Source organism: Brevibacillus gelatini (genome assembly GCF_050920745.1).
GTDB classification, from domain to species: domain Bacteria; phylum Bacillota; class Bacilli; order Brevibacillales; family Brevibacillaceae; genus Brevibacillus; species Brevibacillus gelatini.
Genome location: NZ_CP154342.1, coordinates 3,333,732 through 3,391,402, shown reverse-complemented (window position 1 = coordinate 3,391,402; position 57,671 = coordinate 3,333,732). Strand labels below are relative to the sequence as shown.

Sequence of the window (57,671 nt, the reverse complement as noted above, 5' to 3'; positions counted from 1 at the left end):
AAGTCGGCGTAGAGGAAATCAACGTCTGTCTGCGCGGCCGCCTCCAGTTGCTCAAGCGAGCGGCACAGCGCGGTCAGCATCGGCTTTTCCACCGGCTCTTTGCGCGGCACGTCCGCGTACACGTTGACGTCGCGATGCTGGTAGACAGGGGGCTTGGAGCGCAAATAGACGAGCTGCTCCACGGCTTCCCGGCGCATCCGGTTCAGCTCGCTGACAGGGACGATCAAGTCTCCGTCCAGCTCGACGCTCAAATCGTGCGTGTCCAGATAAAAAATGGTTCCACCCAGACGACTTAACTGGTCGTGCAGCAGCTCATGTGTCAACGGGCGCTTCAGGGCAGCCTCAAGCGGCCTTTCCGACTGTACGGTCACAGCGTGGTTCGCCTGTTTGTCCACCCAGGTGATGCTGAGCTTATCGCCCGCTTTGCCGCTGACGTGTACGGCGAGCGGGAAGGTGCGGTACGGCTTTTCCGTTTCAAACGTTTTGCGCAGGCGGCGATCCAGCTCGGGGTCGCTCGTTTTCCATACGCGGTCGCCCACGTTAATGCGCTTCAGGTTGACGTCGTTGCGGCCCATGACAAGCTCGTACAAGCCGTTTTCGACCTCGCCCTCCACCTTTTTGCCGCGGGAGAGAATATCGTAGACGCGTCCGCCTTCTTCTTTTTGCGTCGGATCGCCCGCGTCGAACACGATGCCGTCACCGCGTTTGACGGGAGCCGTAATCTCGACGAGCACGCTTGTTCCGAGCAGCTTTTTCACTGTGCCCAAAAAGACGCCGCGGCTTTTCGGGAACGAACCGTCCACAAGCTTCTTGTTGTTCGTTCCTTCCAAAAATCCATGGGTAAAGCCGCGGGAAAAGCTTTGCTGCAACTCGCGAATCTCGACTTCGCTCGGCTCCGTGTTCTCTCCGGCAAAGTAGCGCTCGATGGCCGCGTTGTACTTGCTGACTACGTTGGCGACGTACTCCGGCGATTTCAGGCGGCCTTCGATTTTGAACGAAGTCACGCCCGCCTCGATCAGCTCCGGAACGAGGTCGATGGCAGCCAGGTCCTTTGGCGAGAGGAGATACGCGATATTGCCCATCTCCTTTTGCACGCCGTCCACCATCAGATCGTACGGCAGACGGCAAGCCTGTGCGCATTCGCCGCGGTTGGCCGAGCGTCCGCCCCACATTTCCGAAGTCAGGCATTGACCGGAGTAGGAGACACACAGTGCGCCGTGGACGAACACCTCCATCGGCAGCTTCGCTTTTTCCCCGATTTTCTTGATTTCCTTGAGCGAGTTTTCCCGTCCCAGTACGACGCGCTCGATGTTGAATGGCTTCGTAAATTCGACCGCTTCCGGCGAAGTGATCGTCATCTGCGTGGAGCCGTGGATCGGGAAGTCCGGAGAAATTTCGCGAATCAGCTTCACCAGACCAAGGTCCTGAACGATAACCGCGTCCACTCCGGCGTGAATACAGGCGTCGATCAGCTCGCGCGCTTCCTCCAGTTCGTTTTCAAAAACAAGAATATTAAAGGTAAGAAACCCTTTTACCCCGTACATATGCAAATAAGCCATAATCTCAGGCAGCTCAGCCATGTGGAAGTTCTCCGCCCGCGCGCGTGCGTTGAACTTTTCCACCCCGAAAAAAACGGCGTTGGCCCCATTCGCGACAGCGGCCTTCAAACAGTCCCAGTTGCCGGCAGGAGCCAACAGCTCAATATCTTCACGCTTGATTCCATTTCGCATGTGAATGTCATTACCTCCAAGGTCGTTAAGACAAGCTCTCCTTCATCATAGGGAAATGTCCCTGCTCCCGCAACAAAAACCTCCACTTCTCCAAATTCGAAGGGCTGATCGCATGGTTAATCCGCGACCAGCCCTTCGAATACAATCGAAACCTTCTCTTCCATAATCTCTTCCAAAGCCCATGCTCCTTCGCTGCGCACCCAGTCGTACAGAGCGTTGTAATAAATATTTTCCAGCATGTTTGCTGCCACGAGCGGATTGAACTTCGCCTTCAGCTGTTGCTTTTCCTGTGCTTCCTCAATCAAGTCGGCAAACAGCTGCCGCAACTCGAAGTACACGTTTTTCTCGTTCTCCAGCACTTTGCGATGCTTCATGGACGATTCCACTACGACTTTGATGAAGTCAAAATTCGTGATCGTTACCTCGTTCATGATCTTGTAAATCCGCAAAACCTTGGATTTGCAATCGTCCCCGTAATCCCATTCATCGCGGCGCTCTTCAATTTCATGCAGCCGCTCGTATCCCCAGTTGGCGAGGATTGCTTCCTTTGACGTGAAATGCAGAAAAATGGTGCCGCGTGCGACATCTGCTTCTTCCGAGATCATGTCGATGGTCGTGGCTTCAAAGCCGTGCTGCTTGAACAACTTGATCGCGGCATTGAATATTTTTTCGCGGGTTTCCCGCTTTTTTCGCTCCCGTCTCGTCGTCAAAAAGGTGGTACCTCCTCTGCTTCGTTTGCTTGATTATAACATAACCGTTACCTACAAAAGAATTTTCCGTGCATTTCCCGTAAAAAAGCGCAAAAAAAGAGATAGACTTCTTGGAAAGTCGGATGTATATTTATATACTATAATGAATAAATATTTAATCATACCGAGCCGTAAGAGCATAGGGTGGAGGAGTGTAAAATGAGCGTTGCGAAAGCGCTGACAGTACGTCAGGCAACGATGAGAGACGTTGATGCCATGTTGGAGATCATTAATGAATATGCACAACAAGGATTGATGCTGCCGCGTACGAAACTTTCTGTCTGTGAAAATTTGCAGTCATTTATCGTCGCGCATGATGGAGATACAGTAGTGGGAGTTGCCGGATTGCATATTTTGTGGGAGGATTTGGCCGAAATTCGCTCGCTGGCCATTGCGGAAAAAGCAAAGGGGATGGGCGTGGGCAAGCATCTCGTCCTCCATCTGGTAGAGCAGTGCCGCAATCTGGGCATCAAGCGGGTGCTTGCGTTGACCTATCAAAAAGCTTTCTTTGAAAAGTGCGGGTTCTGGATCGTCGCGAAGGAAACGTTGCCGCAAAAGGTGTGGAAAGACTGCATCAACTGTTCCAAACTGCCGATGTGTGACGAAATCGCGATGATTTTTGAAACAGTCTGATACTTTTGATACATTTTGTGTAGCCTACCTTTTTTCGTTTCTGGTACTATATTCTTAATAATATAAAAATACAGAGAATATGGAATCGGAACTAAAGCGTTTAAATTGGGGGGCTTACCATGAAGCTGGGCGCGCGCGTACTGATCGTACTTTTGGTCGCGAGTATTATACCGCTGACGGCGGCAGGAGTGTTTGCTTATCAGGAGACCAAACAGGAATTGCTGGTCGGCAGTGCGGCTAAGCTGGAGGCATTGCGGTTAAGCAAAAAGGAGCAGGTGGAGAACTATTTTCGGGAACGCACGAAAAATGTTGATACACTGGCAGCTTCAGGAACCGTAATCTCTGCTCTTACTGTCTTTCAGCAGATATGGCAGGAAGGCAGGGAATCCGCTGCCTACAAGGATGCAGAGTTTTCCTTTGCCAATGAGTTGAAGATGGAGGTCGCACGCTATGGCTTTTCCAACGCCTATCTGCTCAACAGCGATGGCGTGATCGTGTACGAGACGAATCCGCAGTCCGACTTCGGCACCAACTTGCTGACAGGGCAGTACGCCAACTCTGTGCTGGGCCAAACCGTCCAGCAGGTTTTGAAGGTCCAGAGCGCAGAAGTGTCTGACGTGGGCAGATATGAACCGTCAGGAAATGAACCGGGCGTCTACATTGCGGCCCCGATTTATGAAAAAGGCTACATGATGGGGCAACTCGCCGTAGAAGTGCCGCTCGATTATGTCTCCCGCCTGCTGAATCAGCGCGAGGGGCTGGGCGAGACGGGGAAAATTTACCTCGTCGGGTCGGACAAGCTGATGCGCTCGCAACTGGGCAACGGTCAGGAGACGATTTTGCAGCAGACAGTCGACACGCCGGTCATCGAGCGAGTCTTCCAGGCGGAAGGGTTTACGGGGACAGAGCAGAGCGTCGATTTTCGCGGGCAGTCCGTCCTCGTTTCGTTTGACCAGATAAAAGTCGCGAAGCATACGTGGGCGATTCTGGCGGAGATCGACATGCCGGAGATTCTGGCAGGGCCAAATCGCATTCAAACCGCGATGATCGTCTTTAACGGCGTCGTCCTGGTTGTGATCGTGGGGATCTCGCTCTACACGGCGGGGTGGCTGCGCCGCTCCTTCAGCGGGATGCTGCACGTGGCCGAGCGGATTGGCCAGGGCGACTTGACCACGACCGTTCCCGGCAAGCTGCTCAGGCGCAAGGACGAGCTGGGAGAGATGGCCCGTTCGCTGTCCACGATGCAAAAGCAATTGCACGGCATTCTCGTGCAGGTAGAACAGGCTGCGGATTCCGTTGCACATACGGTGCAGGAAATTCACGGCAATACGAATGAGATCGCTTCGTCCAGCCAGCAAATTGTCCAGGTCGTCGATCAGGTAGCGGCGTCGAGTGAGAGCCAGGTGGAAAAAATGGGCCAGACGCTCAATCTGGCTGTTGATCTGACAAACGATGTCGATGGCGTTACCGAGAATGTGCGGCAGGTCAACCTGTCCTCAGCCGAGATGAAGCAGCATGCGGAGGAAGGCAGGGAGGCAGTGACGGCGGTCATTCGCAGCATGGAGGAAATCAATCGCTCCGTAGCGGCGGCCACTGAGGTGATTCGCGTGCTGGAGCAGCGGTCGCAAGATATTTCCCGGATTATTTCCGTCATCACGGAGATTGCCAGACAGACGAATTTGCTCGCGCTGAATGCCGCCATCGAGGCAGCCCGCGCCGGGGAGCATGGAAAAGGCTTCGCGGTCGTGGCCGGAGAGGTGCGCAAGCTGTCGGAAGGCACGGATGAAGCGGCGCAGCAAATTGTGCGGATGATTAACGACGTGCAAAACGACACGATGATCGTGGTGGCCAAAATGGCAGAGGGAGCCGAGACTACCGCTCACGGGATGAAAACAGCCCGTCAATCGGGGGAAATGTTCCAGCGGATCGAGCAAAATATTTTGCGCGTCTCGGCCGAGATCAACCGGGTCAGCGAAGCTTTTGCCCGAATGGCGCCAGATGCCCAGCAGGTTGTCGTAGTAGCCAAGGAAGTTTCGGCAGCGTCTGTTCAGGCGGCGGCTGGCGTGCAGAGCATTTCCTCTGCGGTGGAAGAGCAGAGTTCAGCCATGGAGCAGATCGTCCAGTCCACCGATCACCTTGCGCAATTGGCGGAAGAACTGCGCGGGTCGTTGGCTGCATTTGTGCTCAAGTAAGCGGATCAGACATATTGTGCGGAACGCGCCGGGAAATGTTCGTTTTCCCGGCTCTTTTTGGTCGATAGGAATTTATAAAATTTTATCCTATCGACATAAGTGCAACTACGGCTCTGCTGTCGCCAAAGGCTCGGCAATCGCCGAGTTTTCTAACATTTTGGCAGGATATCTCACACAAAATGTTGAATGATAACAATGATGGAGAGTTTCGGGCCGGAGGGACGTAAGCGTGCACAAAATGGATTGGGAACTTTATTTACTGCCGTTCGAACAAGCTGTAGAAGAAATCAAAGTCAAAATTAAAAATATCCGCAACGAGTTCCGCAAGCGCAAGGAACATTCTCCGATTGAGTTTGCCGTCGGGCGGGTGAAATCCATACCGAGCATCTACAACAAGGCGAATCGCCTGCAATTTCCGATTGATGAAAATATATGCTGGGAGATCAGGGACATCGCGGGGATTCGCGTCATCTGCCAGTTTATTGACGATATTCCCGCCGTGGTGGAGATGATCCGCAAGCGCGGCGACATGCGTGTCTATTTGGAAAAAGACTATGTTTCCAAGCCTAAAGAGAGCGGTTATCGCGGCTATCATCTGGCTGTCGAATACCCGATCATGATGGCGGACGGACAGGTGACGATTCCTGTGGAGATCCAGATTCGTACACTTGGGATGAACTTTTGGGCGACAATTGAACACTCGCTGAATTACAAATACGAAGGCATCATCCCGTCGAACATTCGCCAGCGCCTGTTTGAAGCTGCCAAGGCATCGTACAAGCTGGACAGCGAAATGAACAACATCCGCGACGAGATCAAGGAAGCACAGGCCGAATTTACGAAAAAGGAAGTGCCGATGGAATCGCTGCTCTCCCTGGTAGAGCTGGATCTGGACGTCGATGCCGAACTCATGGACGGCGGCCAAAATGAAAGGAACGAAACCAAACATGACGACCATTAATTGGCTAGAGGAAACGTACAAGCTCAAGGATGAGCTGATTGCCACCACCCAGGAGTTTTTGCGGATCAAAAGCGTGCTCGATCCGGCTACTGCTCGCGAGGGAGCGCCGTTTGGCGAAGGCATCCGCGCCGCGCTGGACTTTGCCCTGGACGTATGTAAAAAAGCCGGGATGACGACTAAGGATGTGCGCGGATACGCCGCCCATGCCGAGTTCGGGCAAGGCGAAGAGCTGATCGGCATCTTGAGCCACGTCGATGTCGTGCCGGAGGGAGATGGCTGGAGCACGCCGCCGTTTGCGGCCGAGATCGTGGACGGCAAACTGGTGGCGCGCGGAGCCATTGACGACAAAGGGCCGACCATGGCGGCGATTTTTGCAGCCAAAGTGGTCCTGGGTCTGGGACTGCCGCTCTCCAAGCGCGTGCGCTTTATTTTCGGTACGGACGAAGAGTCGAACTGGCAGTGCGTCAAGACGTACTTTGAAACCGAGGAAATGCCGACGATGGGCTTCACGCCTGATGCTGATTTTCCATTGATTTACGCGGAAAAGGGCCTGACGGATTTGACCTTGCGCCAGACGTATGCCGCGTTCCGGCAGCTCGGCAAGCCTGTAGCGGAGCAGGCGGAAGCCAAGCTTGTTTCATTGCAGGCAGGCTTGCGCATGAACATGGTGCCGGACAAAGCGGTGGCGACTCTTGCGCCGCTGTCCGCTGACAGCCAGACGATCATCGACCGCTACCGTACACACCTGGAGCAGACAGGCTTGAAGGGGCAGGCGGAAGCGAAGGACGGGTCGGTCGTCTTGCACATGGAGGGTGTCTCCGTACACGGAATGGACCCGAAAAAAGGCGTCAACGCAGGCACGGAGCTGATTCACTTCCTGCGGACACTCGCGCTCGATGCGCGTGCAGCCGTATACATGGAAGTGGCAGACCGCTACTTGCACAGGCAACACGGCGGGGAAGCGCTCGGAATCGCCCATGACGACGAGGAAATGGGGGCCCTCACGCTGAACACGGGCGTGCTGGAATACGAAGCGGAAGGGGACGCGCTGTTCCGCCTGAACATTCGCTACCCGCACTCGATCTCGTTTGAAAAATGGTCGGAGATTCTCGCGGAACGCTTTGGCGAGGCCGCGTTCGAGCTGGAAGTTGTTGAGCATCTGCCGCCGCATCGCGTAGACCCCAGCCATCCGCTGGTAACAACGCTGCAACGGGTGTACACCGAGCAGACAGGCGAAGAGGCGGGCATCATCGCCATCGGCGGTGCCACCTACGGCCGTTCGCTCGATGTCGGCGTAGCGTTCGGGCCGCTGTTTCCGGGGCGTCCGGGCAGTGCCCATCAGCGGGACGAGTACATTTTGGTCGACGATCTCGTCAAGGCGACTGCGATTTATGCGCAAGCCATTTACGAGTTGGCAAAATAAGCAGCACAGGTAAAGAGAGGATGCAGCGTAAGGCTTGCATCCTCTGCTTATTTTGGTCGATAGTCGCCAAAGGCTCGGCAATCGCCGAGTTTTCTCATGCGGCTAAACAGTTGGCGGATTCCGGGAAAGACCGAAACGGGATCAAACGGTTTGGTTGTATTTTTGATTCGACTCCTTTAGTATAGGTAGGATAGGATTTCGCAAGGACTGTTACCGAAAACGGGTTCATACCGCAAGCCCGATTTCTTCCCACCCGCTGTCCATGCAGGTCAGGGTGCGTGAAACGGAAGACCGCGTGTGAAAGGAAGTGGATTTGATGGCAAAATCGTTTGCGTCTTTTGGCTTTCGACCGGAGCTGATGCAAGGGATTCAAGACCTGTACTATAAAGAACCGACCCCGATCCAGGAGGAAGCGATTCCGCTGATTCTGGAGGGAAAAGACGTGATTGGACAAGCGCAGACCGGAACAGGGAAAACAGCGGCGTTCATGCTGCCGATCCTGAACCGTCTGGATGCGGGCAAGCGCGACATTCAGGCGCTGATTCTCACCCCGACGCGCGAGCTGTCCATTCAGATCGCCAAAGAAGTGGAGAAGCTGGGCAAGCATCTTCATGTAAATGTGCTGTCGCTGCACGGCGGAACCGACATTGACAGACAGTTGAGCAAGCTGAAATCGACTGTACACATCGTCGTCGGTACGCCAGGACGCGTGCTGGATCACATGCAGCGCGGCTCGCTGCACTTCGGGCGGATTTCCACGCTCGTGCTGGATGAGGCGGACAAGATGATGGAGATGGGCTTTTTGGAGGATGTAGAGCAAGTCATCGTCCATACGCCTTCCCAGCGTCAAGTGCTGCTGTTCTCCGCAACCATGCCGGATATGGTGAAGCGGCTGGCTCATCGCTTCATGAAGCAACCGCCGCACATCAAGATCGAAGGCAAGCAAAAGACCGTGGAAAAAATCGAGCAGTTTTACTACGTCGTCAACCAAAGCGACAAGACGGATGCGCTCGTGGACGTTTTGGAGCAGGAGCAGCCGTTTTTGACCATCGTTTTTGCCAATACGCAAGTGCGCGTGCAGCAGCTCACTGCCCGCCTGCAGGAAAACGGATTTCAGGCGCAAGCGTTGTACGGGGACCTGTCGCAAAGCAAGCGCGAGCAGCTAATGCGGCATTTCCGCGAGATGCGCTTCCAGTATCTGGTGGCGACGGATATTGCCGCGCGCGGGCTGGATGTCGAGGGCGTCTCGCACGTTATCAACTACGATTTGCCAAATGACGTGGAGAGCTACATTCACCGCGTAGGCCGGACAGGGCGCGCCGGACAGAGCGGAAAAGCAATCTCGCTCATTTCGCCGCGCCAGAAAAACTTGATGAGCCGCTTCGCCAAAGCGACGAAGGCGTCGATTGAAGAGCGCATTCTGGAGCCTGGCCGCCATCTGGATGCAGGCCGTCGCCAGCGTGCACTGGAGCGGGAAGCCCACTTCATCGAGCTGCGCGCCAAACAGGCAAAAGAGCAGCAAAAAGAAAAAGAGAAGGAGTTTGCTCCTGTTCGCGAAGCTTTGAAGAAAAAAGCCAAAGTGAAGCCGGGCTACAAAAAGAAGCTGGCGCGCGAACTGGAAGAACTCCAGATGCGCTATGAGAAAAACCGCAGAAAGGCTGAGGCGATTGCCGCGCGCAAAGCAGGCAAGACCGTAAAGCCCGCTGACGCCAAAAAAGCGGGAAGAGGCAAAGCAGGCCGCGCTGCCAAAGGGGCAAGACCGTTCCGCCAGAATTAGGGCAAGGGACAGCGGGACAAGCGCATGAGCTGCGCCTGACATGTGCCAGTCAAAAAGAGAAGGAGCCTTCTGATACTGCGGGAGGCTCCTTGGCTGTTATGGGGCAGTTTTTGCGGCGAAAAAATGAAGATGTTGTGAAATAATGTTTTCCTCCTGGAAGAATGAAGGTAAAATATTGGTAGAGAGAACCCTTTGCGACAAAGTACAGGTTGTGAGGAGAACGAATGATGATTGATACGTGCTTCAAATGCGGGAGCAAAATGAATCCGAACGAATACAGTTGCCATGTGTGCGGCCAAAACGAACTGGAAGACTATCGGATGATTCGCAACTACCTCCGCAGCAATCCGAATTCGAATGCGATGCAAATTGCCAACGCGACAGGTATCTCTGTATCAAAAATAATGCGCTACATTAAAAACGGCTCCTTGACAGTGGTCGACGACAAGTCTCGCGATGGAAGACGTTAGAATGACCAGGAAACAAGCGAAAAGCCCGCAAGCTGCAACATGTGTCAGGCATGGTGAGCGTGCGGGCTTTGTTGTGATCTCTACACCCACCGCAGTCCTTTCGGATAATGATTTTTCAACTGCCCCTCCGACTGCTTGCCCCAGCCGATGGAAAAGCCGTCGACAGCGACCAGTGTCCAGCCGTTCGCCCCGTCCCGGGCGAGTGCTTCGCCTTTTAAATAGCGCAACAGGTCAGGATCGTCAGCACTGTAGTCGGCTACGCGAGCAGCTTCGGCCGGCGTGATGGAGAGCGCGAGCGCGTGCGCAGGCTCCAGCCGATTTTTTTTCACCGTACCGAGATGCAAGCCGACGCGGGCGACCTTGAGCTTGTCCCAGTCCATCCCGGGAATGGGCGAGTAGTATAGCTGCTCGCCAAACAGGACAAAGGCGGATTCGTCGGCAAACTCGTCTGCGAGCTGCGGAATCGCTTCCTTGACAAAAGTGCGCCAGGCAGCCAGCGCTTCCTTGCGTCCGGCGGGAGCAGCGGCTTTGGCGGTTCGTTTTTCCTTGCGCTTGCCAGCCGCTGCGATTGGTTCACTGTCTGCGTCGGCACTTTTTTGCAGCTTGGCGAGGTAGTGGCCCTCGCCTTGCAGTCGATGCGGCCACAGGCGCGCTGTATCGCGGAGCTGTTCGCAGGCAGGGGTTGCCCAGTTTGGCTGGCCGGGAGCGAACCATTCCGGCTGCGGCAGCGGGACAATCGTAAACTCCGGGTGCCGGGCCAGAAAATCGACGAGAGTCTGTTCGTTTTCCAGCGGAGCGAACGTGCAAGTAGAGTAGACGAGCGTTCCGCCCGGTTTCAGCATGGCGCTGGCGGCGTCGAGAATATCTTTTTGCATCAGGTGGCATTCTGTCACTTTGTGCGGCGACCAGTCTTCCACGGCTTCCGGCAGCTTGCGGAACATCCCTTCGCCGGAGCACGGGGCATCGACGAGAATTTTGTCGAAAAACTGTGGAAAACGCTCCTGCAGCCGCTCGGGCGTCTCGTTTGTCACGACCGCGTTTTTCACGCCGCAGCGTTCCAGGTTTTCCGCCAACGCCTTCACGCGAACCGGGTGAATCTCGTTGGCAACGAGCAAGCCTTCGCCGTTCAGGGCCGCAGCGAGCTGGGTGGACTTGCCGCCGGGGGCCGCACACAGGTCAAGGATTCGTTCGCCTGGCTTGGCGTCGAGCGCTTCGGCAGCAGACATGGCGCTTGGCTCTTGCAAGTAGTACAAGCCCGCGGCGTGAAACGGGTGCTTGCCGGGACGGTCTTGCTCTTTGTAGCGAAAACCGTTTGCGCACCAGGCAACCGGTTCCAGCGCAAACGGAGAGAGGGAAAGAAACTGCTCACGCGCGACCTTGAGCGGATTGACCCGCAAGCCGTGCGTGACGGGCTTGTCGTAGGAAGCGATGAACGCTTCGTATTCCTGTTCCAGCAGGTTTTTCATACGTTCCGTGAAGAGTCCGGGTAGAGTTTGTGTCATAAACGCCTCCGTTGTCAAATTTGGCCGCATATAAAAGGAAAAGCGAGAATGATGGCGAATCATAGAAGATGAGGTGAGAGCTTGTTATGAAGGGAACCCGTGCAGAACGATACCGCTCCCGGCGGAGGAACGACTCGGAAGTCAGCCGGTTTTGGATCATGGGGTTGCTTTTCTCACTGCTGGTGCTCGCTTTTGAATTCTTCATCGAAATTCCCGCCGATGCAGACTGGCTTGTCGATATGGAGATGGCTTTGTTCTCAGCCAGCTTTACGTTGCTCGCCTTTTACCTGCTCGGGCTTACCTTTGCCTTTTCCCGCCACCAAAAGGCAGGGAAGATCAATCACCAGATCATCATCTATGTATGGTTGGGAGCTATCTTGTTTCACCTTTTCCTGCTCATCAGCAATTTATCCAATCAGCATGTGTACAAAGCAGGAATCATTTTATTTTTAGGGCCTTTGTTTTTAACTGTCTACCATTTTATCACGTACTTGTCCGCTTTGCGCGAGGAGCGTAAGGAGCAGGAGGCGGCCACGGCTGCTTCACTGGAACGGACGGCCTACCAGATGATTCTGGAGGGCGGCAGGGTGTACAGCGAAATCACCCGGTTAAAAACAGAGTATCCGGAAGTGGATCAGATGCTTCGCGCCAACGACTTTCACGATAGATTGGAGCGTTACGCCCTGGAGATGCAGCAGTATTTGCAGGTGAAAAGCTTTGAGCGCAAGGACGTGGAATTGTTGGAGGGACACTACTATTTCTTGGAAAATTTGCTGAGTCTTGCGAAGCAGCACCCGGGGATTGTCGAATCCCGCGTGTATTCGCGTCGGGGAGACAAGTAGAGAAAAAGGAGAGGGAAACGGATGTTTTGGAAAAAGGACAAAGGACTTGCGGCAAAAGAGACAGCGGCGACAGCAGTGACACCCTTGGCAACAGAGAACACAGCACAACAGCAAGACGCGTGGAAAACCGAGTTGCTCGGACTGTATGAACAGATGGGAGCGATCATTTCCCAGCACAACGAGGTAAATGCCCAGCATGACGGTCTTGCCCGTCTGGCTACCCAAATGAAAAACGTCGTGGAGAAAATCCAGGCTGTTAACGAAAAAGACGATGAGTCTGCCAACCAACTCTCCGTGCGCGGAGAACGGCTGACTGTCATCTGCAAGGAATCGGTGGAGCGCTCGGAAGCCGGCAAAAAGGCGATGACCGAAGTGGTCGAGGTCATGAGCCAGCTGGAAAAAGAATCGGTGAACACATCCCGCTCGATGAGCCGGCTGGAAGAACGCTCCTCGGAGATTACGAGCATCGTCAAGGTCATCAGCGATATTGCCAACCAGACGAATTTGCTCGCGCTCAATGCTGCGATTGAGGCGGCGCGTGCGGGCGAGCAAGGACGAGGCTTCGCAGTCGTGGCGGATGAGGTGCGCAAACTGGCAGAAATGACAGCGAGCTCAACCAAAACGATTGCCGAACTGATCGGCAAAATCCAGGAGGAAACAAAAGAAGCGCTCGCCAACAGCGAGAAGAGCGGCAATGCGATCAAGAACGGACTGTCGATCAGCAAGGAGGCGTCCGAGAAAATGGACGGAATCGTCCGCGCATTCCACGAAGTCAACACCGAAGTGGCAGGCGTCATGGAGATTATCCAGCAGCAAAAGCGCTTTGCCGACGATGTTTCCAGTCAGGTCAATGAAGCGCGCAGCCTGTTGGACGACTTGAGCGACAATTTGATCGGACACGTAAAAGAAGCAGGCGTCGTCGATCAGCTTTTGCAGAAAACCATGAATGAAGTCAAAAAAGTATTGTCCTAATAAAATGATTTCGCGATAAAGTGAAACGGAAAGTCTCTCGCCACAGTCTTAATGGGTGAGGGACTTTTTTGATTCCACAATCAGACCTACGCCAAAAGGGCGGCAAAACCAAGCTGGCTAACGCGCTTCTACTGCCGGTACGCGGAGATATTACTATCAGATAATTGCAAAAATAGCACGCGCCCTCCTGATTCGTTTGCAGAAAAGCGGACTTCAGGGTGATTTGTCGAGCATAATCTGGTATCATTTACATATTAATACAAAAGTTAAGTCAGTTTAAACAATTGAAATGGAGGAGTTTTTCTTCAGGACAGGGGGATGACATGGTCAGAAAAATCAGCGCTTTGCTCCTTTTGATGACGGCCATCGCCGTAAGCACCTTTTTACCCGGCCCGGCTTTTGCTTCCGATTCCGATGCTGTGCCCCTTTGGCAAAAGCCCGTTGAAAAAGAAACGACCAGCACGCCAAACGGCGCCATACACAAAAAACGAGAGTTTGTGTTTGGCGACGGAGATGTGTATTGGAGCCAGCAAATCAGCGGCAAGAAAAATGCAAAGCCATACGTGATTACGATACCGATTCAGGGCAAAAGCCAGAACATGATGTTTCGCTACCGGGCGTACAACGACGCGAAGCAGGCCTATTGGAAATCTGTGACGCTGGATCAGGTCAAGGAGCTGCCGCTTGCTCCCGGGTTCGTTGAAACAGAGGGACGATACATTTGGCTCGGGGAGCCCATCGTCTATGTCCATAAAGGGAGAGGCACCATTGAAGAACAGAAAGAGCTGGCGCTGCCGATCCAGGTCAAGAAAAACGCGAGCGGCGTCGTTCTGGAAATCAGGCTGCCGATCAAGGCGGGCTATGTCAGCGAGATGTGGGCGCTGGAATCGAGGGAGCCCCTCGTGCCGTGGGGCGAGCAGACGATTGACCAAATCTGGCTTGCGCTCGATGTCACGCAAAACGCTAAGTGGCTGTATGACGGCTATTACTACAAAAGCCCCTCGACCTACGAGCCTACTTCCGCAAACGCCTATTGGCGGATTCCCGAAAATTACGTCTTGCGCTCCTTTTTGTACACGGGAGGCAGCAGGGCCGCACGCAACATGGGCTATGTGATGTTGAAAACAAGCTTGCTCCAGCAGGAGCCGGAGGGGTACTGGAAGTCGCTGCCCCGCTCGCTGTGGCTGAGCCAGGACTACGGCATTCCGGATGGCTTTTACGATACGCGCTTTAATACGGGAGCAGCAGATTTAATGCTGCGCGGATGCGCCCAGTACGCGGAAGAGTTGTTCTGCCAGTCGGCGCAAAAATACCGGACGTATTTTCAAAAGCATGCAGCGAGCAACCATTACGTCGTGAACGGGATACAGACGGGCTGGCTCGTGGCTGATTACGCTTCAGCGAAAAATCCCGCCGCCCGGACACACGTTTCGCTCAACCACCAGTTGGCCGAAATCAATTTCTTGTACAGCAGCTACCTGCAATTTGGCAATCAGGAAGACAAAGACCTGGCAGACGTGATGCTTGCGGGAGTTGTCAATCTGGGCACCCGCTGGCTGTTGGCAAACGGCGATTTACACTACGCTTATTTTCCCGACGGCACATTCGGGAGAGCGGACTACCCGTACCTGACCTACAACGATCTGGTCGAAACCCAGCGTCTGTACCGCCTGCTTTACGGAACAGAGGAGCCGACGATTGCCCAGCTTGCAGCGAGCAAGCTCGCCTGGATGCAAAAAAACAACGTCGCCTACAAATAAAAAGAAAAGGCTGCCGGATCGCTCGGTCCAGCAGCCTTTTGACGTAGAAAAGATCAGTTGCTTTGCTGTTGCTTCCGCAGGGCAAACAACGTCAAAAAGCTGACCGCCTCCTGCAGCTCCACGCTCAAGCGTCCCGCAATATCCGGGGTAATCCCTTCCTTGTACACCGGCTCCTCCGCGAGCAGCGCGAAGCCGTTTTCTGTGGCCAGCTGCTTCGCTTCCCACGGCATCATCGTGTTTTGAATCGTGTTTTCCTCGTACAGCCGCCGATAGCTGTGGGCGCGCGGTCCCGCTGTCGGACCCAGAATGCCAAGGACGAGAATGCCTCCCGGCCCGAGTACGCGGCGCAGCTCCAGCAACGCTTTCAAGGGAGCGGGCGTAAATTCCACTACGTTAATGGACATCACGCCTGCAAACGTACCATCTGCGAACGGCAGCCTGCCAATATCTGCTGTCTGGAAATGAACATTTTCCGGGAAATGCTGTTTCCGCTCCTGGGCAAGACGAATCATTTCCCCGGCAATGTCAACCCCTTCTACCGTATAGCCATGCCTGGCCAGCTTGCAGCTTGCATAGCCGTCTCCACACCCCGCATCCAGAATCGGTCCCTGCTCAGGGTAGACGTGCCGCATGAAAAAGGGGAGGATCGTGCTGCGGCTGCCTTTTTCCCACATCTGCTCACTACGCTTGTGCCAGTCGGCGGCAAAAGAATCCCACTGCCTGGCTGCCTCTTGACTCCATTGACCTGACAACTGCCCCACCTCCTGCTCGGATTTGCTCTGCCTATATTCTACCAAGCGGGCGCTCAGTTGCGCACTTTTATCAGTGAAAGCGTTTGAGCGTTTTCGCGTTATTCCGTGTTCTTGCACGAGGAAGCGCTTCCAATGTAATCTCAAGGTAACGACAAAATAATCCCAATTCATAAAAGAGTAACAATAATGAAAAAACAATGAAAGCGGAGGGGTAAACAAATGGGCAACACCGATTTTTTCCCGATCCAGGACTGGGACTATGTGGAGTTTTATGTAGGAAACGCCAAGCAGGCGATGCATTACTTCACAAAAGCGTTCGGCTTTGAGCCAGTCGCGTATGCCGGGCTGGAAACAGGCTCGCGCGAAAAGGTTTCCTACGTGTTGAAGCAAAAGCACATGACTTTTGTCGTCAGCGGCGCTCTGACGCCTGAACACCCAATCGCCGAATTTGTGAAAAAGCACGGCGATGGAGTGAAAGACGTTGCCCTGCGCGTGGACGACTGTGAGCAAGCGTACCGCGAAGCGGTTTCCCGCGGTGCGATCCCGATCATGGAGCCGACTGAGTACACAGATGAATTTGGCACCGTGAAAAAAGCGGTGATCGGCACATACGGCGATAACATTCACTCTTTCATCGAGCGGAAAAACTACAACGGTCCGTTTTTGCCCGGCTATACCGCCTACGAATCTCAGGTAAAAGGCGAGAGCACCGGACTGATCGGGATCGACCACATCGTGGGCAACGTGGAAGTCATGGACGAATGGGTGGGCTACTACCAGCGGGTCATGGGCTTCACGGCTGTGCAAAACTTCAGCGAGGACGATATTTCCACCGAGTATTCGGCGCTCATGTCCAAAGTGATGCAAAACGGCACAGGCCGCATCAAGTTCCCGATCAACGAACCGGCGGAAGGTCGCCGCAAGTCGCAAATTCAGGAGTTCCTCGATTTTTACAAAGGACCAGGTGTGCAGCACATCGCGATTTTGACGAACGATATTATCGAAACCGTCTCGAAGCTGCGTGATAACGGCGTAGACTTCCTCTCCGTACCGGACACCTACTACGAAGATTTGAAGGAGCGCGTGGGCGAAATCGACGAGGACATCGAAGCGTTGAAAAAGCTCGGCGTCCTGGTCGACAGAGACGATGAAGGCTACCTGCTGCAACTGTTCAGCAAGCCTATCGTAGACCGTCCGACGCTGTTCATCGAAATCATCCAGCGCAAAGGGGCACGCGGCTTTGGCAACGGCAACTTCAAGGCGCTGTTCGAAGCGCTGGAGCGCGAGCAGGCGCGCCGCGGCAACCTGTAACGAAGGATTCATACACTCAACATATGAAAAGCCGTCTGTTGTGCGCCTTGGTACAACAGACGGCTTTTTCACGTGCAGCGGGACGAAAGCCAAAAGACTGCCTTTTTGAGCGTTCATGCTCCCGGCAGCCCCTGAGACATATTCTGCCTACTCTGACAATTCGCTTGACCACTTCTTTGCCTGCTATGGATAATGAAGCAAAGGGCCGCCGATCTTCAAGCTGGCCAAAAAACGTGTGCGAAGAAGGTGAGCCAATGAACATGTCCCTGATGATCCCGCTCGCGGAGCGGACGGCTGTTTTGATCGTAGCCGCCTTGCTGTTTACGCGGGTGCGGGCTTTCCGCAGCATCCTGAACCAGCGGGCGACCTGGCGGGAAAAGGCCGTCATGGTGCTTATTTTTTCTGCGATCTCGATTCTCGGGACGTACAACGGCATCTGGTACCAGGACGCCATCGCCAATTCCCGCGTCATCGGCACGGTAGTAGCCGGATTGCTCGCAGGCCCCTGGGTCGGGCTGATGACGGGCCTTGTCGCAGGGATTCACCGCTATTCGCTGGGCGGCTTTACCGACCTGGCCTGCACGATCTCCACGATCAGCGAAGGGGTCATGGCCGGGCTGATTTACCAGTTTCGCCGCAACCGCAATCAGGAGATCGGCTGGACGACCGCGCTGGTCGTAGGCTTTTTGGCGGAATGGATGCAGATGGGCATTATTTTACTCGTAGCCCGGCCTTACGAGGAGGCGCTGGCACTCGTGCAATCGATCAGCTTCCCGATGTCTGTCGTCAACTCGCTTGGCATCGCCATCCTGATTATCATTATTGACCTGGTGAAAAAAGAAGAGGACCGGATCGGCGCGCTCCAGGCGCAGCGGACCATGCAGGTCGCAGACAAGACGCTGTCCTATTTGCGTGAAGGCTTGAACTATGAATCGGCGAAAAAGGTAGCGGAGGAAATTTTGCGCACGACACGGGTCGCTGCTGTCGCGATTACCGATACGCGCTGCGTGCTTGCCCACGTCGGCGCGGGCTCGTCGCATCACGTGGTAGGAGAAGGCATTTCCACGAAGGCGACCAGGGAAGTGCTGGAGAGCAAAAAGCTGATGATCGCCCGGACAAAAGAGGAGATCGGCTGCATGGAGGCAAACTGCCCCTTGCGCTATGCGATTATCGTGCCGCTGATGCGCAGGCGGGAGGTCGCAGGCGTGCTCAAGCTGTATCAGGATCGGTCGCGCATGCTCTCGGCAGTCGATTTGGAGCTGGTGCGTGGCCTGGGCAATCTGATTTCTACCCAACTGGAGCTGGCCGAGTTGGAAAAGCAGTCACGGCTGCTTGCCGACGCGGAAATCAAAGCGTTGCACGCGCAGATCAACCCGCATTTTTTGTTCAATGCGCTCAATACGATTGTGTCTTTCATCCGCTTTCGGCCAGAGCAGGCGCGTGAGCTCTTGATTCACCTTGGCGAGTATTTTCGCCGCAACCTGCACGATTCCGGCGGCTATGTCAGCCTGGCTGGCGAGTTGGAGCACATCGAGGCGTATTTGGCGATTGAACGGGCCCGTTTTGGCGAAAAGCTGCATGTGGAATACGACATTGAGCCTGGCGTGGAGCGGTACACGGTGCCCGGTCTGATTCTGCAGCCGCTCGTGGAAAACGCGGTCAAGCACGGACTGCTCCCCAAGCGCGAAGGGGGCACGGTCAAGATTCGCGCGAGAAGAGTCGAGCACGATACGCTTGAGCTGACCGTGGCAGACGACGGGGTCGGGATGGACACAGACCCGTTTTTGCCCGCCCAGACGCAAAAAAGCGATCGGCGGCGTCTGTCCGGAATCGGCTTGTCCAACGTGAAAAACAGGCTCGCTTCGATTTACGGCGAGCCGTATGGAATCGTCATCGAGAGCAGCGCGGGGATTGGGACGACGTGTACGATACAATTGCCAATAGGAGTGAGTAGTAGTGCTAAAAGTGTTCATCGTGGATGATGAGGCACCGGCGCGGGAGGAATTGCGCTATTTGCTTGCGCAGTTTCCCGATGTGTCGGTAATCGGGGAAGCGGAAAGCGGAGAAGAAGCCATTGAAGCCGTCATGCAGCTGGAACCGGATGCGGTCTTCCTGGACATCCACTTGCAGGATCGGGATGGCGTCGACGTAGGCCAGGAGCTTCTGGAGTCGATGGTGCAGCCGCCTGTCATCATTTTCGCGAGCGCCTATGAAATCCATGCGGTTCGCGCCTTTGAAACAGAAGCGGTCGATTACATCGTCAAGCCGTTTAGCGAGACGCGGCTGGAAAAGACGATGAATCGTGTCCGCAAGCTGCTGCACGCGCAAAAAGCGCGGACCGAGCCAGCGCGCTTTTCCGAGGAACAGTTGCAAAGCCTGCTGCAAACGGTCCTGGCCGATCAGCAGCCGCGACGTGTTCCCGTGGAAAAAAACGGGAAAATCATGCTGATCGACCCGAACGAAATCGTCTTCGCCACCTTGGAAGGGCGGTACGCGAGCATTTACACCGACTGCGAACAGTACGCCACCAGCTTTACGCTGCAGGAGCTGGAGAGCCGCCTGTCGCGCCAGCAGTTTTTCCGGACGCACCGGGCGTTTATCGTCAATTTGGCGAAAACGGCTGAGCTGGTTCCGTGGTTCAAAGGCTCCATTCATCTTGTGATGCAGGACAGCCGCAAGACAGAGGTGCCCGTCAGCCGCAACGTGGTGAAGGAACTGAAAAAGCGGCTGGGCTTTTAGCCGGGGCGGATTTTTTTCGTTCGCGCTGCGCATGCGTTTTCCCGGCCCCGGCCGGAAGCCTTTTGCCGATGCCAAAAAACCCGTCTTTCGCACAGAGAGTTTGTGCTGGTTGACGGGCTTTTTGCTTTGCAGGGCGGTGACAGCATTGTATGCGATCTCACTCAAACGGTTATGTTGCATCTCGTGCTTGTTTTTGTACCGTTCAGCCATTTTTTGTTTTGGCCATGCCCTCCTTCGTGATACCTTGTGGTAAGGTAAATTGCCTGAATTTTTAATTTTTAAATGGAAGCGGAAAAGGAGGCGAATTGAATGAAAAAATGGCTTCTCTCCCTCCTGATTTGGGGCGGGATTGCCGCTTTGGGCGCGGTTGGCTTTGGCATCATCGCGCTCAATCGAGGAGAGTCGGTCAACTCGTTCTGGTTGCTGACTGCGGCATTTTGCACTTATGCTGTTGCTTACCGTTTTTACAGCCGTTTTATTGCCAGAAAAATTATGGGGCTGGATGACAATCGGGCCACACCTGCAGAAGTAAACAACGATGGAAAAGACTTTGTGCCGACGAACAAATGGATTTTGTTCGGGCATCACTTCGCCGCGATTGCCGGAGCGGGGCCGCTGGTAGGCCCGACCTTGGCGGCCCAGATGGGGTATTTGCCGGGAACGATCTGGATTATCGTCGGGGTCGTGCTCGGTGGAGCGGTGCAGGACTTCGTCATTTTGTTCGGCTCGATGCGCCGCAACGGGAAGTCACTGGGACAGATCGCCAAGGAAGAGATCGGGCCGGTTGGCGGCGTGCTCGCCCTGGTCGGAATCATTGCGATTATGGTCATTTTGATTGCGGTTTTGGCGATGGTCGTTGTCAACGCTCTCGCGGAGTCTCCGTGGGCCACCTTTACGATTTTCATGACGCTGCCGATTGCTGTGTTGATGGGGCTGTACATGCGCTACATTCGTCCGGGACGGGTCATGGAAGGCTCGTTGATCGGGCTGGCGCTCCTGTTCTTCTCCCTCTGGCTGGGCCAGCTTGTCGCGGCTTCGCCAACGTGGGGCCCTGCATTTACGTTTAGCAAAGTACAGCTTGCGTGGATGATTATCATTTACGGCTTTATCGCTTCGGTTTTGCCTGTCTGGCTGCTGTTGGCGCCGCGCGATTACCTCAGCTCGTTTTTGAAGGTCGGAACGATTGGCGTGCTGGCCGTGGGAATCGTGCTGACGCTGCCGCCGCTGCACATGCCGGCCCTGACCAAGTTCATTGATGGGACGGGTCCTGTGTTTGCGGGCAACTTGTTCCCGTTCTTGTTCATTACGATTGCCTGCGGGGCGGTATCCGGCTTCCACGCGCTCGTCTCGTCCGGCACGACACCGAAGATGATTGCAAAAGAATCGCATGCGCCGCTGATCGGCTACGGCGGGATGCTGATGGAGTCCGGCGTGGCGATCATGGCGATGATTGCGGCATGTGTCCTCACGCCAGGCGTTTACTTTGCGATCAACTCTCCTGCCGCCGCCATTGGGGTGGACGCTGCGGCGGCCGCCGCGACGATCAACAGCTGGGGCTTTACGGTCACGCCTGACCAGTTGACCACGCTCGCGAATGACATTCAGGAAAAGACCATTCTCTCCCGAACAGGCGGGGCTCCGTCGCTGGCAATCGGGATGGCGACGATTTTCTCCGGCATTTTGGGCGGAAAAGCGCTGATGGCGTTCTGGTACCACTTCGCGATTTTGTTTGAAGCCGTATTCATTTTGACCACGATTGATGCAGGAACCCGCGTAGGGCGCTTCATGGTGCAAGACATGCTCGGCAACGTGATCCCGAAAATGAAGCAGGTCAACTGGCTGCCGGGGAACCTGATCGGCTCGGCGATCATTACGCTCGGCTGGGGCTACTTCCTATTGCAAGGGGTCATGGACCCGCTCGGCGGCATTTACACCTTGTGGCCGCTGTTCGGTATCGCCAACCAGATGCTTGCCGCGATTGCTTTCACTGTCGGTACGACCTTGATTTTCAAAATGGGCAAGGCTGCCTATTCGTGGGTCACGCTCGTTCCGATGGCTTGGCTGACGACGGCAACGCTTACCGCAGGCTGGCAAAAGCTGTTCCATGCTGATCCGAAAATCGGCTTCCTCGCCCATGCGGACGCTTTCCAAAAGGCACTGGATGCCGGCACGCTGCCAAACGGGGTAAAAACGGTGGAGGCCGCGCAAAAAATGATCCTGAACGACCAGATTGACGCAGCAGTATGCGCGATCTTCATGGTCATCACCATCGGGATCATCCTCGACGGGGCGCGGGTGTGGATCAACATCCTGCGCGGTAGACAGTACCCGCTGCACGAGTCGCCGTACATCCAGTCCAAGGGGCCTGTCATCGACGAAAAAGGACACCATGTCGCATGAAACGAAAGCTAAGAGAGATGCGCAAGGCGCTGCGACGTGTCAGCTCAGCGATCAAAACGGTTTTCGGCATGCCCGACTACGACCGCTACCTGCAACACTGGTACGAAAAGCATGGGGCCCCAGGCATTTTCCCGATGACCGAGCGCGAGTATTACATGTACGCCTTGCGCGAACGGTTTGAAAAAGGCGGAGTGACGCGCTGCTGCTAGTTCGTTTCCCAAAAGAGGGTGCCACGACTGTCATTGGCTGACGGGCGGGCACCCTTTTTCACGGGTGGAACAAAAATTCAGGCCACCCCGCATGCTTTGCCTGTGGTGTAACCGCAGGTAAAGTATGGTACACTAAAAAGAAAGTCAAGTTTTAGGTGGCGATATGCGTGCAAGCATCAACTCTGGCGGCGCTAAAAGAGCTGGCTCTGCAATGCGCCCGTTCAGCGGGTGAGCTGAGTCTGAAACGAATGAGAGAACCTTTTACCGTCGAATATAAGACGTCTGCCTCCGATCTTGTTACGGCTGTAGATAAAGAAGTGGAGAAGCATGTCGTCGGTATGATTTTGCAGCGGTTTCCCGATCACGGGATTTTGGGGGAAGAGAGGACCTTTGCGGAAGACCCAGCCAAGTACGAGACGCTGTGGGTCATTGACCCGATCGATGGTACGACCAACTTTGTGCATCAGCAGATCAATTTTTCCGTTTCGATTGCCGTTTACCATAAGGGAGAGGGCCTCGTCGGAGCAGTCTACGATCCTTCGCGCGATGAGCTTTTTTACGCGGTAAAAGGCGAGGGAGCGTATCTGAATGACCGTCCGCTGCGCCTGGACCGCACAGTCAGCCTGGAAGAAGCGCTGTTGTGCACGAGTGTGTTTTGGAACAAGCGTGCCGAGCAGATGGGCATTGATCTGATCGTGAAAAAGCTCGCCGGAAAAGTGCGCGGAATGCGCCTTCTTGGCAGTGCCGCGCTGGAGATGGCGTACGTTGCGGCCGGAAGACTGGATGGCTACGTGAGCCTTTCGCTCAATGCGTGGGATTTCGGGGCCGGACGAATCATTGTGGAAGAAGCGGGCGGTCGGGTGACGACCATGACGGGCACCCCGCTGCCTTACGACCAAAAAAGCAGCGTAATGGCCTGCAACCCGACTTTTTATGAGGAACTGCAGCATTACCTGAAATCCGAAAATATGGATGTACCATCGTAAAACGAAGAGACACCCAATCAAAACCTGCTGGACATGGGCATCCGGCAGGTTTTCCTTTTTGGCAGGGCAAAATGGCGCGGGATGGCCGCCAGGTGCATATGCTATAACAGCATAGCCAGGCGACGAAGCGCAACGGCGCCTGACACGAAGTCGGCTTGTCCCAAAAGGAGGGATAAACATGACGCTGATCGGGGAAAGTGTCCAGTTGATCTTGCAGCACCAGGCGAGCACCGGAGCGTATATGGCTTCGCCCGGTTTTGCGAACTATCAATATGCGTGGCTGCGGGACGGAACGTTTACAGCATACGCGATGAATCGGACAGGCGAGCATGAGAGCGCCCGCAAGTTTTACCGCTGGTGCGATTTTGTGATTCGAAAGCATGAGGCAAAGGCAAGAGCGGCCATTGCAGCAGCGAAGACAGGCGATGCGGACAAGAACCACTTCTTGCATACGCGCTTTACCGCAGAGGGCGAAGAAGTGGCAGGCGAATGGGGCAGCTTTCAGCTCGATGGCTACGGGACATGGCTGTGGGGGCTGGCGGAGCACGTGCGGATGAGCGGGGAGCATGATTTGATCCAGCAATTGAAGCCTTCGATTGAGCTGACGATTGATTACGTCGCAGCGTGCTGGCAGCTCCCCAACTTTGATTGCTGGGAAGAGGGCGGAGATCGAATCCACCCGGTAACGCTGGGCGCGATTTACGGCGGGATCAAAGCGATGGAGCCGTTCTTGCCTGAGCGCGCTTTCGAGCTGGCCCGGCTGGCCGAGACGATCCGCCAGTTCATCCGGGAGCATGGCACAGCGGACGGGCGGTTTATCAAATCAGTCGGCGACCAGGCAGTGGATGCCAGTTTGCTCTGGCTGGCTTTGCCGTACGGGGTGGTCGCGGTGGATGATCCGCTCATGCAAAAGACGGTGCAAGCAATCGAGACGGAGCTGCGTGCGGGATATGGCGTGCATCGCTACGCTGCCGATACGTATTACGGCGGGGGACAGTGGCTGCTGTTAACCGCCTGGTTGGGCTGGTACTACGTGCGTACAGGCAGGTGGGAGGAAGCAGAAAAAATGCTCGGGTGGATCGCTTCCCAGCACCAGCCGGGCGGCTTTCCGGAGCAGGTGCAGGAGCATTTGCTGTCACCCGGACATTACGAGTCGTGGGTCAAAAGAGAAGGTAATCCAGCCGTGCCGCTGCTTTGGTCGCATGCGATGTTTCTGGTTTTGGCGAAAGAGCTTGGTGTGCAGCTGTAGCCAGGAAGCGGGCTTTCTGTTTATTAACTAGGATCAAGTATAAACTTGCAAGAGCAAAAAGAAGAATGAATTAGATTCTGATCCGGATGAGAGGATTTTTTCACTTTATGACCTACGAATCAAAGGAAGGGCGAAGCAGCATGGGCATCTATGGGATGATTTGTCATGACCATCATCTCGTCTGCGAGTAGTAAAATGGTATGCAACTCCCGCCGACTTGCTTAGATTGGACGTAATATCAATCGGTCAATGGAAGGATCTTGATATGCGTGAGTTTGGAGACTGGCGGAATAAACATTGTCTGTTTTGATCGCCTCTGTCGGCAGCTTGCCGGAGAGGACAGTAGCTAGATGAGTGGCGTCCAAAGTAAAGAAGAAAGAGGGATGGGAAGAATCACCCATCCTTTTTTTGATTTATTGTAATAAAAACGCACACATATAGAAAATATTGAGAAATGATTCTATAATATGGTATAGTGATTTGTGTAAAAATAACCATGTAAAAATGTGTAAGGTGGTGTGTCGCTAAAGTATAGGCATATTGTCTTTGGATCTATAATTTTGAATTATATCATCATTCTCGTTTTTTATTTTTAAGTGATTGGAGTCCTATTGATGAAAAAACTAACTTCGCAAATTTTTTCAGGAATTTTAGCAGTTGGGCTTGCCTTAAATGCATTTGCAACGAACGTAGCGCATGCAGAATATAATGAAGAAATCGCGATGAATATGGCGAAAATTTCTGCGGGCGCCATTCATAATCTGGTTATTGATGCTGATGGAGACGTTTGGTCTTGGGGGAGTACAAGTAACGGAATTTTAGGAATTGGAGACACAGGAAGAGACAAATATAGGCTTCCTACCAAAATTGAGGATTTATCCAACGTCATCGCGGTAAGTGCGTCTGATACAAGTTCTCTAGCTCTTAAAGAGGATGGAACTGTTTGGGCGTGGGGAACAAAACTTGGAGATGGGCGTCGTTATTCAGAGAGTGATGTACCTGTGCAGGTCCCCGGTCTAGAAAATGTCGTTTCGATTTCAACAGGCTATTCTCACAATATGGTTTTAAAGGAAGATGGGACTGTTTGGGCTTGGGGGTACAATCCAAAGGGCAACATTGGTAACGGGAGCAAGGTGGATGTGTACGCACCTGTACAAGTAAGCAAATTGAATGATGTCAAAGCAATTGCGACTGGAAGCGAACATTCACTTGCACTAAAAAATGATGGGACAGTTTGGGCATGGGGTGGAAATAAAAGTGGCCAGTTAGGTAATGGATACAATCAAGACAAAACTACGCCAGTTCGTGTGGTAGGTCTGGAAGATGTTGTCGCAATTGCGGCTGGTGAATTTCATTCTGTAGCTCTGAAAAGTGATGGCACGGTATGGATTTGGGGTTCTAATGCGTATGGAGAACTTGGAAACGGCACAGAGGGCGAATCTGGTAATACAAATAAGCCTGTTCAAGTTCCAAACCTCGATCATGTAGACGCTATTGCTACGACCCAAGGTTTTTGGACCACCGTACTGAAAGATGATGGAACTGTATGGGGCTGGGGAAGAAATTATGGAGACCTCATCTTCGGTGATACAAGAGGTATCATTGCATCTCCTCATCAAATTCCGGAAATCAATGACGTTATTGCTCTGAGCAGTGGCACTAAGCACTCCATTGTATTAAAAAACGATGGGACAATTTGGGCGTGGGGAAACAACTGGGGCAATAAACTCCTTGGCAACGAGGATATCGAGCATCAGTCCGGCCCAGTTGAAGTGTTTTTTGAATAGGCAAACTAAAAAAGCCCCAAAAGGAGAGAAGTTTGGAAGAGTTTTGCAGCATTCTAGCAGTGCTTGTTAGATAGGCAAAGTAGAAGCCCTACCCAAAAAATGGGTAGGGCTTCATTACTCTTGAGAAATTACAAAAACTATCATAATTGCTATAATCAGAGATTTTGTGGAGGGATACATGACGTGAACAGTATAATACTTCGGTTTTTTATTGTACTAGCTTTCATCCTACAATTATTTAATATCCAAGAAATTGCTTCAGCAAACACTGTGTCTGATAAAACATCCGTTACCTTGAATCAAGGAGAGAGCTACATTTTTTATAATGATGGAACCACTCTCAAGCAAATCAGTACAGATGCGTCGACTGCCAATAATCGATTGTTTGACTATGCCACTTACAAAGAGGATGGGAACGGATACGGTCAAGGTATGAACTCGGCAGCAGATCCATACATACCGAGTGGCGGTGTCATGGTGGTAACCGTTGTTTCCAGCAATCCTGTCACATTTACTTATTCTGGTGATGTTATTGGAGACGTAACTTCTGAGCCTGCGCTGTATAAGCAAACACTATATAAGGGTGAGAGCTATACTTTTTCGCACAACAATGCAGTGAGTGCTTCTATACAAAATGACGCTTCTGCCTCAAAAAAATTTGATTATGCCACTTATAAGGAGGATGGTTCATTAGCTGGCAAGGGTGTTGCGGTCTCCTCTGAACCAAGCATCCCTGCCGGTGGCCAAATTACGGTAACAGTCGTAACAGATAGTCCGGTTACTTTCGGTGGATACAACCAGCTCTTTTTTGGATACATCTCAAATGATCCAGCTTTAATGCGCATAACGCTGAAAAAAGGTGAGAGCTATACTTTTACAAATATAGGAAAAAGGTACCGTTCTTTAATGAACGATGCTTCATTTAAGCAACAAAAGTTATTTGACTATGCAATATACGATCAAAAAGGATTTGGATATGGTCATCGAATGAACTCACAATGGGACCCGAACGTTCCGCCAGGAGGACGACTTGTAGCGACCGTTACAACAGATACGCCAGTCACGTTCATTTACCATATGGAATTTAACGCAGAACCAAGTGAAAATCCAGCTCTACTCAGACAAGTTGTAAGCAAGGATGAAACGTATTCTTTCACAAATTATGGGCCAAGAAGCTTCTCACTCAGGAATGATATTGCTACCTCAGGAAAGAAGTATGACTATGCCAACTATTATGCGGATGGAACCCTACGGAATAAGCGAGCAAATACATCTGCACAGCCATTCATTCCGGCTGGAGGAAGAATTGTAGTAACATCCATTTCAGATGAACCGATTACTTTTGGCGGATACTACGAGTTTTTATATGCAGATCCTTCTGACAATCCGGCACTAACGCGGAAAACATTGCAAAAAGGCGAGAGTTATTCGCTTGTTAACATTTCATCAACCAATAAACAGGTAATGACGGACGCTTCTACACGGGAGAAAAAATATATAGATTTTGCGACATACAATCAAGAAGGGAATGGACATGTTCAATTCATGAACTCTGTTGCAGACCCTTATGTCCCGCCAGGTGGCAGAATTGTCGTTACTGTAGTTTCGGATAATCCGGTTACATTGATCTACAATGAAAATGATTTTGAAGCGGCTACGTCGGAAAATCCAGCTTTGCTAATTAAAACGGTAGCAAAAGGACAGAGTTACACGTTCACAAGTAGAGGTCGTGTTAAAGAAGTATTGAAAAACAATGCTTCTTCGAAGAGAAAGTTTGATTACAACATTTATGATGCAAGTGGAGTATTGGAAAGCACAGGAATTAATCATATGGCAGAGACAGGGGTTCCCCCTGGTGGACGGATCGTCGTCTCCAACCCGTATGATGAGCCAATTACTTTCTTCGGCTATTATGATTTATTTGTCGGGGACGGAAATTCGGATGGAGTGACGAATGAAACAGAGGTTTTAAAAGGGGAAAGCTATGTTTTCATTAATGTGGGTACGAAGACTAAGCAATTAGTCAACGATGCAACCATGGACGAAAAAAATAAATATTTTGATTATGCCGTTTACAAGCGAGATGGATCAGGATTTGCTCAAGATTTAAACGCGTCATCGTCCATTCAAATTCCGGCAGGTGGGAAAGCAGTAGTTTCTGTGACATCAGACCATTCTGTCATCTTCCGTTACGATACTGAAATAAAAGCAGAACATAGCCAAAAGCCTGCATTGTTTAAAAAGTCCCTGGATAAAGGGAACTCGTACATCATTTCTAACATGGGAACAATTAGTGATGAATTTTTGCAGAACAGTGGTACTACTGCTAGAAAATATGAGTATGTAGCTTATAAGGCGGACGGAAGTATTGTAGGTCAGGATACTGTTATTGCAGAGAAATTGCTTGTACCTTCTCGCGGGAAAGTTCTGGTTACAACCGTGTCCGAACGACCGATAACCTTCTGGGGCTACTACGATCTCTTTGTCGGTGAAGATGGGACAGGGCCAAAATCGAAAGAAATCATTATCTACAATGGCGAAAGCTATGTATTTAAAAATCGGGCAAGTGCTACAAAAGAACTTCGCCATGATGGACAACACGAGAATAGTGGTAAGTATTTCGATTTTGCTGCTTACAACAGAGACGGATCTGGCTATAAGCAGGTGCTGAATACCCGTGAAGTACCGAGCATCCCAGGAGGAGGAAGGGTAGTGGTAACTGTACTATCACCAAGTCCTGTAACATTCCAATATGACAATGATATAGATGTAGAACCGAGCCGTAATCCCGCTTTGCTCAAACAGTATGTCAATCCAGCAGCGAGCTACGCTTTCAAAAATATCGGGGCAACAAACGAGATGATGCAAAATAGCGTGGTCTATCCTGACAAATTTGACTACATCATTTATCAGGAAAATGGAACGATAGTGATACAAGGGTCCAGTTCAACAGCTAAACCTACGATACCTCCAAAAGGGAAGATGGTAGTTACAAACACATCCGGGAGCCCTCAATTGTTTTGGGGATACTATGATTTTTTCATGGCAGACGATCTGACAAATCCGCCGAGCAAAGGAAAGCAAGTGGTCAGACAAGGGGAAAGTTACGTATTTATTAACAAAGCAACAATTTCCAAAATCGTCACGAATAATGGTTCTAGCACATCAAATGACAAATTGTTTGATTATGCTGTTTACAAGCAAAATGGTGCGGGAGAAAGCTCCAACATCAACTCCACAGATACTCCACTCATACCGGTTGGAGGGCGCATGGTTGTAACAGTTGTTTCAGAAAGCCCTGTTACCTTTACTTACGACGAGGAAATTGAGGTCAGACCTTCGGCTACACCTGCATTAGTCAAGAAAACGCTTCGTAAGGACAAAAGCTATCTGTTTACAAATATCGGTAATTCGGATGAGAGGTTGCAAACAGATGCTTGGATGGGGAGAAATTACGATTACGTCTTGTACAAGACAGATGGCACTGTCGAAAAAAGGGAATCAAATACAGTTGAGAAGCCGTTAGTTTCGCCTGGGAAGCGAATAGCTGTTATTGGGACTTCAGATAGCATTATTAATTTTTGGGGTCATTATGAGCTATTCACTGTAAAAGAAAATGAGTTATTAGGTAAAAAGACTGTTTATCCATGGGAAAGCTATGTATTTATTAATAACGGAAACGCGCCAAAACAAATTCCGAATAACGCTTCATTGGCTGATGATCGCTTTTTTGATCTTGCCGTCTATAACAAAAATGGAACAGGCTATTTCCAAAAGATGCGAGCTACAGAGGCACCATACGTTCCGATTGGTGGACAAGCAGTCGTATCAGTCACCTCAAATAATCCTGTGACGTTTACCTATGATAATGACTTTATTGTTGAGGAAAGTAAGAATCCGGCTCTATTGCGTTCTACGATCAGTACCGGAAATAGCTATGCCTATTTGAATATCGGGACGGCAAGTGCTGCTATCAAAACGGATATTGCTGAAGGAAAGCGATTTGAATACACGGTTTATAAAGCAGATGGCAGTGTTTTGAAAAAAGGGATCGGAACAACAGAAGAGCCGCTTGTACCAGCGGGTGGCAAGTTAGTCGTTACGAATCTTGCTGAGACGGATGTAACATTTGGAGGTTTCTATAAGTTGTTTGCTGGAATGATTCCAGAGCCGGAAAATGAGACGACGATCTATCCGGCTATCAATAAAATATTTGGTCCGGATTTTGAGGAAAAAGTAAAAGCAGTTCAATCGAACAGGTAATAAAAATAGGGAAGAAGCCAGATAGGAGACGGGGTTCGTTTGAAAAATAGGTTTTATTATAAATGGCTAATTATCGTTTCTAACATCATCCTGGTAGCCGGTTTAATGCTCCCGTTTATTTCTACAGTAGAAGCAAGGAAGTTGGCCAAAGATGCTCTAGCTGCACAAGCTAGCGAAGAGGTCAATTTATTGCAAAATGCTGGTTTTGAAGAATATACAGGTGAAAATGGTATTGCAGACGAGTGGGAAGTTGCTCAAGACGAAGTGACAACTGGGGAGTTTCAAGTAGTCAAATCGCCAGTTGCATCTGGGAACTTTGCTCAAAAAATAGCGGGAACAGGTATTCCAAAAGGAAAAGAAATTAAGATTTTCCAGAAAGTAAAGATAGAAGGCGATAAAGCGTACCGATTGAGTGGAAGCTTACGAGCTGCATCATTGAGTCAATCGACTGTAGAGCTTGGTATCGAGTTTTTCGACAAAGAAGGAAATTCGCTTGATAGTCAAAGTGTCCAGCTTGAAACTGATCCTAAAGACGAATACGTGTTGGTAAGTAAAAGAGGAACGACTCCTCTCGATGTAGACCATGCCAAAATTTATTCCTATCTAAAAGCAACAGATGATGGGGCAGATGGAACCTATTATGTAGATGATCTGAAACTGACATACGAGACAGAAGACACGCAGAGGGAACCGCTTGCGACACCTGCAAATTTCAAAGCAAACCCTACAGCTTCACGTGTTGTTCTTGAATGGGACGAGGTTAAGGGCGCTGTCTCCTATGAGTTGAAACGAGATGATACCGTTGTTTTTACTGGAATCGAAACTAGATATGCAGACAAAGATTTGCAACCGGAAACGGAGTACGTTTATTCTCTGTTAGCACGAAACGAACAGGGAACAAGTGAAGCGGTAACACTACGAGTAAAAACAGAAAAACGAGAAAATGAGTTGCCAACATCCATCAGCGTCGAACCCGTATCCGTATTTCTACAGACTGGTGGGGCACAACAGTTACGAATCAATGTACACTATCCAGACTCTGCTGCTATTAATGTTACAGATAAAGCTGTTTATCACATCAAAGAGCAAACAATAGCCAGTATTAGCGAAAGTGGGATCGTTACAGGCCTAAAAGAAGGATCTGCAACGCTTACAGTCAGTTATTTAGAGCAAAAATTAGAAATGGAAGTAGTCGTTCAGGACAACCCCGTTCCATTGACGGGGATCTCACTCGAGCAGAGCGATGTGTCGATGGTACCGGGAGCTGAGGAGCAACTAAAGGTTGTTTTTCAACCTGATAATGCAACAAATAAGCAATTGAAGTGGGTCTCCAGTGATGAGTCGATCGTCACTGTTGATCCAACCGGTAAGATAACTGCTCAAGCAATTGGGGATGCGAGTGTGACAGTTACATCCAATGATGGAGGCTTTATAGCTTCTGTAAACATAGTAGTGCAAGAAGGCTCTGAATGGATGGAACTGTTGAAGAAGTCTGGTGAAGAATACAACTGGTACAATTTGGATCCGTATCGCATACTGGATAAGCTCGATGAGCTTAAAGAGACATTGCCGGATGAAGAAGTTACGTTTGCAGATCATGAAGGGAACATGGTCACAGACAGCGTAAGCTCAATATTGGCAAAGAAAATGGATGCATACGAAAAAGCCCTTTCGGGAAGCATGATCTCCATTAATCGTTATAGTGGAACAGAGGTTTCTCATTCACAACTGAATTTGTTTAATAGCCTTTCCGCATATTGGAATACGTATGGGGAAGAACTATCAGAAAAAGAGCGGAAGAAACTAAAGCAGCAAATCACAGATTTACTGATGCTAGAGTTGCAACAACTGGAGGCAATTAAAGAGGATGCTACACAGTATGCTGATAACCTCGTAAACGCTGGGAAACAAGTGGATACTGAATATATAAGATCACTGGAAGAATTCCAAGGTTCTTGGGAAACGCTTTTAGGCGAATTGAAAAACGGAACGATTGTACAACCGCTGGAAAAAATCCAGAATCTCATGGATACTGGATCGAATCTGTTAGCTTTTTATGATTTGGACTATAGAATGGAAAATCTGGATAAAGATTCAGATAACGATGATATACCCGATCTAATCGAGCTTACCTTCAAAACAGATATATATTCCGGAGACACGGATCAGGACGGGTTAAGTGATCGGGAAGAGATTGAAAATGGTCTCGATCCAACGCTAGAGGACTCCAATGGCGACGGCATTCTAGATACCGATGAAGACGACGATCTGGATGGATTGTCAAATATAGAAGAAGTGAATTTAGGTACGAAGCCTAATAAAGCGGATACAGATAATGATACGATTCTTGATGGGGACGAAGTAAATAAGTTCAATACCTCTCCGACCAATTGGGATTCAGATAAAGATGGAATTTCTGACAAGCGAGAACTTGATTTGGGTTTAAACCCATTGCGTATAGACAGCGACGGTGATGGGCAGCCTGATTCAAAAGTTAGGATTACCGACAAAATTGAAATATTTGATGAAGAACAGGAGAGTTTTAGGGAAGGAGGGGTGATGCCTGAGGTTACGATTGAAGGTTTTCCACAAACGAAGGAAAACACGATGGTGACAGATGCATCTGTAAACCCTTTTGTCAAAAGAACTCCTCATATGATCGGACACCCTGTCAATTTGGAGATTGTTGAGGATTTTGAACAAGCGACATTGAAACTAAAACTCTCTGACAAGTGGAATCATATTGATATGCAAAAACTTGCTGTCATGCATTACGACAAAGAAAAGCAAATTTTGAAAAAGGTTCCCCATACAGAGAGAAATCAAGCAGAGCGTACGATCACCGCGACTGTCAATAAAGACGGTTATTATGTACTGGTCGACTATGAAGCTTGGAAAGCACTCCTGGATACGCCATATGATCCAGGTAAACCAACTGTAATCCGTGGAAAAATCGAAAATTTTGCTGTGGCAACTGCTTACGTTGTAGGAAATCAGAGTATTTTCAACTACGGAACAATCGACAGGGCTCAATTAGAGGAAGCAATCCGAACGGCGGTGATTCCGCCTGATTTGGTGAAGGGGCAGGCATTTCTCAATCAAGCAGCAAGTCCATCCTATATCTCCAGTGCAATCGATCAGTTGGCAGCTAACGAATCTTTGAAAGATAAGTGGAAAGTATTATTAATTGCTTCCACGGAACAAAATCTTGCAGACCAGAATCTAGCATCTGCAATCGAGAAGGCAAATGCTCACCAGATTATCATCTTTACGTATTGGACCTCTGATGAATCAGGCAGTGGAGAATGGAGTCTGCAGCAATTGGCTGAAGAAACAGGCGGACAATATGCAAAGAGCGATTTGCAAGATGTAACTCAGTCTGTACCTATTCTGAAAGCTATGTGGGAATCTGTGGTTGCTCAAGAAGATATCGACCAGGACGGGATTCCAGATCGGGTAGAGAAAGAAGGAATTCGACTTGGAACATTGGAGCGAGTTATTCTCTCCACTTCGATAGAGGATGCGAATGGTGATGGAAAAATTGACGGTTTAGATTCAGATGGAGATGGGTTACTGGACGGCTTTGAGATGGGTTACACCGATGCAAACGGGGTTGCTCTAGAAGAAACGAAGGTAACAGAGCATCAGGAAGAAGACGAGGTAAGGCTGTTTTCGAGAAGCAACAAAACAAATTCACCCCCCAAGAAAAAGAAGAGTGTAAGTAATAGGATAGAATATTATGATCCACAGAATTGTTGCGACAATGATCCGATCAAAAATAAAGGCATGTATGTTAAGACTAGCCCAGGATGGATTTTTCAGACTACCAGGGAGTATTATAACGTAGACTGGGCATGGTATGAGTTTTATCTAGATAAACTCCCTTGGCGTAGTTTGGTCATAAAAAAGCGAATTGCACATCTCAACGAGGAAGATATTCCAGAAAGGGTTAAATACAATTCGCATTATATTTATCTGAACAAGGAGTTACAATATTGGCTCAATCAACTTGACCAAGAAATCCTGGCTGGTGGGGGGCGAGGGGGAGGCTTCTTTAAAAAGCTCATAAGAAATGGCATGAAAGAGTCTGAACTGCTGGAAGGGCCATGCATCGCTATTTTATTTATAAAAGAGTTTGGACCTAATGAGCTACACAAATCTACAAGAACCATGACACGAGATGGGATTTTGAAGACGGTTCTAATCGAGGATGTCGCAAAAAAAGAGAAAGTTCTAATGAAGGAAGTTGTGCCAAAAAATTTTGAGACAGTTGAAGATTTTTTGATAAATGTAAATGGGCAAGTAAAGGGATACCAAGATGCTGTGGAGTTTAGAAAAGTGGTTGAAAACGTAAATATTTACCTGAACAAGCCTTCATCATTGGGAACTGCCAGCATTATTAACAAGGATAAAGCTGGTCTAACTGTATCTGGTCCCTATATGGTAAGTTACGATGTCATAGGCTTTCCGATCTTTAAAGATTACGTTAGATTTACAGCTAATATCCCTGAGACTATGTACATTGCCAAAGATCATATTCAATTTACCGAGGCTGCTAAACAGTTAAAGAAAGCAATCGAGTCTGGAAGTCCTAAAGTCAAAGGAACTTTTACCGCTGCAGAAAAAAAATTAATTGATGACGCTGCGGCAGGTAAGAATCAGGGACGCATTGCGGGTTACACTTGGCATCATCATCAGGTTGAAGGGAAAATAGAACTGATACCAAATATTGTTCATAACAGTGCCCGTCATACAGGCGGAAATGCAATTTGGGGAGCGTCAGTGAGATAGAAACGGGCTGCAGTAGTTGGAATCAACGAAGGCAGGCGGGTTCTGTGCTTTGATGTGAAAAAAGCAGGTGAAGAATCGTTTTGAGGCTGTGCAAGTTTCTTTGTATGTCTAATTAATCTAAGTAGAAAACTTCATCTAATGGCACGAAAAAATAGGTGCTAAAGATGAAGTTTTTCTTTTTATTGTTTGAACTATTCCCCTTGAATGTGAAGTATATTTTTGCATTTTTTTTCTTGCTTTTCCGCCAAGCAAGCGCTAACATATGATACTGATAACCATTATCACGAAATGCTGATGTCCATCCAAAGAAGGTGAACCATATGTCCATTGCCAAAGTCATTCGCGAGCGCCGCTCGATAAAAAAGGGCTATAAACCGGATGCCGTGCCGGAGGAACTTGTACTGGAGCTGCTGAATGATGCCGTGTACGCACCGAACCACGGTTTGCGTGAGCCATGGCGCTTTGTGTTTGTGCCGTCTGAGAAAAAAGAAGCGTTTGTCGAGAAGCTGATTACCGTCTATCCGCCGGAAACGCACGAGGCACGCCGAGAGATGTACAATCAGCCAGCGGCTTACCTGATTGTCATCATGAAAGAAGACCCGCGGCAAAAGCAGTGGGAGGAAGATTTCAGCGCCGTTTGCGCCCTGATTCAAAACTTCCAGCTCCTGGCGTGGGAGCGCAATCTCGGTGTCGTCTGGAAAACAAACGCGCACAACTGGGACCCAAAAGCGCATCAGATTCTGGGCGTTGCCCCAGGCGAGAAAATCGTCGGCTTTTTGCACCTTGGCTTTTTCGACGAGAAGGACGTGCCGGAAGCTCGCCCACGGACGCGGGCGGAAGAGAAATTTACGCGGTTTGAATAAGTGCCGAGCGAAGCGAAACCTCCCCGCAGTCAAGGGGAGGCTTCGTTTTGTCTACCTAAGCCACTGCAACCCGATAACAACAGGTGCGATTGTGCTCGCAGAAAGAATCCTTCTCTTGCTTCTCCCTGCAACTTCTCCCCCTTACTCCGGATTGCCGCTCAAATGCTCATGAATCAGCTTCCACTCCCCAGACGCTGTTTTGACAAACACATTCGTGGCCCGGCCGCTCCCGGAGACGAATTTGCCGTTGGAATAGCCTTCGTACCGGTACGTGTACAGACAGGTCGCGGATTGCTGGTCGACGCTGATCCACTGCACGTCTGTCGCGGCGTACACCTCTTCCCGGATGACGTCCCAGGCGTTCTCGAAGTAGCGGCGGATTTCATTCATGGACGTGCAAGTCTTGTCTGAGAACCAGTAGACAGCTTGCGGGTGCAGCACCTTTTCCACGTTTGAAAAGTCGTGCGTGTTCGTAGCGGCGATGTATTGCTCCAATGCTTGCTGATAACCCATGGCGAAAACGACCTCCCCGACGAATTTCAGGAATATTTCTTCTGTTTGCTATTGTAAAGGATTTCCTGACCACGCACCAGTCCAGGAAAAAAAGCCCGCCCGACTGGAAGGGGGCTATTCGGGCGGGAATGGAGGACGTAACGTCCATCGTAGGGTCTGACAATATTATCATAGAGCGGACATGTTAAGGGAGAGTAGAGGCAGCATAAAGCATTTGTTAAAATTTGGGCGGCGGACAGATGAAGAGGGCAAGCACCTGTTTTTTTTTATTTTGCCGATCAACTAGACAGGCATCCATGCGGACAGCTAGTGGTTGTCATAAGCTGAAAAGAAGGGCTGGCCTCTTTGCAAGGTCAGCTCTGCGCTACGACGTGAGAAGAGAGGAGAGGAAAGCCATGGGATGCAGGCGTGGTTTCGGCTTCGGAGGTGGCGGGTTTCTTTGGATCATCCTCATCATTCTCCTGGTCACTTCTTTTTGGGATGATTAAACACTGATAGGCACTACAAGCAAAAAAGACTCTGTACACGGCTTTTCGAGCCTGGCAGAGTCTTTTTTGTACAAAGATAAGCTTCGTAAATGGCCTGGCGCAATACGGCTTTCTCGCTGCTTGAGAGCGTTACGCCTTCAAATGCTGCAAAAACTGGCGCGTGCGCTCCTCGCGCGGCGAAGCGAACAGGCTGGCGGGGGTATCGCGTTCGACGATGACGCCCTGGTCCATGAAAATGACCTCGTCGGCAACTTCGCGGGCAAAGCCCATTTCGTGCGTAACGACGACCATTGTCATGCCTTCCTGGGCCAGTTCTTTCATGACTTTCAGCACTTCGCCGACCAGTTCGGGATCGAGCGCAGAGGTCGGCTCGTCGAACAGCATGACTTGCGGGTCCATCGCCAGCGCACGGGCAATCCCGACACGCTGCTGCTGGCCGCCGGAGAGCTGTGCCGGGTAATGGTCGAGCTTGTCGCCGAGCCCTACCTTGGACAGCAGATTGGCAGCTTTGGCCCGCGCACTTTCTTTGCTTTCCTTTTTGACGGTCACAGGGCCTTCCATGACATTTTCCACGGCGGTCATGTGCGGGAACAGGTTGTAGCTTTGAAAAACCATCCCTGTCTGTTTGCGCAGCCGGGAGATGCTTGCGCGCTCGACTTTTTGCGAAAAGTCCAGCTTGACATCACCGATCTGCACGCTGCCGCTGGTCGGCACCTCCAGCGCATTCAGGCAGCGCAGCAGCGTTGTCTTCCCGGAGCCGGAAGGGCCGATGATGACGACGACCTTCCCTTTTTCCACGGTCAGGGAGATGCCTTTTAGCACATGCAAGTTGTGAAACTGTTTATGCAAATCCGTGATGGTAATCATCTGTGTTCACCTGCTTTTTAGACGTAGCGGTCCAGCTTGTGTTCAATCCGGTCCTGGAGAAAAGAAAGGACAAAGCAAATCATCCAGTAAATGAGTGCTGCCTCCGTATAGACGAGCAGAGGCTCGTAGGTAGAGGCGACGATCTCCTGTGCTTTGCGGAACATCTCGGAAACGAGAATGGCCGCAGCCAGCGACGTATCCTTGACCAGACTGATAAACGAGTTGGACAGAGGGGGAACCGAGACGCGGGCTGCCTGTGGAAGCACGACCCGGCGCAGCGCCTGCCAGTACGTCATTCCGAGAGAGTACGCCGCTTCCCACTGTCCTTTGTGAATGGACAGGATGGCGGCCCGCACGACTTCGGAGGAATAGGCGCCGACACTGAGCGAAAAGCCGATGATGGCGGACGGGAACGGGTCGATCATGATCCCGACGCTCGGCAAGCCGTAGAAAATGATGTACAGCTGCACCAGCAGCGGCGTCCCGCGAATGAGCGATACATAAAAACGGGCGATGCCCACCAGCGGCTTGATGCCGGACAGGCGGGCCAAAGCGGTCAGGACGGCGATAATCAGGCCGAAGAAAAAAGAAACGATGGCAAGTGTCAAAGAATAGAGCAAGGCTCCTTTCAGAAGAGGCAGAAAGGAGCTTTGCGCAATCTCGATCCATCGGTTCAGGCGTTCCGGGTTGTCAAAGAAGTTACTTAGAAACATCTGCACCAAACCATTTCTCGGAAATTTTTGCGAGGGTACCGTCTTGCGTCATGTCATCCAGCGCTTTGTTGAACGCGTCAACCAGCTCGGTGCTGCCTTTGCGGAAGAGGAACCCGTTTTTTGCTACATTCGGATCTTTTGCCACGATTTTGATCGGCGTATCCGGCTTTTGCTTGAGGAAGTCCAGAAGCGACAGGCCGTCGTTGATCGTGATGTCGACACGTTTGGAGGTGAGCAGGTCGATCGCCTGGTTGAAGCCTTCTACCGCGACGATTTCTGCGCCGTTTTTCCGCGCGATGTCCGTGAGGTTGCTCGTCAGCGTTTGCGCCGCTTTCAAGCCCTTGATGTCTTCAAAGCCGTTGACGGTCGTGTTGTCCTTGTGGGTCACAAGCACAGCCGTCGATACGGTGTATGGATTGGAAAAATCGTATTTTTCCTGTCTGTCCGGGCGGATTCCCACCTGGTTCGCCACGACGTCAAAGCGCTTGGAATCCAGTCCGGCGAACATCGCGTCCCACTGGGTTTCCTGGAACACAGGCTCAACGCCGATCCGCTTGGCGACTTCCGTTACCACCTCCACGTCATAGCCGGTCAGTTTGCCAGACTGGTCATGGAAGGTGAACGGAGCATAGGTGCCCTCGGTCCCGATCAAGATTTTTCCGTCCGCTTTTACTTTTTCCAGCAGGTTTTGCTCTGTCTTCTCTTCGCTCGCTGCTGGAGCGGGTGCTGCATTGTTTTGTGGTGCCTGGGAAGAAGAGGACCCGCAGCCGGCCAAAGCGACCAGCAAAGCAGAGGCGAAAACGGAAAACAATATTTTTTTCATAAAGGAACCCCCACTAAACCAATATGTTTTTGATTAGAAACATACTAAAAGGGACAGACAATTTTGTCAACGAGCGATTACTTCGTGATGTCTTCGCCGAACCATTTTTCCGAGATGGATTTCAGAGTGCCGTCCTGCTGCATTTCATCCAGCACCTTGTTGATTTCGTCTGCCAGTTCTGTGCTGCCTTTGCGGAACATGAATGCGGTAGGCTGGCCTTCTTCGTTTTTGCTCACGATTTGAATAGGCGTGTCCGGCTTTTGTTTCAGGAAGTCGAGCACGGACAGGTTGTCGTTGATGACGACGTCGACGCGTTTTTGCGCGATCAGGTCAATCGCCTGGTTGAAGTTGTCGACGGCGACGATTTCCGCTCCGTGCGAACGGGCGAGGTCGGCGTAGTTGCTGGTCATGGACTGGCCGGCCTTCAAGCCTTTGATGTCCGCGAAGTCTTTTACAGTTGTATTATCCTTGTGTGTGACGAGAACGGCGCGGGAGATCGAGTACGGCTTGGAAAAATCGTATTTTTCCTGGCGGTCTGGGCGAATCCCTACCTGGTTGGCAATCACGTCAAAGCGCTTGGAATCCAGTCCGGCGAACATGGCATCCCATTGGGTTTCCTGAAATACAGGTTCGACACCAAGGCGCTTGGCGACTTCGGTTGCAACCTCGACATCGTATCCGGTCAGTTTGCCGGATTGGTCATGGAACGTAAACGGCGAGTATGTACCTTCCGTCCCGATGACGAGCTTTTTCTCCGCTTTTACTTTTTCCAGCAGGTTTTGCGCCGCGGCTGGCTGTGTTGCATTATCGGATTGGGAAGGTGCGCCAGAGCTGCTGCAGCCAACGAGTCCCAACAACAGGCAAGAGAGCAGAGTGGAGAAAATGACTTTTTTCATGATGCAAATCCCCTTTATGTTGATCGAATTTTCATGGATTCATAGTAGTAGGCGAATCGGGCTTTGTCAATCATAAAAATCGCAATTCCGATTATATTACTATGAATTTGTTTTTGTGAACGGGTTCCTTCTATCAGGATTCTCCAATTGCACCATGGCTATGTGTGCGGCAGAAGCTGTTGTGCAAGTAGTGGTTGAGCTAGTGGACGAAGATAGCGTACAATGAGTACGACCTCGGGCATTTGCCTGCTTTTTGGTGAGAAAAAAGGATGAAATAGATGCGACAACAACGAACCGATAAAAGGAGTCAATCAGCATGTTAAACGACTGGCGTATGTATACGGATGCAAGCAAAACAGAGCAAAAGCACGTAGCCTGGCATGAAGTGTTGAGGGAAATCGCGCAGTTGGACGGCGAGAGCCGAACGCTTGTGCATGCGGCGTACGGCGACCATGTGGATTTGGTGGTGGCTGGCGGAAACAAAGGCAAGGTGCTGGTTCAATGGAAGGAGCACGAGCCGGGTGAGCAGCATTTCGTGCTGACTACAGGCGAGCAGAGTGCAGTGATGGCGTCGCTTGTCATCGAGGGCGACGAGGCGGTGTTCCCGATTTCCTGGTGCATCCCGCTGGAAAAGGCCGTTCCGGTGTGCGGCGATTTGCTTCGAACATGTGACAAAGGCGAACCGCAAGAGCTGCAGTGGCAGCCTGTGGAAGCGTAAACGGGGGAAGCGGGCGATGGAATTTCAAACGTTGCAGCAATCCGTCCTCATCATGGCCGTCATTATCGGCATCGGTAGCCTGATCGGTTATCGCCAGCCGCTGACGGCCGATTCCCGTCAGCTTGTCATTACGATCATTGTTAATGTGGCGATGCCGTGCATCATTTTGGACGGGATTTTTCGGACGCAAATCGACCAGCAGCTTTTGGTGCAAATTTTTGCAATATTCGCCATTTCGGTCATCTTGAACTGTCTCGGCATTTTTCTTGGCTGGGCCGGGGCACGGGCGCTGCCGCTGCCTGCGAAAAAACGGCGTGAAATCGCCATTCTGTCCGGGCTTGGCAATACAGGCTTCATCGGGCTTCCGCTGTGTGCCGCCTTGTTCGGGCCAAAAGGCGCCTTGCTGGCGGCGATCTTTGACGCTGGCGTGGACGTTGTGCTCTGGACGGTCGGGGTAATGATGCTTCAGGAAAAAGGCTCGTTTTCGCTGAAAGGGTTAAAAACGCTTGTCAATATTCCGATGTTGGCCATTGTGTTCGGGCTGGGCTCCGCTCTCGTCGGCTTTGCCCCGCCGGAGCCGGTCAAGCAACTGTTTGGCACGCTGGCGAAGCTGGCTTCGCCGCTCGCCATGATGTATATCGGGATGCTGCTTCCGCTGTTTTTGCGCAACAAGCCGCAAGTATCCCTGCCGCTGCTCGGGATGCCGCTGGCCTTCAAGCTGTTCGTCTTTCCGCTGCTGACGGCCTTGCTGCTGTCGCTTTCTTCGCTGGACAGAGATATTGTCAGCGTCACGCTTGTACAGGTAGCCATGCCTACCTTGACGCTCGCCTCGATTTTGTTTGGGCGGTATAAAGCGGATGAGGAAATGGGCGCGATGACGACAGTGTTTTCCACACTGCTGGCGCTGTTGACGATTCCAGCCGTTTTGCTGATGGGAAACTGGCTGCTGCACTGATTTTTTGCCTACACCACGAGATCCGGTCCTGCCGCAGATGGCAGGCCGATTTTTTTTTAGGCACTCGCCCTGAAACGAATAAGAACGAGGGAAAGTCTAACAAGATAGAAACAATCCGACAGCAATGAAATGGAGGAACAACGATGAGAGGAAAGGCATGGATGGCTGTTGCACTGAGCCTCCAACTGCTTGCCGTGCCCCCGGCTCTTGCGGCGGCGAACGGAACGCAGACGACAATCGTCCTGGTCGATGGAAAAACGGCAGCCCTGCAAAAGCAGGCGATTCTTCACCAGCAGAAAACATATGTACACGCCAAGGATGCAGCGAGCTTGCTGCAAGGAGTTTGGACGCTCGACGGACAAAAAGGGCAGTTGAAACTGGGCGAGCGAACGATTGTGTTCCAGTTGGACGCAGGCAAAGTGACGGTGGACGGCAAGCCCGTAGCAGGCGGCGAGGCTGCGCTTGTCCGCGACAAAGAGGTGTACCTGCCGCTGCGCTGGCTCGTGGAGCAGGCAGGGCATGAGATTGTCTGGAATGCGGAGAAAAAGGCGGTGGAAATCGTGTCCAAAGCGCAAAACGATTCATTTGTTCTCGTGGATGAAACACAGTTGAGCAAAGAAGAGCAGGCATTTATCGAGTCCGTCAAAGGAAAGCAGGGCATTCATCAGCAGGGAGATTTGTACGTCATCGCCCGCGGACAGACCCCTCATCCCGGCTATGGTCTGGAAGTGACGAAGGTCGAGCAAAGCTTTGAGCAACTGTTTGTTTACGTAAAACAGACGGACCCTGCACCGGGGATGATGTATCCGCAAGTGATCGCCTATCCGTACCTGACGGCAAAGGTGAAGCTCCCGCCGTACACGACGATTTCGTTCATCGATGCGGATACGAACAAGCCTTTGTTTGAGAGCTGAGCGAGGACAGCAGGCGTTGCCCCGGAAAGCGTTTCCGACGCTTGTTTTTGGCGTGAAACTGTTATATGATAGAGGGTAAGATTTACCTATCCTTGGAAATGGAGGTGTATGTACGTGTTTGGAACCGTTCAGGCATGGTTCGTGGTAGAAACTTCCAGTCTGACACATGATTTTTCTGTCAACGGGATCAGTCTGCCCATTTTTAGCCATACAACTGAACGGAGTTTCCATAGGCGTACCATGCATCGACCAGGGACGGTTTGTTCTTGCTTATAGTGGGTGACTGACTTGCAGCGTTTTCGCTTGCAAGTGGCTCCCTTTACGATGCCGCAGGTATTGGCCTGCGGCTTTTTTGCGTCCATTTTTGCCTGTGTGCGGGCAAGTATGGGGCAAAAGTCGGCCGGGGCCAGCCAGGGAAGTCCATTATTTTGAACCGTTACCAATAACCAGGGAGGAAATGAACTTATGATTATCGTCGCGACTACACAATTGCAAAAATCGTACGGAGCCGATCCGGTTCTGCAAGGCGTTACACTGGAAATCAAGGCGGGCGAGCGGGTAGGAATCGTCGGGCCAAACGGAGCAGGGAAAACGACCTTGTTCAAGCTGCTCGCCGGAATCGAAAGCCCGGATGCGGGCGAACTGTACCGCGCCAAAGGAACGGTCTGGGCGTACTTGCCGCAGTCTCCGCAATATCCCGCAGACTGGACGGGCGAAGATGTGGTGGCAAGCGCGTTTGCCGATGTCCGCCACCTTCAGCAGCAGATGCGCGAGCTGGAAGAGCAGCTGGCCCTGCTCTATGAAAACGAGGTTGAGCTGAACCGGCTGATGCAGCGCTACCAGAAGCTGCAGGACGAGTTTGAGCAGCTGGACGGCTACCAGTGGGAGACGCGCATGGCCCAGGTGACGCAAGGGTTGGGCATCAGCGCGGAGCTGCTCGCGACACCTTTTGCCAAGCTTAGCGGGGGAGAAAAAACGAAGGCGGGTCTGGCCAAGCTTTTGTGTCAAAAAAGCGATGTCCTGCTGCTGGATGAGCCGACCAACCATCTCGATGTGGAGTCGATGGAGTGGCTGGAGCAATTTTTGCAGAGCTATCCGGGAACGGTGCTGATTATTTCCCATGACCGCTACTTCCTGGATGCCGTCGTGACATCCATCTACCATGTCGACGGCGGGGAGGCGGAATATTACATCGGCAACTACAGCGCTTTTGTCACCGAGCGGGAGGAGCGCTTGCTGCGGCAGTTCGCCGCCTATCAGGAGCAGCAGAAAAAGATCAAAAAGATGCAGGAGACGATCAAGCGGCTCAAGGAGTGGGGCAACCGCTCCAACCCGCCGAACGAATCGTTTCACCGCCGGGCGAAGAGTATGGAAAAAGCGCTGGCGCGAATCGAGCGGATCGAACGGCCGAAAATGGAAGCTGACCGGATGGGCTTGCAGTTCAAAAAGACCGACCGGAGCGGTCAGGATGTGCTGATCGCAAAAGGCGTGCACAAAGCGTACGGAGACAAGGTGTTGTTTTCCGACGCCAGCCTGCTTTTGCGCTTCGGGGAGCGAAAAGCGTTGCTCGGGCCAAACGGCTGCGGGAAGTCTACGCTGATTCGCATGCTCCTGGGCGAGATCGAGCCGGATGCGGGTACGCTCAAACTGGGCGCAAGCGTCAAGGTTGGCTATTTGTCGCAGCAAGCGTTGGAAGGGGACCAAAATCAGCGGGTGATCGACGTGTTCCGCGACGTGGCGAAGGTGACGGAGGCAGAAGCGAGACACTTGCTGGCGCGCTTCCTGTTTTACGGCGAGCACGTCTTCAAGCGGATCAGCCAGTTGAGCGGCGGCGAGCGCATGCGGCTGCGCCTGGCTCAGCTCATGCATCAGGACATCAACCTGCTCATTTTGGACGAACCGACCAACCACCTCGATATTGAATCGCGGGAAACGCTGGAAGAAGCTCTCGCTGATTTTCACGGCACCTTGTTCATCGTCTCCCACGACCGTTATTTTTTGCAAAAGATGGTCGACGGCGTTTTTTGGGTGGAGGACAGACAGCTTGTCCATGACGTCGGCAGCTACGAGGAAGCACGGGAAAAACAGAAGCGGCGCAGCGCAGCGCGGGCTGACAGACAGGGGGAAGAAGCGAAAGGCAGAGGAAGCAAGGCAGTGCCACAAGCCGAAGCGGAAAAGAAACCGCCGCAAGCGAGTCCTTTTCATGACACGCAGACCAAACGCCTCAACCACTTCAAACTGTCCGAGCTGGAGGAGCGAATTGCCAAACTGGAAGAGCAAAAAGAGCATTGGAACAGGCTGCTTTTGCAGGCAGGGGCGGACTACCAGCAGCTGATGGAATGGCAAAAGGAAAGCGAGCGGGTACAAGAAGAAATGGATGAGTTGTACATCGCCTGGATGCAGATGCAAGAAGCGTAGGCGAAGTGGACGAGGAGCAAGGCAAAAAGGCAGCGAAGGCCGCAGACGTCAAAAAGTCTGCGGCCTTTCAGCTGCCTTTGGCGTTTGGCGAACAAACGGGCTTTTGCTTAATTCGAAGTTTGCATAGTCGTTCCCGGTTCGGGCAGCCGTCGATAGCTGCGGAAAAACCAGAGCAGAATCAGCACCATCAGGACGCCGCCGAGGAAAAACGGGCCGCTGTGCGAAAATTGGTAGACCGCGCCGCCCGCCAGCGGACCCAGAATGCGCCCAAGGCTGTCCATCGAGCTGATCGCCCCGCTGGTGACGCCTTGTCCTTGCGTAGTGCGCTGCGTAATCATCGCGGTAGCGGTCGCCCGGATCATGCCTTGTCCAGCCCCGAACAAGGACAAAATCAACGCGAGCGCCCAGAAGCTGCCGAACAGCGGAATCGCGAAAAAGCCGATACCGTAAAAAATCATCCCCAGCGCGAGCACCGATGCTTCTCCGAACTGCTTGACCAGCCTGCCGATCAGGCCGCCCTGCACGACAGCCGCAATAATGCCCATGACGAGGAACATGTAGCCAAGGTCTTTGGACGTAAAGCCGTACAAGTCGCTGATGAACAGCGCAAAGGTCGTCTCCAGCCCGGAAAAGGCGAACGAGACGACAAACAGGATCGCATAGAGCAAAGACAGGGGGCCGAACAAGGAAGTGAACGGGTTTTCCCGCGCTTGTTTTTGCAGATTCGCCCGTTTTTCCCTGGGAAGGCTCTCCGGCAAGGCGACAAGAATGAAAAGGAACGTAACGAACGCAACGATTCCCGAAGCGTAAAACGGAATGGCAAACCCGTACCCGCTGAGCAGGCCGCCAATGACGGGGCCGAACACAAAGCTGAGCCCGATGCCGGCACCGACCACGCCCATTCCTTTTGCCCGCTCTTCAGACGGGAACAGGTCGGCGACCATGGCTGTTACCGTTGGCAGAGCGGCTGCGGAGACGATGCCGCCAAGGACGCGATAGATGAGCATCTCCGTATAGCTGCCAGCCATCCCAAACAGGATGAACGTGACAGCAAAGCCGAGCAGGCCAAATGACACGAGCGGCTTTCGCCCGATCCGGTCCGAGAGGCTTCCCCATACGGGCGCGAACAAAAGCTGCATGATGTTGTAGCTCGCGAACAAAACGCCGATTTGAAAGGAAGACGCCCCCAGTTTTTCTGCAAAGAAAGGGAGGATGGGAATAATGATGCCAAACCCGAGCATGGTCAAAAAGGCGATGAAGAACAAGAGGGCCAGGTACTTCTTATTCACAGCATATACCTCGTTTCACACAAAAATCAGCTGCTGGTTGCTTGCATTTTCCACCTTACGTGAACGAAGTGTCGAAGTCAAGCGAGCAGCGTGGGCAGCGGCGCTTTCCGCATGCTATAATGGAAAAGAAACAAGAATCGTTTTGCAGGTTGTCTAGTATATATCCATGAGGTGTTTGTTACATGTCTACTGCAATGCTGTACTACCTGGCCTGGCAAGAAGATGATTGGCTGGATGAAGTGCTCGACCGTTTTCCCGAGGTGAATGCAATCGTGCCGACAGCGAAAACGTTTGAGCTGATCGCCGGGCAACGGGAGTCGAATGAGGTGACGCGCGCGGTCCTCGTCTTGAATGCCGCACAGGAGCAGGACAGATGCCGCGAATTTTTGCGTCTGTGCCAGGAGCACCCCCTGCTTTCCAAAGACCCGCTCTATATTGTCGGTTTGAAGCCTGAAGAGGAACAGGCGTGGCAGGAAGCGTATCCGCATGCGAAGATTATCGTCATTACCGGATTTGCTGTCGAGTTTGACTACGATGCCGTCCTCGCGAGGATGGAAGTCGATCTGGAGGGAGCCCATTGAAAGCGAACCCTGATGAGTTCGATTTAAAGGCGTTTCTGCACCGCTTCGGTTTGTTCATCTACACGGGAGACCCGGAGGGGGATCTGCTCTTGATAGAGGACGAGATTCGCGAGTTGTACGAATTGAATGTGATTGAAAAGGAAGAGTTTATGGAGGCCATGTCAGCCGTGCGTAGCAAGCGCAAGGCGCTGGACAGCATCTAACCGAAAAAAAGGAACAAGGCGTGTTTATCTGCCGCTCCTGGGATGCGGCGGTGATAAGCGCGTTTTTTTGTGCACAAAAACGGCCAAGCCTGCTGATCGCCTGGTTCAGCCAGCTTTTCTGCTGCCCCTCAGCCATTTTCTTAAGAAATTCTTCAGAAATCCTTTCCAAAAACGTAAGGCATTCTCTCCATTTTCGAAAGGTTTACCCTGTAGCATGGAGACAGGAATGGAGAGAAGGAGCGGCGGTGGCAATGACAGACTGCACAGCGTTTTTGCGGGAACTATGGACAGAACTTTTGGGACAGCTCGTTCCCGATGAAGTTTCGGTGATGAGCCTGGGTGCAAAGATCGCCCATGAGGATGCGGTATTTTCCACTGTGTACACAGCCGTTTTTTTGGCGGCGCTCATCGGTGTGGCGGCGAGTTACTTCGCCGGAGCGTGGATTGGCGCACCTGTTCTGGCCCGACTGCTCAGCCGCCGTCTGCGCCTGGGATGGGGACTTTGGAAACGGGAGCGGGAGTATGCAGGCTGGGTGCTGGCGATCAGCGTGTTTATCCCGGTGGTTCGCTACCTTGTTCCTTTTGCTGCGGGCTTGTTTCGGCTGCCGCTGCGCCAGCTTTTGCTGCTTTTTTTGCCCGGCACGTTCGTCTGGACGCTTCATTACGTTCTCATGGGCTACTGGTTCACCGACGAGCTGGACGCACTGCTCGCAGGAGTGTACCTGTACAGGAAAATTGCATGGGGGACAGTTGGGGTGGCTTGCGTCTCCTACATCACGACTCGTCAGTACATGCGCAGGAAAATTTGGACGCGAGCCACAAGTGCAAAGCACAGGGGAGAATTGCAAAAGAAGCCGACTGCCTGAGAGCGAAAAACACCCAGGACAGCCGGCTCTTTTTCATGTCAGGGAAAACGCAGCGGGCTGCTCCCAGCCGAAGCTGTCAAACCACTTGCCTTTCCTGTAATTGGAAATGGCTTTTCTCACATACGGAATGACGTTGTCCGGCAACTGGTCGAGGTCCACCCAGACCAGCTCGTCGCATTTGTGCGGTTCGGCGTTCACGATCTCGCCTTGCCAGCTTGTGGCGGCGACAAAAAAGTCGATTCGCTCGTCGCTGGAGCGCCTGTGCATGACGCCGACGAGCGAGAGGTCAGACGGAGCAATCTCGATGCCGCACTCTTCCCGGGCTTCGCGGATGGCCGCTGCCTTGACTTCCTCGTTGCCATCCAGATGTCCGGCCGGGACGCTGTAATTTCCGTCCTCATAGCCTGTATTGTAGCGGCGCAGCAGCAAAATCTCGTTGCCTCTCAATAGAAAAAGATGCACGGCAACCGGCATGGTAAAATACTTTCGCATAGTTCACCCTTCCTCCGGACGATGATTTTCTGCAGCTTTTCTGCGCAGCTTTTCCCTGTTCTTTTTCAGCGCAGGCGAGCTGCTCATGGCGGCAAACAGCATGCCGAACCCGGCGATAGCCAGCACAATTCCGATGATGAGGTAGATGGTAGAAGACATTCAAAAAAGACCTCCTTGTTGGATGAAAGCAAGCATGAATCTGACCTTGAACTGTGCTATAATGTCACAGTGTGTTTTACCCGATACTACGTGATTTATAGAAAAGCACAGGGAGGATTTCGCGAGATGACTCAGCATACGTCTGTCGATCAGCTATCCATTAACACGATCCGCACGTTGGCGATTGATGCCATCGAAAAAGCCAATTCCGGCCATCCGGGAATGCCGATGGGCGCTGCCCCTATGGCTCATGTTCTGTGGAGCCGTTTTATGAAGGTGAATCCCGGCAATCCGCAGTGGATCGACCGCGACCGTTTTGTCCTGTCTGCAGGACATGGCTCTATGCTATTATACTCGATGTTGCATTTGATGAAATACGATGTTTCGCTGGAAGACCTACATAACTTCCGCCAGTGGGGCAGCAAGACGCCAGGCCACCCGGAGTTCGGGCATACGCCTGGTGTTGATGCGACGACCGGACCTTTGGGACAAGGGATCGCGATGGCTGTCGGGATGGCCATGGCGGAAAAACATATGGCGGCTGTCTACAACCGCGACAACTTTGACATCGTCAACCACTACACCTACGTCATTTGCGGCGACGGCGACCTGATGGAAGGCGTGTCCAGCGAGGCTTCCTCCCTGGCAGCTCACCTGAAGCTCGGCAAATTGATCGTGCTCTACGATTCGAACGACATCTCCCTGGACGGCGAGCTGTCCATGTCTTTCTCGGAAAATGTGGCGGCCCGCTATCAGGCATACGGCTGGCAATACTTGCGTGTCGAGGACGGAAACGATCTGGCAGCGATCGAAGCTGCGATTGCGGAAGCGAAAAAAGACCTGGACCGCCCTGCCTTGATCGAAGTCAAAACCGTCATTGGCTACGGCAGTCCAAACAAAGGCGGTTCCAACGCTTCTCACGGCGCTCCGCTCGGAAAAGAAGAAGTGAAGCTGACAAAAGCGAACTACAACTGGACGCATGAAAGTGAATTCCACGTGCCGCAGGAAGTAGCCGACTTCTACGCAAGCCTGGCAGAAGCGGGCGAAAAAGCGGAAGCAGCGTGGCGCGACAAGTTTGCGGCGTATGCCAAGGCGTATCCGGAGCTGGCTGCGCAATTTGCGACAGCACTGGAAGGCAATCTGCCGGCAGGCTGGGATGCGAGCATGCCTGTGTACGAAGCAGGAGCCAAGCTGGCGACGCGCGTAGCTTCCGGCAACGCGATCAATGCGCTGGCGAAAACCGTTCCGTTCTTCCTGGGCGGTTCTGCTGACCTGGCTCACTCCAACAACACCGTTATCAAGGAAGCAGGCAACTTCCTGCCAGGCTCCTACGATGGCCGCAACATCTGGTTCGGTGTCCGCGAGTTCGCCATGGGCGCTGCCCTCAACGGTATGGCCCTGCACGGCGGCGTGAAAGTATACGGCGGTACGTTCTTCGTCTTCTCGGACTACCTGCGTCCGGCGATCCGTCTGTCTGCCTTGATGAAGCAGCCTGTTGTGTACGTCTTCACGCACGACTCCATCGCAGTCGGTGAAGACGGTCCAACTCACGAGCCGATCGAACAGCTCGCTTCCTTGCGCGCGATGCCAGGCTTGACCGTTTTGCGTCCGGCTGATGCCGTTGAGACGAACGAAGCGTGGAAATACGCGGTATCCCGCACAGACGAGCCAGTCGTTTTGGTGCTCACTCGCCAAAACCTGCCAGTCCTGCCTGAGACAATCGAAAAAGCGGCAGAAGGCGTGACGAAAGGTGCTTACGTACTGGCAGATGCGCCAAGCGGCAACCCGCAGCTCATCCTGCTGGCTACAGGCTCCGAAGTATCGCTCGTCATGCAAGCCCGCGAAGAACTGCTCTCCCGCGGCATCGAAGCGCGTGTCGTTTCCATGCCAAGCTGGAACCTGTTCGAGCGCCAGCCGAAGGAATACCGCGATGCAGTTATTCCGCCAACCGTAAAAGCACGGGTAGCAGTGGAAATGGGCTCGCCAATGGGCTGGGAGCGCTACGCCGGAGATGGCGGCAAAGTTATCGCGATCAACCAGTTCGGCGCATCCGCACCAGGCGAGCGCATCATGCGCGAGTACGGCTTTACGGTCGAAAATGTCGTGGCAACCGCAGAGGAACTGCTCAAATAAATCGTTTTGCAGCCGTAAGAAGCCTATCTCCCAAGGGAGATAGGCTTTTCCAGTGACAAACGGCAAGCAGTATGGAATGATAGACACGTGCCAAAACCAAAAGGAAGAAACTTTTTTCAAAAGCATCCGTCTATATAAGATGCGGGGGGAGAGAGAAAACCAGGAGGTAAGAAATGGCAACCAAGGCCAAGAAGAAAGTCAGGAAGAAGAAAAACAACTTGCTGATGATTGCCGTAGGCTTCGCAGTCTTTCTCATCTTGAGCGTCATCGGGGGCTACTTTGCCCTGTTGTATGCCGGAGACCGGATGATTGCGGAAAACGAACAGAAGCTGAAAGACTTGAGAACAGAACCAACCGTCATCTACGACAAAAACGGCAAAGAGATGACGAGCCTGATTCGTCAAAAAAACCGTGAATACAAGCCGATCAACGAGATGCCGAAGATTTTGATTAACGCGTTCCTCGCCGTCGAGGACAAACGCTTCTTCGAGCACAAGGGCATCGACATGGTCCGGATCGGCGGAGCAATTATCAATGACATTAAAAAAGGTTCACTGGCTGAAGGGGGAAGCACGATTACCCAGCAGCTGGCCCGCAACGTATTTCTCACCCTGGACCAAACGTTTTGGCGAAAAACAAAAGAGATGAGTATCGCGATCGGGCTGGAACGCCGATACTCGAAGGATCAGATTTTGGAAATGTACCTCAACCGCATTTATTTGGGTGAAGGGGAGTTCGGCGTCGAAGATGCGTCCAACTATTATTTTGGCCATTCTGTCAGCAGCGAAAAATTCACCATTGCCAAAGCAGCGATGTTGGCAGCGATTCCGAAAGCACCGACGACTTACTCGCCGTTCAACAACCCGGAAAAGGCGAAGCTGCGCCGGGATACCGTCATCCGTCTGATGTATGAGCAGGGCATCATTACCGAGGCGCAAAAAAACGAAGCGCAAGCCGAGCCGCTGCCTACCGAACCGACGGAAGTAGCCGGAGCCAGCCTGAAAAAAGGCTACCGCGCCTTCTTCGACCACATGGTAGAGGAAGCAGAAGCCAAGTACGGCGTGACAGAGGAAGAGCTGTACCGCGGTGGCTGGCAAGTGTACACGACGTTTGATCCGAAAGTGCAGGATGCCATGATCGCGGAGTATGCCAACGCGAAAAACTTCCCGAAAGACGGGGCGAAGCGCGGCGTCGAGTCGGCGATGATCGTCGTGGATGCGAAAAACGGCGGGATCGCCGGGATGATGGGCGGCCGCAACTACGCGCCAAAAGGCTTCAACTACGCGACAGACATGAAGCGTCAGCCGGGCTCCAGCTTCAAGCCGCTCGCTGTGTACGCGCCAGCGATTGACACAGACAGCAAGTGGGGACCGAATTCGTCGCTCAGCAACAAAAAGCAGAGCTTTAACGGCTATGAGCCGCGCAACTACAACAACAAATACAGCGATTCCGTGAGCATGAACCGTGCGCTGATCGACTCCCTCAACGTGCCTGCGGTTTGGCTGCTGAATGAGATCGGCGTCGAAACAGGCATCAACTACTTGCAAAAATTCGGCATCGAGCTGGCGCCGGAGGACCGTAACCTGGCGATTGCGCTCGGGGGTCTCAGCAAAGGGACGTCTCCGCTGAAAATGGCACAAGCCTATACTGCTTTCGTCAACGGCGGGGTCATGTCCGAAGCGCACACGATCACGAAAATCGAAAACAAGAGCGAAGGTGTCGTCCGGGAGTATGAAGGAACCCAGACGGCGGTGCTGAAACCGCAAACGGCATGGGCTGTTCACACGATGCTGGAGAGGGCCGTTCAGGAAGGAACAGGGAAGGCTGCCCGCATTTCCGGTCGCCATGTTGCCGGAAAAACAGGTACAACCCAATCCATTGCCGGGGACAGCAATGTGAACAAGGATGCCTGGTTCGTCGGCTATACACCGGAATACGTCGGCGCTGTCTGGATGGGCTTCGACCCCGAGGACAAACAGCACTTGATGCGCCAGGGTAGCAGCTTGACCGCGCAAATGTTCTCCAAGGTGCTTGCCGCAGGCTTGAAGGGCGTGAAGGCGACCGACTTCGTGCGCCCGGATGGCGTAGTGGAGGAACAGCCGGAGGAAGAAGCAGTCGAACCGCTGCAACTGGCGGCAGATTTGACGCTGGACAACAACCAGTTGAAGGTTGTCCTGAACTGGATTGGCGGAGCCGCCGATTACACGTATGATGTGTATCGCGTCAAGCCAAATGGCGAGCGCGAGCTGATTGCAGAGGGATGGAAGGACACGACGTTCGTCGATGCGCTGAATGATCCGACCGAGTACCGCTATGTCGTCGTTCCGCGCAACGCCCAGGGCGAGGAGCAGACACCTTCGCCGATTACGAGCATTAACTCGCAAAGCCTGGAAAATCTGATTCAAGCAGGGGAAACCCATCACGAGGACAGCAACAGCCAGGTACAAATCCCGGACGGAACGGAAGCCGACAACGGTGACGGCACGATCCAGTTCCCGCCGAACTTTGGCGGTGGCAACGACAATCCGGACAATAACGGCGGACAGTCGGGCGGCCAAGGTCAAAACGGAAATCCGGGCAACCAGGGCAATCCGGGGAATTTTGGCGAGATTCCGCCAGATATTGCAAATCCGGGCAACGGGCAGCCAGGTGGCTTCACAGGCGGCAATCAGCAGCCCGTACAGCCTGCAGATGGCGCTCAGCAACAGACTGATCCGTTTGGAACGAACGGCGGCTGAGCAGCATAGAATAGACAATTGGACAGATTCAGCTATTCCCACATCTTCTTTCGCGTGGTACAATACAAGTAAATCGGGAGACAGGGGGGGGACAGTCAATGTCTGACTTCGCACAAAGAAATTTGCCCACTTTTTTCAAGGACCAATTACACCGAGCCAAAGTGAATTTTGAGCGAGCTCTCGACTGTAAACATACCGATTTTGACGACCTTTACCCATACATGAACGAACAGCCGCAGTTTTTCTGGTACAAACGTTACGTTGCCTGGTCAGAGTTGCTGACTGTCGTGCGGCTGGCTGAGGAATTGGGCGTCGATTGGACAGAGGATTTTAGCGAGCAACAGGTGGAATTTATCAAAGGCAAGGTTCTGCATGGAAAAGTGCTCGATTACTGGAATCCGGAAGAAGAACAGGAAGAAAAGATCAGTCAGTTGGAAGAAGAAAAATAAGGCTATACCAATACAACTACAGCGCGTTCCCAAGGCGGGAGCGCGCTTTTTCAGTTGCAAACCGCCTTCGTGCCGTGGTGCCAAAAAAGGAAGATGACCGCTTGCTGTCGGAATAGCGGTCATCTTCCTTTTTCTGGATAAAATCTACATGTAACCTGTGGCGATGCTGGTTCGTCTTTGCAGAGGCAGAAGGCCACGGGCTAATGCAGCCAGGTGTAAACCGTGTTGGGTGTCTCTTCCTCTGGACCCGCCGCAAGGATGAACGGAGCCGGGTTGCTCCACGGCTGGGCGGGTGACTGGGCATCCGAGATGATGAACTCCGTGCCCAACGAGACAAAGGAGTACAACTCTTCGACGGCTGCATTGAACAGCCGGACACAGCCGAGCGAGACGGACGTTCCGATGCTTTCCGGGTGGTTGGTGCCGTGGATGGCATAGCTGTTGCCTTGAAAAATTAGCCCGCGTGTTCCGTAAATGTTGTCATGGCCGCGCGGTTTGTTGATCTTTTGCAAAATCGTGTAGTAGCCCTCCGGTGTCGAGCCGTTTTTGCCGATCGCTGCCGGATAGCTGCGGACGAGATGCGTCCCGCTGACCAATTGCAGCGTATACGACTTTTGCGCAAGCCGAATCTGGAGTGGCGCAAGTGGCGACAGCGGCTCCGGATAGCCTGGCAGCGGCAGCACGTCGCGCAGGCTTGCCCAGGCTGATCCGCTCCGAAAAGCGTGTGGATGGTACGGATAGCTTGCGAGGAGCAGCCGTTTCGGAGGAAGCGGAATCTGCGGCAAGTAGTTGCCGGGATAACTGCCCGCCAAATCTGCCAGACTGGCAGGAAGGGCCCCTTTTTGCTGATAGTAGCGAAAGAGGGCGTTGCGGAGGGTCAGCACATGCTGGAGCGTTTGCTGCTCGCTTGCCAGGTCGTCTCGCACGGTGGCGAGCGTCGCTTCCGCCTCAAGACTGGCGGGCGAATCAAACCAGCGCTGGCTGATGACCGCCCGGCTGGTTGGGTTGTATTTCAGAACGCCAAGTACCTGTTTGGGCTGGTAAAACAATAACGGCGTAAAGAGCGGCGATCCGGGAACCTCCGGAACGACGAGTACGGTATAAGGCTGCGTGAGCGGCGGACGCCGCGCCTCTACATAGCGCCGCACCTGGTTTTGCAGCTCTTTCGGACCAAGCGTCGAAGGAACGGCAATCACCTCGACGTGCGGCTGCGCCAAAGCAGGCGTGCTGGGCGGAACTGCTGGCGGCTGCGTGCTGGCAACCGGCGTGCCATCCTGCAAAAGTCCGGGTGAAAAGACAAACAGGGCGTACAAAAAAGCGAGTGAAGCAAGCAGCAGGCGTACCCTGCTGCGCCAGTCTTGCCGCTTTTGTGCGCGCAGCAATTTTTGATAGGCGTCTCGCGCTTCGTCGTAGTATGGGCCTTGTTTGGCAAAAAGACTTTGTCGGTAAGCGGCAAGCGCCTGCTGCGTGTCTCCCAGGGTCTCGTGGGCCTGGCCGAGATAATACCAGCCGATTGCTTCATCGGGATGCTGTTGTGTATACCACCGGTAAAAGGAGAGATCGCTCTTTTCCGGATATTTCATATGAAAGGCGCTTTTTTCCTGAAGAAAGGAAATCTTGTCCACCGATACTCCCCCCTCTCTATGGTTGTATCGGCGTGGTTCGGGAAAAAAGTGAGTGTGGAGGGAAAAATCGTGGTTTATTTACGGACGATCAAGCTGCTGCGCGAGAAGTTTCCTGATGCCAGGCGCTACCCGTTTGACTTGCCATCCTTGCGGGCACTCGAAGCGATTGAGCTTACGGCCAGCGTGACGTTTTTTGTCGGGGAAAACGGCTCCGGCAAGTCCACCTTGCTCGAAGCCATCGCCTATCAGTGCGGCTTTCACACAGCGGGCGGCTCCCGCCACAACTACTACCGCGTGGACAAGGCAGAAGCGAGCCTTGGTGACTACATCAGGCTGTCCTGGCTGCCCAAGCAGACGAACGGCTTTTTCCTGCGGGCGGAGAGCTTCTACCAGTTTGCCAGCCACATCGACGAGACTGGCGGCACGAAAAACTATGGCGGGAGATCGTTGCATTCGCAATCGCATGGGGAAGCATTCATGTCCCTGTTCACCAACCGCTTCGGTGGAAAAGGGATCTACCTGCTGGACGAGCCGGAAGCGGCTTTGTCGCCGAAGCGTCAGCTGGCTTTTTTGTACCTCATGCGCGAGCTTGTAGAGGAAGGGGCGCAATTTTTGATCGCGACGCACTCCCCGATTTTGATGGGCTACCCCGGTGCGGACATTCTTACCTTTGACGAATCCCCGGTACGGCAGATTCGCTATCGGGATACGGAGCATTATCAATTGACCCGGAGGTTTTTGGAGAAGCCGGATTCGTTTTTTGAGGAATAATTTTTTTCTGCTGTCACAAAACAGGCTTCGGCGGTTTCTATAAGGTGTAGAACGCAACAGGGAGCGTTGACACAGTGGCTTTGCAGGAAGGAGGAGGATTGATGGAGGTGCAGGCAAAGCTGGCGATGAACCAGATGCGGGCCAGAGAGGAAACGGATTCGTTTCACGAGCTGTTTACAGCCTACTACCCGTTCGTTGTCCGACAGATCATGCGGATTGTGCGTGAACAGCAAACAGCAGAGGATATTGCACAGGAAGTGTTTCTCTCTTTTTATCGTACAGACCGCTCCGCCATCGAGAATATTCCGGCATGGCTGGCTAAAGCGGCTCTCTATGCGGCCTACAACCATCTGCGTGCGGAAAAGCGCAGGCAGGACAGACAAGAGCGTGGGACAGCCGATCAGGCTTGTGTCATGCCTTCGTCCGAGGAAGTATGGCTGGAACAGGAAGCGATCAGTCACGTCCGCGAAGTGCTGGAAGAGCTGGATGAGCGGGAACGGACCTTGCTGATTATGAAATACTCCGGCTTTCCCTATGCTGAGCTGGCCAAAGCGACGGGGATGCAGGCGGGCTCTGTCGGGACGATTCTGGCGCGAGCGAAGAGCAAGTTTCGCAAGCTATATGAACGGTTCAGGGGGGAAGAAGGATGAAATGTGCCGACACGGGCTTGATTCAGACGTTTTTGGACGGGGAGTGCGA

46 protein-coding genes (2 of these 46 cut by a window edge) are annotated in these 57,671 nt (G+C 52.3%); 33 read left to right on the top strand and 13 right to left on the bottom strand.

From position 1 onward, the window contains the following. Positions 1-1,730 carry the 5' portion of a DUF3656 domain-containing U32 family peptidase gene (locus AAFJ72_RS16380; RefSeq protein ID WP_432774767.1) on the bottom strand. The gene continues 763 nt to the left of window position 1, outside the view, so 1,730 of the gene's 2,493 nt are visible here — the first part of the coding sequence; it begins with the start codon at positions 1,728-1,730; its stop codon lies beyond the left edge, outside the window. Between the two features lie 116 nt (positions 1,731-1,846). After that, positions 1,847-2,440 carry a TetR/AcrR family transcriptional regulator gene (locus tag AAFJ72_RS16375; RefSeq protein ID WP_432774766.1) on the bottom strand — a complete coding sequence of 198 codons (594 nt, stop codon included), beginning with the start codon at positions 2,438-2,440 and terminating at the stop codon, positions 1,847-1,849. A gap of 198 nt (positions 2,441-2,638) precedes the next feature. Here AAFJ72_RS16375 and AAFJ72_RS16370 point away from each other — a divergent pair, with 198 nt between their 5' ends. The 6 genes from AAFJ72_RS16370 to AAFJ72_RS16345 all read left to right on the top strand — a co-directional run bounded on the left by AAFJ72_RS16370 (position 2,639) and on the right by AAFJ72_RS16345 (position 9,935). Beyond that, the gene (locus AAFJ72_RS16370; protein WP_432774765.1) at positions 2,639-3,112 is read left to right on the top strand and encodes an N-acetyltransferase; all 474 of its coding nucleotides are present in this window, start codon (positions 2,639-2,641) and stop codon (positions 3,110-3,112) included. 119 nt (positions 3,113-3,231) lie between these two features. Then, positions 3,232-5,304 carry a methyl-accepting chemotaxis protein gene (locus AAFJ72_RS16365; RefSeq protein ID WP_432774763.1) on the top strand — a complete coding sequence of 691 codons (2,073 nt, stop codon included), beginning with the start codon at positions 3,232-3,234 and terminating at the stop codon, positions 5,302-5,304. A 229-nt stretch (positions 5,305-5,533) separates the two neighbouring features. After that, on the top strand, positions 5,534-6,265 hold the full coding sequence (locus AAFJ72_RS16360) for a GTP pyrophosphokinase (RefSeq protein WP_122906449.1): 732 nt from the start codon (positions 5,534-5,536) through the stop codon (positions 6,263-6,265). Next, positions 6,252-7,688, top strand: a complete 1,437-nt coding sequence (pepV, locus tag AAFJ72_RS16355; protein WP_432774761.1) for a dipeptidase PepV — start codon at positions 6,252-6,254, stop codon at positions 7,686-7,688. Before AAFJ72_RS16360 ends, pepV begins: the two co-directional genes overlap by 14 nt. A 316-nt stretch (positions 7,689-8,004) precedes the next feature. Then, positions 8,005-9,465: a DEAD/DEAH box helicase gene (locus tag AAFJ72_RS16350; protein WP_432774760.1), complete on the top strand. Its 1,461-nt coding sequence runs from the start codon at positions 8,005-8,007 to the stop codon at positions 9,463-9,465. Positions 9,466-9,689: 224 nt separating this feature from the next. Beyond that, complete coding sequence (locus AAFJ72_RS16345; RefSeq protein ID WP_122906452.1) at positions 9,690-9,935, top strand: winged helix-turn-helix domain-containing protein; 246 nt, start codon at positions 9,690-9,692, stop codon at positions 9,933-9,935. An 80-nt stretch (positions 9,936-10,015) separates the two neighbouring features. On the opposite strand, the gene AAFJ72_RS16340 is transcribed toward AAFJ72_RS16345, so the two are convergent. Continuing rightward, positions 10,016-11,437 carry an RsmB/NOP family class I SAM-dependent RNA methyltransferase gene (locus tag AAFJ72_RS16340; RefSeq protein WP_432774759.1) on the bottom strand — a complete coding sequence of 474 codons (1,422 nt, stop codon included), beginning with the start codon at positions 11,435-11,437 and terminating at the stop codon, positions 10,016-10,018. An 86-nt stretch (positions 11,438-11,523) separates the two neighbouring features. Here AAFJ72_RS16340 and AAFJ72_RS16335 point away from each other — a divergent pair, with 86 nt between their 5' ends. From AAFJ72_RS16335 to AAFJ72_RS16325, 3 genes are all read left to right on the top strand, one after another. After that, positions 11,524-12,279: a hypothetical protein gene (locus AAFJ72_RS16335; RefSeq protein WP_432774758.1), complete on the top strand. Its 756-nt coding sequence runs from the start codon at positions 11,524-11,526 to the stop codon at positions 12,277-12,279. A gap of 21 nt (positions 12,280-12,300) precedes the next feature. After that, positions 12,301-13,251 carry a methyl-accepting chemotaxis protein gene (locus tag AAFJ72_RS16330; RefSeq protein WP_432774757.1) on the top strand — a complete coding sequence of 317 codons (951 nt, stop codon included), beginning with the start codon at positions 12,301-12,303 and terminating at the stop codon, positions 13,249-13,251. Between the two features lie 323 nt (positions 13,252-13,574). After that, positions 13,575-15,011 (top strand): hypothetical protein, encoded by a 1,437-nt coding sequence (locus tag AAFJ72_RS16325; protein WP_432774756.1) that lies wholly within the window; start codon positions 13,575-13,577, stop codon positions 15,009-15,011. Positions 15,012-15,064: 53 nt separating this feature from the next. On the opposite strand, the gene AAFJ72_RS16320 is transcribed toward AAFJ72_RS16325, so the two are convergent. Beyond that, positions 15,065-15,763: a class I SAM-dependent methyltransferase gene (locus AAFJ72_RS16320; protein WP_432774755.1), complete on the bottom strand. Its 699-nt coding sequence runs from the start codon at positions 15,761-15,763 to the stop codon at positions 15,065-15,067. Positions 15,764-15,982: 219 nt separating this feature from the next. Between AAFJ72_RS16320 and hppD the strand changes: the two genes are divergently transcribed. From hppD to AAFJ72_RS16265, 11 genes are all read left to right on the top strand, one after another. Continuing rightward, on the top strand, positions 15,983-17,074 hold the full coding sequence (hppD, locus tag AAFJ72_RS16315; protein ID WP_432774753.1) for a 4-hydroxyphenylpyruvate dioxygenase: 1,092 nt from the start codon (positions 15,983-15,985) through the stop codon (positions 17,072-17,074). A gap of 254 nt (positions 17,075-17,328) precedes the next feature. Further along, positions 17,329-19,056, top strand: coding sequence for a LytS/YhcK type 5TM receptor domain-containing protein (locus AAFJ72_RS16310; protein ID WP_432774752.1), 1,728 nt, complete (start codon positions 17,329-17,331; stop codon positions 19,054-19,056). Next, complete coding sequence (locus AAFJ72_RS16305; protein WP_432774751.1) at positions 19,031-19,813, top strand: LytR/AlgR family response regulator transcription factor; 783 nt, start codon at positions 19,031-19,033, stop codon at positions 19,811-19,813. Before AAFJ72_RS16310 ends, AAFJ72_RS16305 begins: the two co-directional genes overlap by 26 nt. A gap of 309 nt (positions 19,814-20,122) precedes the next feature. Beyond that, entirely contained in the window at positions 20,123-22,213 is a 2,091-nt protein-coding gene (locus AAFJ72_RS16300) for a carbon starvation CstA family protein (protein ID WP_122906463.1), read from the top strand. Further along, positions 22,210-22,422: a CstA-like transporter-associated (seleno)protein gene (locus AAFJ72_RS16295; RefSeq protein ID WP_122906464.1), complete on the top strand. Its 213-nt coding sequence runs from the start codon at positions 22,210-22,212 to the stop codon at positions 22,420-22,422. Before AAFJ72_RS16300 ends, AAFJ72_RS16295 begins: the two co-directional genes overlap by 4 nt. Before the next feature lie 167 nt (positions 22,423-22,589). Then, the gene (locus tag AAFJ72_RS16290) at positions 22,590-23,408 is read left to right on the top strand and encodes an inositol monophosphatase family protein (protein ID WP_432774749.1); all 819 of its coding nucleotides are present in this window, start codon (positions 22,590-22,592) and stop codon (positions 23,406-23,408) included. Positions 23,409-23,586: 178 nt separating this feature from the next. Continuing rightward, a complete protein-coding gene (locus tag AAFJ72_RS16285) occupies positions 23,587-24,657 on the top strand; it encodes a glycoside hydrolase family 15 protein (RefSeq protein WP_432774748.1) in 1,071 nt (356 codons plus the stop codon). A 614-nt stretch (positions 24,658-25,271) separates the two neighbouring features. Next, positions 25,272-26,444, top strand: a complete 1,173-nt coding sequence (locus AAFJ72_RS16280) for an RCC1 domain-containing protein (protein ID WP_432774747.1) — start codon at positions 25,272-25,274, stop codon at positions 26,442-26,444. Positions 26,445-26,627: 183 nt separating this feature from the next. Next, entirely contained in the window at positions 26,628-30,707 is a 4,080-nt protein-coding gene (locus AAFJ72_RS16275) for a hypothetical protein (RefSeq protein ID WP_432774745.1), read from the top strand. Between the two features lie 39 nt (positions 30,708-30,746). Beyond that, the gene (locus tag AAFJ72_RS16270) at positions 30,747-35,498 is read left to right on the top strand and encodes an Ig-like domain-containing protein (RefSeq protein WP_432774743.1); all 4,752 of its coding nucleotides are present in this window, start codon (positions 30,747-30,749) and stop codon (positions 35,496-35,498) included. Between the two features lie 320 nt (positions 35,499-35,818). After that, complete coding sequence (locus AAFJ72_RS16265) at positions 35,819-36,361, top strand: nitroreductase family protein (RefSeq protein ID WP_122903338.1); 543 nt, start codon at positions 35,819-35,821, stop codon at positions 36,359-36,361. A 141-nt stretch (positions 36,362-36,502) separates the two neighbouring features. On the opposite strand, the gene AAFJ72_RS16260 is transcribed toward AAFJ72_RS16265, so the two are convergent. The 5 genes from AAFJ72_RS16260 to AAFJ72_RS16240 form a co-directional block, all read right to left on the bottom strand. Beyond that, the gene (locus tag AAFJ72_RS16260; protein ID WP_432774742.1) at positions 36,503-36,874 is read right to left on the bottom strand and encodes a YybH family protein; all 372 of its coding nucleotides are present in this window, start codon (positions 36,872-36,874) and stop codon (positions 36,503-36,505) included. A 617-nt stretch (positions 36,875-37,491) separates the two neighbouring features. Next, complete coding sequence (locus tag AAFJ72_RS16255) at positions 37,492-38,229, bottom strand: amino acid ABC transporter ATP-binding protein (RefSeq protein WP_122903335.1); 738 nt, start codon at positions 38,227-38,229, stop codon at positions 37,492-37,494. A gap of 17 nt (positions 38,230-38,246) precedes the next feature. Then, a complete protein-coding gene (locus AAFJ72_RS16250; protein ID WP_432774741.1) occupies positions 38,247-38,942 on the bottom strand; it encodes an amino acid ABC transporter permease in 696 nt (231 codons plus the stop codon). Continuing rightward, positions 38,929-39,765: an amino acid ABC transporter substrate-binding protein gene (locus AAFJ72_RS16245; RefSeq protein WP_432774740.1), complete on the bottom strand. Its 837-nt coding sequence runs from the start codon at positions 39,763-39,765 to the stop codon at positions 38,929-38,931. The genes AAFJ72_RS16250 and AAFJ72_RS16245 overlap by 14 nt, the downstream gene beginning before the upstream one ends. Positions 39,766-39,842: 77 nt before the next feature. After that, entirely contained in the window at positions 39,843-40,661 is an 819-nt protein-coding gene (locus AAFJ72_RS16240; RefSeq protein ID WP_122903333.1) for an amino acid ABC transporter substrate-binding protein, read from the bottom strand. Between the two features lie 316 nt (positions 40,662-40,977). On the opposite strand from AAFJ72_RS16240, the gene AAFJ72_RS16235 reads away from it, so the two are divergent. From AAFJ72_RS16235 to abc-f, 4 genes are all read left to right on the top strand, one after another. Next, the gene (locus AAFJ72_RS16235; RefSeq protein ID WP_432774739.1) at positions 40,978-41,379 is read left to right on the top strand and encodes a hypothetical protein; all 402 of its coding nucleotides are present in this window, start codon (positions 40,978-40,980) and stop codon (positions 41,377-41,379) included. A gap of 16 nt (positions 41,380-41,395) precedes the next feature. Next, positions 41,396-42,334, top strand: a complete 939-nt coding sequence (locus tag AAFJ72_RS16230; protein WP_432774737.1) for an AEC family transporter — start codon at positions 41,396-41,398, stop codon at positions 42,332-42,334. Between the two features lie 143 nt (positions 42,335-42,477). Then, on the top strand, positions 42,478-43,248 hold the full coding sequence (locus AAFJ72_RS16225; RefSeq protein WP_432774735.1) for a stalk domain-containing protein: 771 nt from the start codon (positions 42,478-42,480) through the stop codon (positions 43,246-43,248). Between the two features lie 465 nt (positions 43,249-43,713). Then, positions 43,714-45,666 (top strand): ribosomal protection-like ABC-F family protein, encoded by a 1,953-nt coding sequence (abc-f, locus tag AAFJ72_RS16220; RefSeq protein ID WP_432774734.1) that lies wholly within the window; start codon positions 43,714-43,716, stop codon positions 45,664-45,666. A gap of 107 nt (positions 45,667-45,773) precedes the next feature. On the opposite strand, the gene AAFJ72_RS16215 is transcribed toward abc-f, so the two are convergent. Then, the gene (locus AAFJ72_RS16215; RefSeq protein WP_432774732.1) at positions 45,774-46,955 is read right to left on the bottom strand and encodes an MFS transporter; all 1,182 of its coding nucleotides are present in this window, start codon (positions 46,953-46,955) and stop codon (positions 45,774-45,776) included. Positions 46,956-47,137: 182 nt separating this feature from the next. On the opposite strand from AAFJ72_RS16215, the gene AAFJ72_RS16210 reads away from it, so the two are divergent. The 3 genes from AAFJ72_RS16210 (at position 47,138) to AAFJ72_RS16200 (ending at position 48,605) form a co-directional block, all read left to right on the top strand. After that, positions 47,138-47,536: a hypothetical protein gene (locus AAFJ72_RS16210; RefSeq protein ID WP_122903327.1), complete on the top strand. Its 399-nt coding sequence runs from the start codon at positions 47,138-47,140 to the stop codon at positions 47,534-47,536. Next, the gene (locus AAFJ72_RS16205) at positions 47,533-47,739 is read left to right on the top strand and encodes a YqgQ family protein (protein ID WP_122903326.1); all 207 of its coding nucleotides are present in this window, start codon (positions 47,533-47,535) and stop codon (positions 47,737-47,739) included. Before AAFJ72_RS16210 ends, AAFJ72_RS16205 begins: the two co-directional genes overlap by 4 nt. Before the next feature lie 251 nt (positions 47,740-47,990). After that, positions 47,991-48,605, top strand: coding sequence for a DedA family protein (locus tag AAFJ72_RS16200; RefSeq protein ID WP_122903325.1), 615 nt, complete (start codon positions 47,991-47,993; stop codon positions 48,603-48,605). Positions 48,606-48,638: 33 nt separating this feature from the next. Here AAFJ72_RS16200 and AAFJ72_RS16195 read toward each other — a convergent pair whose 3' ends face one another. Both AAFJ72_RS16195 and AAFJ72_RS16190 read right to left on the bottom strand, forming a co-directional pair. Further along, positions 48,639-49,097, bottom strand: coding sequence for an NUDIX hydrolase (locus AAFJ72_RS16195; RefSeq protein ID WP_122903324.1), 459 nt, complete (start codon positions 49,095-49,097; stop codon positions 48,639-48,641). Positions 49,098-49,100: 3 nt separating this feature from the next. Continuing rightward, positions 49,101-49,256, bottom strand: a complete 156-nt coding sequence (locus AAFJ72_RS16190) for a hypothetical protein (protein WP_170163360.1) — start codon at positions 49,254-49,256, stop codon at positions 49,101-49,103. Between the two features lie 126 nt (positions 49,257-49,382). On the opposite strand from AAFJ72_RS16190, the gene tkt reads away from it, so the two are divergent. The 3 genes from tkt to AAFJ72_RS16175 all read left to right on the top strand — a co-directional run bounded on the left by tkt (position 49,383) and on the right by AAFJ72_RS16175 (position 54,576). Beyond that, complete coding sequence (gene tkt / locus AAFJ72_RS16185; protein ID WP_122903323.1) at positions 49,383-51,389, top strand: transketolase; 2,007 nt, start codon at positions 49,383-49,385, stop codon at positions 51,387-51,389. Positions 51,390-51,562: 173 nt separating this feature from the next. Beyond that, a complete protein-coding gene (locus tag AAFJ72_RS16180) occupies positions 51,563-54,127 on the top strand; it encodes a PBP1A family penicillin-binding protein (protein WP_432774730.1) in 2,565 nt (854 codons plus the stop codon). Positions 54,128-54,225: 98 nt separating this feature from the next. Further along, complete coding sequence (locus tag AAFJ72_RS16175; protein ID WP_432774729.1) at positions 54,226-54,576, top strand: hypothetical protein; 351 nt, start codon at positions 54,226-54,228, stop codon at positions 54,574-54,576. Between the two features lie 200 nt (positions 54,577-54,776). On the opposite strand, the gene AAFJ72_RS16170 is transcribed toward AAFJ72_RS16175, so the two are convergent. Next, a complete protein-coding gene (locus tag AAFJ72_RS16170) occupies positions 54,777-56,201 on the bottom strand; it encodes a L,D-transpeptidase family protein (RefSeq protein ID WP_432774728.1) in 1,425 nt (474 codons plus the stop codon). Between the two features lie 69 nt (positions 56,202-56,270). Between AAFJ72_RS16170 and AAFJ72_RS16165 the strand changes: the two genes are divergently transcribed. The 3 genes from AAFJ72_RS16165 to AAFJ72_RS16155 all read left to right on the top strand — a co-directional run. Further along, positions 56,271-56,972, top strand: a complete 702-nt coding sequence (locus AAFJ72_RS16165; RefSeq protein WP_122903319.1) for an AAA family ATPase — start codon at positions 56,271-56,273, stop codon at positions 56,970-56,972. A gap of 101 nt (positions 56,973-57,073) precedes the next feature. Further along, complete coding sequence (locus AAFJ72_RS16160) at positions 57,074-57,622, top strand: RNA polymerase sigma factor SigX (protein WP_122903318.1); 549 nt, start codon at positions 57,074-57,076, stop codon at positions 57,620-57,622. Beyond that, a protein-coding gene (locus AAFJ72_RS16155; protein ID WP_432774727.1) for an anti-sigma factor family protein crosses the window boundary here: on the top strand, positions 57,619-57,671 show its 5' end (the start). Its footprint extends 1,123 nt past the window's final position; the window shows 53 of its 1,176 coding nt (coding positions 1-53); it begins with the start codon at positions 57,619-57,621; its stop codon lies beyond the right edge, outside the window. The genes AAFJ72_RS16160 and AAFJ72_RS16155 overlap by 4 nt, the downstream gene beginning before the upstream one ends.

Bases quoted from the DNA above. Each gene is read 5' to 3' on its own strand.
- AAFJ72_RS16370 (WP_432774765.1), top strand. From the start codon at position 2,639: ATGAGCGTTGCGAAAGCGCTGACAGTACGTCAGGCAACGATGAGAGAC.
- AAFJ72_RS16365 (WP_432774763.1), top strand. From the start codon at position 3,232: ATGAAGCTGGGCGCGCGCGTACTGATCGTACTTTTGGTCGCGAGTATT.
- pepV (WP_432774761.1), top strand. From the start codon at position 6,252: ATGACGACCATTAATTGGCTAGAGGAAACGTACAAGCTCAAGGATGAG.
- AAFJ72_RS16350 (WP_432774760.1), top strand. From the start codon at position 8,005: ATGGCAAAATCGTTTGCGTCTTTTGGCTTTCGACCGGAGCTGATGCAA.
- AAFJ72_RS16345 (WP_122906452.1), top strand. From the start codon at position 9,690: ATGATGATTGATACGTGCTTCAAATGCGGGAGCAAAATGAATCCGAAC.
- AAFJ72_RS16340 (WP_432774759.1), bottom strand. From the start codon at position 11,437: ATGACACAAACTCTACCCGGACTCTTCACGGAACGTATGAAAAACCTG.
- AAFJ72_RS16335 (WP_432774758.1), top strand. From the start codon at position 11,524: ATGAAGGGAACCCGTGCAGAACGATACCGCTCCCGGCGGAGGAACGAC.
- AAFJ72_RS16330 (WP_432774757.1), top strand. From the start codon at position 12,301: ATGTTTTGGAAAAAGGACAAAGGACTTGCGGCAAAAGAGACAGCGGCG.
- AAFJ72_RS16325 (WP_432774756.1), top strand. From the start codon at position 13,575: ATGGTCAGAAAAATCAGCGCTTTGCTCCTTTTGATGACGGCCATCGCC.
- hppD (WP_432774753.1), top strand. From the start codon at position 15,983: ATGGGCAACACCGATTTTTTCCCGATCCAGGACTGGGACTATGTGGAG.
- AAFJ72_RS16310 (WP_432774752.1), top strand. From the start codon at position 17,329: ATGAACATGTCCCTGATGATCCCGCTCGCGGAGCGGACGGCTGTTTTG.
- AAFJ72_RS16300 (WP_122906463.1), top strand. From the start codon at position 20,123: ATGAAAAAATGGCTTCTCTCCCTCCTGATTTGGGGCGGGATTGCCGCT.
- AAFJ72_RS16295 (WP_122906464.1), top strand. From the start codon at position 22,210: ATGAAACGAAAGCTAAGAGAGATGCGCAAGGCGCTGCGACGTGTCAGC.
- AAFJ72_RS16285 (WP_432774748.1), top strand. From the start codon at position 23,587: ATGACGCTGATCGGGGAAAGTGTCCAGTTGATCTTGCAGCACCAGGCG.
- AAFJ72_RS16280 (WP_432774747.1), top strand. From the start codon at position 25,272: ATGAAAAAACTAACTTCGCAAATTTTTTCAGGAATTTTAGCAGTTGGG.
- AAFJ72_RS16265 (WP_122903338.1), top strand. From the start codon at position 35,819: ATGTCCATTGCCAAAGTCATTCGCGAGCGCCGCTCGATAAAAAAGGGC.
- AAFJ72_RS16260 (WP_432774742.1), bottom strand. From the start codon at position 36,874: ATGGGTTATCAGCAAGCATTGGAGCAATACATCGCCGCTACGAACACG.
- AAFJ72_RS16255 (WP_122903335.1), bottom strand. From the start codon at position 38,229: ATGATTACCATCACGGATTTGCATAAACAGTTTCACAACTTGCATGTG.
- AAFJ72_RS16250 (WP_432774741.1), bottom strand. From the start codon at position 38,942: ATGTTTCTAAGTAACTTCTTTGACAACCCGGAACGCCTGAACCGATGG.
- AAFJ72_RS16245 (WP_432774740.1), bottom strand. From the start codon at position 39,765: ATGAAAAAAATATTGTTTTCCGTTTTCGCCTCTGCTTTGCTGGTCGCT.
- AAFJ72_RS16240 (WP_122903333.1), bottom strand. From the start codon at position 40,661: ATGAAAAAAGTCATTTTCTCCACTCTGCTCTCTTGCCTGTTGTTGGGA.
- AAFJ72_RS16235 (WP_432774739.1), top strand. From the start codon at position 40,978: ATGTTAAACGACTGGCGTATGTATACGGATGCAAGCAAAACAGAGCAA.
- AAFJ72_RS16230 (WP_432774737.1), top strand. From the start codon at position 41,396: ATGGAATTTCAAACGTTGCAGCAATCCGTCCTCATCATGGCCGTCATT.
- AAFJ72_RS16225 (WP_432774735.1), top strand. From the start codon at position 42,478: ATGAGAGGAAAGGCATGGATGGCTGTTGCACTGAGCCTCCAACTGCTT.
- abc-f (WP_432774734.1), top strand. From the start codon at position 43,714: ATGATTATCGTCGCGACTACACAATTGCAAAAATCGTACGGAGCCGAT.
- AAFJ72_RS16210 (WP_122903327.1), top strand. From the start codon at position 47,138: ATGTCTACTGCAATGCTGTACTACCTGGCCTGGCAAGAAGATGATTGG.
- AAFJ72_RS16200 (WP_122903325.1), top strand. From the start codon at position 47,991: ATGACAGACTGCACAGCGTTTTTGCGGGAACTATGGACAGAACTTTTG.
- AAFJ72_RS16195 (WP_122903324.1), bottom strand. From the start codon at position 49,097: ATGCGAAAGTATTTTACCATGCCGGTTGCCGTGCATCTTTTTCTATTG.
- AAFJ72_RS16190 (WP_170163360.1), bottom strand. From the start codon at position 49,256: ATGTCTTCTACCATCTACCTCATCATCGGAATTGTGCTGGCTATCGCC.
- tkt (WP_122903323.1), top strand. From the start codon at position 49,383: ATGACTCAGCATACGTCTGTCGATCAGCTATCCATTAACACGATCCGC.
- AAFJ72_RS16180 (WP_432774730.1), top strand. From the start codon at position 51,563: ATGGCAACCAAGGCCAAGAAGAAAGTCAGGAAGAAGAAAAACAACTTG.
- AAFJ72_RS16175 (WP_432774729.1), top strand. From the start codon at position 54,226: ATGTCTGACTTCGCACAAAGAAATTTGCCCACTTTTTTCAAGGACCAA.
- AAFJ72_RS16160 (WP_122903318.1), top strand. From the start codon at position 57,074: ATGGAGGTGCAGGCAAAGCTGGCGATGAACCAGATGCGGGCCAGAGAG.